The organism is Burkholderia sp. PU8-34 (assembly GCF_053427725.1).
Genome location: NZ_JBSAXC010000002.1, coordinates 341218 through 398888, shown reverse-complemented (window position 1 = coordinate 398888; position 57671 = coordinate 341218). Strand labels below are relative to the sequence as shown.

The window sequence follows — 57671 nt, the reverse complement described above, 5'->3', positions numbered from 1 at the left end:
CGCGATGACCCGCGTCGCCGAGATCGTGGTCGGCATCCTGTCGGCCGGCGTCGTCAGCGCGCTCGTGTTTCCGCAGTACACCGGCGAGCTGATGCGCACGACGGTCCGCCGGCGCTTCGGCGCGTTCGTCGACTATGTCGCGTCCGCGCTGTCCGGCCAGCTCGACCGCGCGCACATCGAAAGCGTGCATGCCCGCTTCGTCGCCGACGTGGTCGGCTTCGAGGCCGCACGCAGCATGGCCGTGTTCGAGAACCCCGACACGCGGATGAGAAGCGGCCGCCTCGCGCGCCTGAACAGCGAGTTCATGAGCGCGTCGAGCCGCTTCCATGCGCTGCACCAGCTGATGAACCGGCTGCACGCGGCCGGCGCGACCGCCGCGATCAATGCGATCGAGCCGTATTTCCGCGAGATCGCGCCGCTGCTCACGCGCGGCGGCGAGCCGGTGCGCACGTCGGCCGACGCGGCCCATGCGGCCGAACAGCTGCTCGCGTGGCGCGACGCGCTGCCGCGCCGCATCCGCGCGACGCGGGCCGCGCTCGAGACGCAGCCGGACTTCCCGCTGCTCGACTTCGACACCGCCGCCGAACTGCTGTACCGCTTCATCACTGACCTGCACGCGTATGCGGCCACCTACGCGTCGCTCGCGACGGCGACGCACGAGCGCGAACGCTGGATCGAACGCTACGAGCCGCGCACGAACCCGACCGCCGCGCTGATCGCCGGCATCCGCACGGCCATCGTGATGCTCGTGCTCGGCTGGTTCTGGATCGAGAGCGCCTGGCCGAACGGCGTGACGATGGTGCTGAACGCGGCGGCCGTCTGCGCGCTCGCGTCGTCGACGCCGCGGCCGACCACGATGGCGTACCAGATGGCAATGGGCACCGTGCTCGCGTCGTTCATGGGGCTGATCACGATGTTCGGCGTCTATCCGCGCATCGACGGCTTCGTGATGCTGTGCGTCGGCCTCGCGCCGTTCCTCGCGCTCGGGCTGTACCTGACGATGAAGCCGAAGACGGCCGGCTACGGCGTCGGCTACTGCATCTTCTTCTGCACGCTCGCGGGCCCGGAAAACCTGATCCATTACGATCCGAGCAGCTTCATGAACGATGCGCTCGCGCTCGTGCTGTCGATGCTGGTGTCGGCGATCGCGTTCGCGGTGCTGTTCCCGCCGAGCGCGCCGTGGCTCAAGAAGCGCCTGTTCGCCGATCTGCGCCACCAGGCCGTCGCGGCCTGCCACGCACGGCTCGCCGGCCTGCGCACGCGCTTCGAGAGCGGCGCGCGCGACCTGATGTACCAGGCGCATACGCTTTCCGCCGACCAGCCGGACGTGCAGCGCGACGCGCTGCGCTGGATGTTTGCCGTGCTCGAAACGGGCAACGCGGCGATCGACCTGCGCGACGAGCTGGCTGCGCTGCCGTCCGACCCGCGCCATGCACCGTCGATGCCGTGGCGCCGCGCGATCGACACGATGCGCAGCGCGCTGTCCGCGCTGTTCGCGAAACCGTCCGCGGCCCGTTTCGACGCAACGCTCGCCGCGACCGCCGCTGCGATCGACGCGACCCAGCAGGCGCTCGTCGCGTTCGCACCGCCCCGCGACGAACGCCACCGGCTGCAGCGGATCCTGAGCCATCTGCACTTCGTGCGCACCGCGCTGCTCGACCAGGAATCGCCGCTCGCGGCACTGAACCGCAACCGCCCCGCGCGCCCCCAACAAGGAACCCCGTCATGATGCCGCGTGAAATCGCCATTCTCGATGCCTACATGCCCACGGTCGTGCTGATGTTCGTCGTCGGCGCGCTGGGGACCTGGGCCGTCGACCGCCTGCTCGCCTACACCGGGCTCTACCGTCTCGTCTGGCACCCGTCGCTGTTCCGGGCCTGCCTCCTCGTCTGCATCTGCGGCGGACTCAGCCTCGCCGTTTATCGTTGATAGTGAAAAAATCATGATCCTGCGAAAACTCTTCGGCTTCGTCGCGACAGCCGTCATCCTCATCGTCGCGATTCTGATCGGGCGCTCGTTATGGGTGCACTACATGGACGATCCGTGGACCCGCGACGGGCGGGTGCGCGCCGAGATCGTCAACGTCGCGCCGGACGTATCGGGCGCGATCGTCGAACTACCCGTGCACGACAACCAGCTCGTGAAGAAAGGCGACCTGATCATGCAGATCGACCCGTCGCATTACCAGATCGCGGTTGAACAGGCGCAAGCCGCCGTCGCCGCCCGCCGCGCGGAACTGCAGATGCGGCGCGACGACGCGGCCCGCCGCGCGGATCTCGATGCGCTCGTCGTGTCGAAGGAAAACCGCGAGAACGCCGAGCACACCGCGTCGAGCGCCGATGCGCAGTACCAGCAGGCGATCGCCGCGCTTGACGCCGCGAAGCTCAATCTCGAGCGCACGCGCGTCGTTGCGCCGGTCGACGGCTACATCACGAACCTGCAGACGTTCAAGGGCAACTACGCGACCGCCGGCCAGGCCAAGCTCGCGATCGTCGACAGCCATTCGTTCTGGGTGTACGGCTATTTCGAGGAAACCAAGCTGCCGCGCGTGAAGCTCGGTGCGCCGGCCGAAATGCGGCTGATGAGCGGCGGCGTGCTGAAGGGCCACGTCGAGAGCATCTCGCGCGGCATCTTTGACCGCGACAACCCGCAAAGCCGCGATCTCGTCGCCGACGTGAACCCGACCTTCAACTGGGTGCGCCTCGCTCAGCGCGTGCCGGTGCGGATCAAGATCGACGAGGTGCCGGACGGCGTGCTGCTGTCGGCCGGCACGACGTGCACGGTCATCATCGATACGGACAACAAGCAGAAGAAATCGTAAGCCGAAAGGCCATGCGCGGCCGCGTCAGCTCCAGAAGAACCGGTAAGGCAGGAACGGCGACGGGCCGATCCCGTACTCCCCCAGCATGTTGCGCAGCCGCAGCGCGAAGCCGATCGCGCCGAGCACGACGAGCGCAATGGTCACCCAGCGCCGGTTCACGTTCGGCACGCGCAGCAGCGGCACGAACTGGCAGCCCATCGCGAACAGCACGAGCCACTGGAAACGCAGGCCCGCGTAACTGATCCGCGACAGCAGGAAGCTGGCGATTTCGCACACGAACAGGAAAACCAGCGTGCGCGGCACGCGCCCGAGCAGGCCGCCGCCCATTGCCAGCGCCAACAGCGCAAGCGCGAGCGGCGCGGCGCCCGACATCTGCGCGGGCGGCGTGAACGCAGCATAGACGCCGAACTTCGCGAGCAGCGCCTGCAGATGCGTCGCCGCCACCACCACGGCGATCGCCACGGCGAGCCCCACGTAGCGCAGCGCGCGCATCCGCCGGATCTGCAGCAGCACGACCAGCAACACCGCCGACACGTGCATGCCGACGCCCGCAACAGCGAGTGCGATCGACGCGCCGCGCCGGCGCCGGTCCCATGCATCCGATGCGATCTTGGCGAGACAGAACGCGAGGCCGTAGCGCAGGCCGTTCATCGCCATGTCGTAGAAAAACAACGGGAAGATCAGCGTCGCGAACACGAGCGCGTCCTCGTCGGTCCGCCCGAACGCGACGACACATGCGACCACGATCAGCAGCGTGATGATCGCGACGGTGATGCGCGGGTCGTGCCCACCCCATTCGAGCGCGCGCACGAGCCAGACGAACCCCGGCTCGAGCGTGCGCGGCACCTTGACGACGTTGCCGCTCCAGATCCCTTCGATGATGTCGAGATACGCCACCGTGTCGGTGCCCGTGCTCCCGCGCAGCAAGGCAATCGCCGCGGCCGGCGCGATGCCGACCGCAAGCCAGCGCCAGCTTGCGACGCGCGCGCGCAGCCCGGCCAGCGCCGCCGCGAGCATGCAAAGATATCCCGCCAGATAAACGATCATTCTTGTGTCGATCGGCTCGCCTGCCGTCACCCGCAAGCATCGCGATGTGCGGCCCCCACGCAATCACTGCCCCCGTCAAATCGGACGCGCATTGTATGGGATCGCAGGCGCCGTGGCTGCTGGTTTTGTCCCTGATCGACAAGATCATGCATGCGGCGGGTCGCACCGCTGTCGCGGGCGTTGGTGCCGGGGCGCCGGGCACCGCAGCGCCGGCGCTACCGCAACACGCCGTCGCGCGGTCAAGCGCCTGCGCGTGTGCGCCCCCGCTCCCCCGTCATGCCGCGGCGTACCGGAAGCGCCCGACCAGTGCCTTGAGGGACTGCGCCTGTTCGTCGAGCGCGCGCGCCGCGGCCGCCGCCTGCTCGACGAGCGCCGCATTCTGCTGGGTGCCGTCGTCCATCTGCGTGACTGCGCGGCCGATCTCGTCGATGCCCGCGCTCTGCTCGCTCGACGCGGCCGAGATTTCGCCCATGATGTCGGTCACGCGATTCACCGCGCGCACCACGTCGCCCATCGTGCGGCCGGCGTCGTGCGCGAGCGCCGCACCGTTCGCGACCCGTTCGACCGATGCGCCGATCAGCGACCGGATCTCCTTTGCGGCGGTCGCCGCGCGCTGCGCGAGCGAGCGCACCTCGCCAGCTACGACCGAGAAGCCGCGTCCCTGCTCGCCGGCACGCGCCGCCTCGACGGCCGCATTCAGCGCGAGGATGTTGGTCTGGAATGCGATGCCCTCGATCACGCCGATGATGTCGCGGATGCTCTTCGCGCTGTCGTCGATCTCGCTCATTGTCGCGACGACCCGGCCGACGACCTCGCCGCCCGCCTCCGCCACCGCCGACGCATTCGCCGCGAGCGCGCTCGCCTGCCGTGCGTTCTCGGCGTTCTGGCGCACGGTCGATGTCAGCTGCTCCATGCTGGCCGCGGTCCGCTCGAGCGCGACCGCCTGCTGCTCGGTGCGTTGCGACAGGTCGAGGTTGCCCATCGAGATCTCGCCGGACGCGGCCGCGATCGCCTCGGCGCTCACCGCGATCTCGCCGACGGTCGCCGCGAGCCCCGCCTGCATGTCGGACAGCGCGCGGACCATGCTGTCGCGATCGTGCCGGCCGAGCGCGATCGGCCGGGTCAGGTCGCCGCTCGCGATGTCCGCCGCGATCGCCTTCGCGTACGCGGGCTCCCCGCCGAGCTGCGCGACGAGCCGGCGCACGACGCGCTCGGCGATCACGAACGCGAGCACGAACAGCGCGACGGTCATCGCGGCGATCATCGCGACCGACGACGAGAAGATCGTTGCGGACGCATCGAGCGTCGCCTTCGATTTCGCGCCGCGCGTCTTTACGAGATCCGCGACGAGCTTTTCGAGCTTGCCGGTCTCGACGAGCAGCGACACGTCCTGCGTGCCGACCTGCCAGTTCATCTGCGACAGGTCGAGCGGCTGGGCGCGCACCAGCGTGACGAAATCGCGCAGATGTCCGCTCCACGTGCCGACGGCGGACGCGAACGTGCGCAGCCGAGCCGAGTCGTCCGCATCGGCCGGATCCGCATAGCGCTGCAGCGTGCCGAGCGCGCCGCCGATCGACGCGAGTCCCGCATCGATCTCCGTGCCGAGTTCGTCGCGCTCCTTCGCTGTCGTGGCGGTCAACAGCGACTTCTGCGCGCGGCTCGCGCGCAGCATCTCGGCCCGGACCTCCTCCGCCGCGCGGCTCGCAACGTGCCCCTGCTCGTAGACCGATGCGATCGAACCGTTCAGCCGGTTGATCTGCGCGAGCGAAAACACGCCGATCGCAAGCGTGCCGGCCAGCAGCAGCGCGAACGCGGCTCGCAGCGTCGCCTTGACGCTCCAGGGTTGACGTGCGCGCGCGGCGCCGCCGTTCGTCATGGCGGCCGGAGCGCCCGGCTGCGGGCGCAGTGAAGCTGCTTTCATCGATAGTCCCCGTATTGACCTTGCCGCCGGAAAGGTCGGTTCCGGCGTTATCACACTGGCTGCCGCCGCCCACGCGTGCGGCGCGGCGCGTGGCCAGCGCAAGAATCGGCGCGTTCGTCTTGTGATCGCGTCGCTTATCGCAGTGGTTATTGCATTGGTTATTGCTTCGGTAATTGCGTCGGTTCAACGGCGGCCGGCGGCATTCCTTGAGTCAGGTAAAACGCGCATCCGGCACGACGGCGCGCCGCCAGCGTTATAGCCGGCCAAAAAGTCGTTCGGAATTCGATTTGCGGGACGGATGACTGATTCGCGATAAAACTTGGCCTGACATTCGCGATACGCCACATTAAACTTCTTTGACGCCGCAACGATTCCCAACGCGCCGTTTCTCCCAGAGCGCGCCCAACCTCAACTCGCTCAGCTCACATGGAAACCAGCCTCGACACGCGTGCCGCCGGCCAAGCCACGCCGGCCACGGCCCAGCCGCCCGCTCCTCCCGCCTCGCCAGCATCCGGCACCGCCTACCCGGTGCTCGGCGCAATCAGCTTCTCGCACATGCTCAACGACATGATCCAGTCGTTGATCCTCGCAATCTACCCGATGCTCAAGAGCCAGTTCGCGCTGTCGTTCGCGCAGATCGGACTGATCACGCTCACCTACCAGATCACCGCATCGCTGCTGCAGCCGATCGTCGGCCTCTATACCGACAAGCGCCCGCAGCCTTATTCGCTGCCGGTCGGGATGGGCTTCACGCTGTCGGGGCTGCTGCTGATGTCGGTCGCGCCGAGCTTTCCGGTGCTGCTGGTGGCCGCGGCGCTGGTGGGCTGCGGGTCGTCGGTGTTCCATCCGGAGTCGTCGCGCGTCGCGCGGATGGCGTCGGGCGGCCAGCACGGGCTCGCGCAGTCGGTGTTCCAGGTCGGCGGCAATGCGGGTTCCGCGCTCGGGCCGCTGCTCGCCGCGCTCGTGATCATTCCGCATGGCCAGCACAGCATCGCGTGGTTCTCGGCGGCCGCGCTGGTCGCGATCATCGTGCTCGTGCAGATCGGCCACTGGTACAAACAGCATCCGTCGATGAAGAAGAAGGCCGCGCATGCGGCACACGCGACGCTGCCGCGCGCACGCGTGATGGCCGCGATGGGCGTGCTGGTGCTGCTCGTGTTCTCGAAATATTTCTATCTGGCGAGCATCAACAGCTATTTCACGTTCTACCTGATCGACAAGTTCCACCTGTCGGTGCAGGCCGCGCAGTTCCACCTGTTCGTGTTCCTCGCGGCCGTGGCCGCCGGCACGCTGATCGGCGGGCCGGTCGGCGACCGCATCGGCCGCAAGTACGTGATCTGGGTGTCGATCCTCGGCGTCGCGCCGTTCACGCTGCTGCTGCCGTACGCGAACCTGTTCTGGACCACCGTGCTGACCGTGATCATCGGCGTCGTGCTCGCGTCGGCGTTCGCGGCAATCCTCGTCTATGCGACGGAGCTGATGCCCGGCAAGGTCGGCATGGTCGCGGGGCTGTTCTTCGGCTTCGCGTTCGGTCTCGGCGGCGTCGGCGCCGCGGTGCTCGGCCAGCTCGCCGATGCGACGAGCATCGCGTTCGTCTACAAGGTGTGCTCGTTCCTGCCGCTCATCGGCGTGCTGACGGTGTTCCTGCCGGATCTCGAAGGAAGCCTGCGCAAGAAGAAGGCGTGACGGGCGTGCGGAGCCGCCGGCGCGCGTCGATGCGCGCCGGGGTATCGCGGAAAGCGTGAACGACGGCGGCCCTCAGGCCGCCGTCTCCGCATGCAGCGCCAGGAAGCGCTTGAGGATGCCGGTCGAATAGGTGCCGGCGATCGCCGACAGGAAGTGCGAGAACGACTGGGTCGCGTGATCGTCGGCGGTATCGGAGATCGTGCGCACGAGCGCGAACGGCACGTTGTGCTCGACGCACACCTGCGCGATCGCGGCGCCTTCCATCTCGACCGCGAGCGCGTCGGGCAGCGCGTCGCGCAATGCGACGACTTCCCGTTCGCTCGACACGAAGCGGTCGCCGCTGATCACGAGCCCGCTGCGCAACTGCGCGCCGGCGAGCCGGAAGCGTTCTGCGAGCACGCCGCCCTCCTCTGCGATGAACTGCGCGCACGCGGCCTTCAGCCGGTCGCTCAGCTCGGCATCGGCTTCGAAATGCGTGATGCCGAGCAGCGGCACCTCGTAGCGCGGAAAGAGCGGCGACGCATCGAGATCGTGCTGCATCAGCGTGTCGGCGACGACGACGTCGCCAACCCGCACCGCATGCGCGACACCGCCGGCGACGCCGGTAAAGACGATCCCCGCGACCCCGAACACGTGGATCAGCGCGCTGACCGTCGCGGCGGCCGCCACCTTGCCGATCCGCGCGAGCGTGACGACGCATGCCGCGCCGCGCACGCAACCGACGTGATAGTCGCGGCGGCCGAACGTGACTGTCTCGACCGTGCCCTCTGCGCGCATCTCGGCGATCAGGTCGCCGAGTTCCTCGGGCAGCGCGGCGAGAATGCCGAGCGGCGGGGTGGACAATGCAGAAGTCGTGTATGCGCTCATTCAACCGCCTGTAGTTTTGCGACCGCGAGTGCGAGCCATTTCTCGCCGTGCCGCTTGAATTTCACCTGGGCTTTCGCATCCGCGCCGTTGCCTTCGAGCGCGGTGACGGTGCCTTCGCCGAACTTGTTGTGGAACACCTGCTGCCCCACCCGGAAACCGCTGTCGGCCGCGCGCTGCTGGTTCGCGAACGCGGGCAGCGGCGCCGATACGGCCGCGTCGACGATCTGCTCGCGTGAACCGCCCGGCCGCGCGAACCAGTCACGCCCCCAGCCCGCGTTGTCGGCGCGGCCGCCCCAGCGCGAGCCGGCCTCGACCTTCGGCGTCAGCCACTTCAGCACGTGCTGCGGCAGTTCGTCGAAGAAGCGCGAGCGCACGTTGTAGCGGGTCTGCCCGTGCAGCAGCCGGCTCTGCGCGAACGACAGGTAGAGCCGCTCCTTGGCACGCGTGATCGCGACGTACATCAGGCGCCGCTCTTCCTCGAGCCCGTCGGCCTCCATCGCGCTGTTCTCGTGCGGGAACAGCCCTTCCTCGAGCCCGGTGATGAACACCGCCGAGAATTCGAGGCCCTTCGCCGCGTGCACCGTCATCAGCTGCACCGCGTCCTGCCCGGCCTGCGCCTGGTTGTCGCCGGCCTCGAGCGATGCGTGCGACAGGAAGCCCGCGAGCGGCGTCATCGTATCGGGGTTCTGTGCCGGGTCGCCGAGCGCGGCCGGGTCGATCACGTCGGCCGCCGCGCCGTCCGGCGCCGCCGCAATTTCCGGCGCGGCGATCGCGCCTGCGCGCAACGGGATCGAGCGCGCCGGCGTGTCGAGGCCGTAGCCTTCCTCGCTGACGAAGGCCGTTGCCGCGTTGACGAGTTCCTGCAAGTTCTCGAGGCGATCCTGGCCTTCGCGCTCGCCCTGGTAGAAATCGGCGAGGCCGCTCGCGCGCACGACGTACTCGACCGTCTCGGGCAGGCTCATCTGCTGCGTGTCGGCACGCATCTTCGCGATCAGGTTCGCGAACGCGCCGAGGCTCGTGCCGGCCTTGCCCGTCACGTACGGAATCGCCGCGGCCATCGCGCAGCCGTACAGGCGCGCCGCGTCGGCGAGCTGCTCGATCGAGCGCGCGCCGATGCCGCGCGTCGGGAAGTTCACGACGCGCGCGAACGCGGTGTCGTCGCTCGGGTTGTCGATCAGGCGCAGGTACGCAAGCGCGTGCTTGACCTCCTGCCGCTCGAAGAAGCGCAGCCCGCCATACACGCGATACGGAATGCCCGCCGTCATCAGCGTGTGCTCGATCGCGCGCGACTGCGCGTTGCTGCGGTACAGGATCGCGATCTCGCTGCGCGCCATCCCGGTGTTGATCAGCGAGCGGATCTCCTCGATGATCCAGCCGGCCTCCTGCGAATCCGTCGTCGCCTCGTACACGCGCACCGGCTCGCCGTGGCCCGCGTCGGTACGCAGGTTCTTGCCGAGCCGGTGCGCGTTGTTCGAGATCAGCTGGTTCGCCGCGTCGAGGATGTTGCCGTGCGACCGGTAGTTCTGCTCGAGCTTGATCAGGTTGCGCACGCGAAACTCGTCCTCGAAGTCGCGCATGTTGCCGACGTTCGCGCCGCGGAACGCATAGATCGACTGATCGTCGTCGCCGACCGCGAAGATCGCGTTCTGGCCCCCGGCGAGCAGCTTCAGCCATGCGTACTGCAACTTGTTGGTATCCTGAAACTCGTCGACGAGGATGTGCCTGAAGCGTGCCTGGTAATGCGCGCGCAGCGGCGGGTTGTACGCGAGCAGTTCGTAGCAGCGCAGCAGCAGCTCCGGAAAATCGACCACGCCTTCGCGCTGGCACTGCTGGTCGTACGCCTGGTAGATTTCAACGAACTTGCGGTTGAAGCTGTCGGTCGCGTCGACCTTGTCGGGCCGCAGCCCCTGCTCCTTCGCATTGTTGATGAAATACTGGACGTTTTTCGGCGGATACTTCTCGTCGTCGATGTTCGAGGCCTTCATCAGCCGCTTGATCGCGGACAGCTGGTCGGCCGTGTCGAGGATCTGGAACGTCTGCGGCAGGCCCGCGTCGCGGTAGTGCGCGCGCAGCATCCGGTTGCACAGGCCGTGGAACGTGCCGATCCACATGCCGCGCGTGTCGATCGGCATCATCGCCGACAGGCGCGCCATCATCTCGCGCGCGGCCTTGTTCGTGAACGTGACGGCGAGCACGGTGACGGGCGACGCATAGCCCTGCTGGATCAGCCACGCGATCCGCGTGATCAGCACGCGGGTCTTGCCGCTGCCCGCCCCTGCTAGGATCAGCGCCGGTTCGTTCGGCAACGTGACGGCGGCGTATTGTTCGGGGTTCAGATTGGCGAGCAGATCGGGCATGGAGCGGCAGCGGACGTGCGTGAGAAAAGCGGACCCGCCATTATAAGTCCGCCGCACGCGATGATCGGACTGCCGCGCGCAATCCCGCTTGCGATCCGCGCGATGCGCCGCCGCGACGGCCGCACGGCACGTCGGCACCGGCCGCGCTGTGACTGGCCGATATAAGAACACTTATAATTGTCAGATTCGGCATAACCGTACTTATATTTTTCAGCAGATTTCCACCATGAGCGACAGCACGCTGGCGAAGAGTTTCGAGCCCCACACCATCGAATCCCAATGGGGGCCGGAGTGGGAAAAACGCGGCTATGCGGCCCCGGCCTTCGATCCGGGCCGCCCCGATTTCGCGATCCAGCTGCCGCCGCCGAACGTCACCGGCACGCTGCACATGGGGCACGCGTTCAACCAGACGATCATGGACGGCCTCACCCGCTATCACCGGATGCTTGGCGAGAACACGCTGTGGGTGCCGGGCACCGACCATGCGGGGATCGCAACCCAGATCGTCGTCGAGCGCCAGCTCGACGCACAGGGCGTGTCGCGCCACGACCTCGGCCGCGAGCAGTTCGTCGAGCGCGTGTGGGAATGGAAGGAACAATCGGGTTCGACGATCACGGGCCAGGTGCGCCGCCTCGGCGCGTCGCCCGACTGGTCGCGCGAATACTTCACGATGGACGACAAGATGTCGGCTGCCGTGCGCGACGTGTTCGTCACGCTCTATGAACAGGGCCTGATCTACCGCGGCAAGCGTCTCGTCAACTGGGATCCGGTGCTGCTGACGGCCGTGTCGGATCTCGAGGTCGCGAGCGAAGAGGAAAACGGCCACCTGTGGCACATCCGCTACCCGCTCGTCGACGGCTCGGGCTCGCTGACCGTCGCGACCACGCGTCCGGAAACGATGCTCGGCGACGTCGCGCTGATGGTCCATCCGGAAGACGAGCGCTACAAGCGCCTGATCGGCCAGTTCGTGAAGCTGCCGCTGACCGACCGCGAGATCCCGGTGATCGCCGACGATTACGTCGACCTCGAGTTCGGCACGGGCGTCGTGAAGGTCACGCCCGCACACGACTTCAACGACTACCAGGTCGGCCTGCGCCACAACCTCGCGCCGATCGAGATCCTGACGCTCGACGCGAAGATCAACGACAACGGCCCCGCGCAATACCGCGGCCTCGACCGCTTCGACGCACGCAAGGCGATCGTCGCCGATCTCGACGCGCAGGGCTTCCTCGAATCCGTGAAGCCGCACAAGCTGATGGTGCCGCGCGGCGACCGCACGGGCGTCGTGATCGAGCCGATGCTGACCGACCAGTGGTTCGTCGCGATGACGAAGCCCGCGCCGGAAGGCACGTTCAACCCCGGCAAGTCGATCACCGACGTGTCGCTCGACGTCGTGCGCAACGGCCAGATCAAGTTCGTGCCGGAAAACTGGACGACCACCTACTACCAGTGGCTCGAGAACATTCAGGACTGGTGCATCTCGCGCCAGCTGTGGTGGGGCCACCAGATCCCCGCGTGGTACGGCGAGAACGGCGAGGTGTTCGTCGCGCGCGACGAGGAAGGCGCGCGCGCGCAGGCCGCCGCGAAGGGCTACACGGGCGCGCTCAAGCGTGACGAGGACGTGCTCGACACGTGGTTCTCGTCGGCGCTCGTGCCGTTTTCGTCGCTCGGCTGGCCGAACGAAACGCCGGAGCTTGAGCACTTCCTGCCGTCGTCGGTGCTCGTCACGGGCTTCGACATCATCTTCTTCTGGGTCGCCCGGATGGTGATGATGACGACCCACTTCACGGGCAAGGTGCCGTTCCACACCGTGTACGTGCACGGCCTCGTGCGCGACGCGGAAGGCCAGAAGATGTCGAAGAGCAAGGGCAACACGCTCGACCCGATCGACATCGTCGACGGCATCGACCTCGAAGCGCTGGTGGCCAAGCGCACGACGGGCCTGATGAACCCGAAGCAGGCCGCGACGATCGAGAAGAAGACCCGCAAGGAATTCCCGGACGGCATCGCCGCATTCGGCACCGACGCGCTGCGCTTCACGATGGCGTCGATGGCGACGCTCGGCCGCAACGTGAACTTCGACCTCGCGCGCTGCGAAGGCTACCGCAACTTCTGCAACAAGCTGTGGAACGCGACGCGCTTCGTGCTGATGAACTGCGAAGGCCACGACTGCGGGCTCGACAAGCCGGAAGCATGCGGCGCGGGCGACTGCGGCCCCGGCGGCTACCTCGACTTCTCGGCGGCCGACCGCTGGATCGTGTCGCTGTTGCAGCGCACCGAGGCCGACATCGCGAAGGGTTTCGCCGATTACCGCTTCGACAACATCGCAAGCAGCATCTACAAGTTCGTCTGGGACGAATACTGCGACTGGTACCTCGAGCTCGCGAAGGTGCAGATCCAGAACGGCACGCCCGAGCAGCAGCGCGCCACGCGCCGCACGCTGTTGCGCGTGCTGGAAACGGTGCTGCGCCTCGCGCACCCGGTCATCCCGTTCATTACCGAAGCGCTGTGGCAGAAGGTCGCGCCGCTCGCAGGCCGTTATCCGCGGGGCTTGGCCGAGGGCGAAGCGTCGCTGATGACGCAGGCGTACCCGGTCGCCGACCTGACGAAGATCGACGAGGCGTCCGAACAATGGGCGGCCGACCTGAAGGCGATCATCGACGCGTGCCGCAACCTGCGCGGCGAGATGAACCTGTCGCCGGCGACGAAGGTGCCGCTGCTCGCTGCGGGCGAAGCCCAGCGCCTGCGCGCGTTCGCACCGTACGTGCAGGCCCTCGCCCGCCTGTCCGACGTGCAGATCCTTGCCGACGAAGCCGCGCTCGACCGGCAAGCGCACGGCGCGCCGATTGCGATCGTCGGCCAGAACAAGCTGGTGCTGAAGGTGGAAATCGACGTCGCGGCCGAACGCGAGCGCCTGTCTAAGGAAGTCGCGCGACTGTCGGGCGAGATCGTGAAGTGCAACGCGAAGCTCGGCAACGAGGCGTTCGTCGCGAAAGCGCCGCCCGCGGTGGTCGAGCAGGAGCAGAAACGGCTGGCCGAGTTCCAGAGCACGCTGGCGAAGCTCAGCGCGCAGCTCGAACGGTTGCCCGCGTAACAAACCGTAAGGTCATTTGCGTTCACTATAATTCGCAAATGACCATAGTCCCGATAGACGAGTCGATTAGAGGAGCAAAGGTTCGATCATGTTGAAAGTCACCAAGGCAGTCTTCCCGGTTGCAGGCCTCGGCACGCGCTTCCTGCCCGCGACGAAGGCCAGCCCGAAGGAAATGCTGCCCGTCGTCGACAAGCCTCTGATCCAGTATGCAGTCGAGGAAGCGATCGCCGCGGGCATCACGGAAATGATCTTCGTCACCGGTCGCAGCAAGCGCGCGATCGAGGACCATTTCGACAAGTCGTACGAGGTCGAGGCCGAGCTCGAGGCACGCGGCAAGGAAAAGCTGCTCGAGCTGGTGCGCAGCATCAAGCCGAGCCACGTCGACTGCTTCTACGTGCGCCAGCCGGAAGCGCTCGGCCTCGGCCACGCGGTGCTGTGCGCGGAGAAGCTCGTCGCGGACAACCCGTTCGCGGTGATCCTCGCCGACGACCTGCTGGACGGCAACCCGCCCGTGATGAAGCAGATGGTCGACGTGTTCGACCACTATCACAGCTCGGTGATCGGCGTCGAAGAGATCCCGCCGTCGGAGACGAAGTCGTACGGCATCGTCGACGGCAAGGAGTGGGAAGAATCGATCATCAAGATGTCGGCGATCATCGAGAAGCCGGCGCCCGAAGTCGCGCCGTCGAACCTCGGCGTGGTCGGCCGCTACATCCTGAAGCCGCGGATCTTCGAACACCTGCGCGCGCTGAAGCCCGGCGCGGGCGGTGAGCTGCAGCTGACGGACGCGATCCAGGCGTTGCTTGCCGACGAGCAGGTGCTGGCCTACAAGTACAACGGTACGCGCTACGACTGCGGCAGCAAGCTCGGCTACCTGAAGGCCACCGTCGAATTCGCGCTGCGCCACCCCGAAGTCGCGGCGGATTTCGAGGAATACCTGCGTACGCGCGGCGGCGAAGCGCCCGCTGCCTGATTGCAATCGTGACGGCCGGAGCCCGCGGCATCGCGGGCCCCGGCCGCGCCGCTGCGCTCAGTGCGCGGCGGCCGGCTTCACCGAGACGACGCCCGGCATCCCGCCCGCGTCGTCTTTTTTCGTCTTCACGAGCCAGCCCTCGCCCGCCTCGAACGGCAGCTTCGCGAGCGCGCTCTTCACGAGCGCCGGCGCCGCCTGCTGCGTACCCGGCTCGCGGTCGCGCAGTGCCGCCGACACGCGGTAGACATCGGCGCCCGACTTCGCGTCGACGAAACGCAGCGTCAGCACGTGGCGATAGACCTTGCCGGCGAACGGCAGCCCGAACGGCGCCGGCCCGTCGACCGCGACGCACGCGCTGCTCGCGCCGCCGCACTGCTCGGCCGAGGCCGCGACCGCGGCAGCCTGCGTCGCATAGGCGATCGACAGCCGGTAGCGCGCATCCTTGAGCGGCTGCGCGTCGAACCCGCGGCGCGCGAGCTCGTCGTGCACGAGCGTCTCGATCCGCTGGTATTCCGCATCGCCCGCCTGCGCGTCGGTGCGCGCAAACCCGTAGCCGTGCGCGCCCGACGCGAACGCGTCCGGCTGCCCGACTGCGCTCACGCCGGCCGTCATGCCGGCACAGCCCGTCAACAGCGCCGCCGCGAGCGCGGCCGCCGTCCATTCGATTTTCATGACATTCCCCAAATGCTTGCCGCCGCGCCCGGCCCTGTCAGGCCGGCGGCTCGTCGATCGCGGGCAGCGCCACCGTCACCGCGGTGCCGACGCCCACTTCGCTGTCGACCGCCACGCTGCCGCCATGGCGCGTGACGACCGTCTTCACGAATGCCATGCCGAGCCCCGACCCGGAAATCTCGGGCCGCTCGCCGGCGTGGAACCGCTTGAAACGTTCGAACAGATGCCGCTGGTCCTCCGGCGAAATACCGTACCCGTGATCGCGAATCGTACAGAACATCCGCTTCGACGCGTGCTCGACTGCGAGCGTACACGTGATCACCGTATCGGTCGGACTGTACTTGACCGCGTTGTTCAGCAGGTTCACGAACGCGCGCGTGATCAGCGAACGGTCCGCGCGCACCCAGCTCATTTCGGCGCCGACATCGGTATCGATGCGGATGCGCTTCGCCTGCGCCTGCGGCCACACCTCGTCGCACGCATCGATCAGCACGTCGACGAAACTCGTCGCCTCGAGCTGGTATGTCTGCGATTCCGCCCGCGCGAGCTGCACGAACTCGTCGGCAAGCGACAGCGCGCGGTGCGCATAGCGCTCGATGCGCGCGAGCAGCCCGCGCATCGCATCGGATTCGGCGCGCTGCCGCTCGATCTCGACGAGCGCGAGGATCGACGATTGCGGCGAGCGCATGTCGTGCGACAGCAGGTGCAGCGCCTCCTCGCGCTGGCGCTCGGCCGCATGCAGTTCCGTCACGTCGACGAGACCGGCGATCCAGCCCGTCGCGCGGCCCTGCGCGTTCGTGCACGGCGCATAGCGTAGCAGATGATCGAGGCCGTCGCGATCGCGCACCTCGATGCCGCGCGCCATCGCGTCGTGTTCCGCCTCGAGCGTCGGGTCGAGCGCGGCCGGCCAGTGCTGGCGGATCTCGGCGTCGTGCTCGGCATTGCCTTCGACGGTCTTGACGAACGTCAGCTCGCCGAGCGCGCTGCGCAGCGGGCGCCCTTCCGGCAACGGCAACGCGAGCCGCGACCCGTACCGTTTCGCCGCATGGTTCGCGATCAGCACGGTGCCGGCGAGGTCGGTGACGAAGATCGGCTCGGGCATGCTGTCGAGGCTGTCCCACACGAAGCGCTTCATGTCCTGCACGCGCTGCGCCGCCTGCGCCATCAGCGCCATCTGCCGTTCGAGCGCGTCGCCGCCGACGCTGCGCGTGCGCGGCGCCTCCGGCAGCAGGTGCGGCTCGTCCGCGAGCCGCTGCAGTTCGCGGCGCAGGTACGACATCGTCATCTCGAGCCGGCGCCAGTTCCAGATCGGATACACGGCAATCAGCCCGAAGATCGCGGGCGCGGGCGACAGCCACAACCGCGCTTCGTACAGCAGCGCCGCGCTCGCGATCACGGACAGCCCCGCGAGACTCAGCGTCAGCAGCAGCGCGCGCCACGGCGACAGCATCAGGAAGCCCGCGAGCAGCACCGCGAGCGGCAGCAGCGACACGGCGAACAGCCCCGCGCGCGACACCGGCGAGATCGCGCGGCCGGTCGTCAGCATGTCGAGCACGCTCGCGTGGATGTAGACTCCCGCGAGCGGGCCGAAATCGCCGGAAACGGGTGTCGCGAACCGGTCGTACAGGCCCGACGCGGTCACGCCGACGACGACGATCTTGCCGCGCAGCGCGTCCGGCTTCACGCGCCCTTCGAGCACGTCGTCGAACGACAGCGTCGGATAGGCCGGCGTGTTGCGGTTGAACGGGATCAGGTAGCGGCCATCGCCGCTCGCGTCGCGCGCGACGTCGCGCGCGCGCGCGTCCGGTGCGCCGCCCGCCGGATGCAGCTTGCCGGCCGCGATCGACTCGAACACGGGCACCGTCAGCTGCGGCCAGCGCACGCGGCCGTCGCTTTCGAACAGCGCGACGCTGCGCACGATGCCGTCGGGGTCGACTTCGAGATTGATGTGGCCGAGGCCCGCCGCACGCGCCGCGAGCGCGGGCACCGGCGGATCGACGATGCGTGTGCCGTCCGGGCGCTCCGGGCTCAGCAGGATCGGCAGGAAGGTCGGCACGCGGCCGAGCCCGTCCGCGAACGTGCGGTCGTCCGGCGACGGCTCCGTGAACAGCACGTCGTAGACGACGGCGGCCGGCTGCGCGCGCGCTAGCGTGTCGAGCAGCCGCGCATGGACGCTGCGCGGCCATGGCCAGCGGCCGAGCGTCTGGACGCTCGGGTTGTCGATGTCGACGACGACGATGTCGGGCGACAGCGGGAGGCTGCGCAGCATCAGGAGCCGATCGTAGATCAGCCCGTCGACGCTGGCCGCCACGCGGCCGAGCGCGCTCGCGAAGATCACCGCGATCCCGAGACAGCCGATCGCGATCCATTCGATCAGGAAGCGGCGGCCGAGCCGCCGCCGCGGGGACACGGATTCGGGTTTCATGCGCCGCGGGTCAGCGCGACAGCGTGAACGCGCTGACCGGACTCGTCTTCTGGTAGAACTTGCCGCCGTCGAATTCCTCGACGGTCACCGCCCAAAAGTACTCGCCGGGCGGCAGATGCGCGACGTTGATCGTGCGTGCCTGCAGGCCGACCTGGTCGACGATCGGTGCGCTCAGGTCCTTCGACTTCGACAGCACGAACCGGTAGCGCGCGCTCGCGCCCGCGCCGTTCGGCGACCAGCGGAACACGTAGCCGCCCTCGCCGGGCCCGGCGCTCGCGTCGAGGCCCATCTGGCGCCGTTCGAATGCATAGGTGCGCGGCAGGCCTTCGAGACCGTTGTCGTCGATCGCGGCGATCCGGACGAAGTGGTTGCCGTTCGGCACGCCGTGGAACACCGCGCGCGGCGTGTCGGTGCGCGTCTCGCTGAACAGGTCGAGCAGCCCGGCGTCGTGCGCGAGCTGCACGCGGTACGCATGCGCGCGCGGAAGCGGCGCGAGATCGAACGCGACGTCCGGCTCGTCCTGCACCTTGTCGGGATGCTCGAGCGCCGGCGGCGGCAGCAGCGGCACGGGCGCGCCGACCGAGCCGGACGTCGTCGCCACGCTGCCGTAGTTCGCGTGCACGAGCGTCGTATCCGCCGGACGCCGGTTGCCCGCGACGCCCACCGCGCCGTCGAGCACCTCGACGCGCGTCGTTGCGTTGCCGGCGGCGTCGTAGTTGACGCGGAAGCGCGTGCCGCGCACGCCGGCCACGACCGACGGCGAGCGGATCTGGAAGCGGTCGTCGCGTTTCTTCAGATGCGTGACTTCGCTGTCGACCGAGCCGCGCGTCAGCTCGAACTGGCGGTCGAGCGTGCCCGTCAGCACGGTGCGGCGCAGCGTCTTCAGGTCGAGCTGGCTGTCGGGCGGCAGGCTCATGTGCGTGCCGTCGGCCAGCTCGAGCGTGACGAAGCCGTTCGCGCCGGTGCGCACACGGTCGCCTTCGGCCAGCGTCGCGTCGGCCGCAAGCGGCGCGAAAGCGTCGCCCGACGCACGCTCGGCGGGCCCCTGCACGGCCACCACGCGCGCGGTCAGCCGCTCCTTGCGCAGCCGCGCGACCGGAAGCTTCAGCGCGATGCCCGGCTGCAGGTGCTTCGGCGCCGGCACGCCGTTCAGCTGCTGCAGAATCTGCCAGTCTTCCGGGCCCTGAAGATAGCGCTCGGCGACGTCGTACAGCGTGTCGCCCCCGCGCGTCGTGTAGATGACCGTCTTGCCCGCCGCGTTGCCGGCCGGCGGCGCGGCGACCGCCTGCTGGACCGCGAAGGCGGCGGCGATCACGCACGCCGCCCGCAGCCCCGCCGCACGCCATCCGCGTTGCGTGATCGACATGGTCACTCCGGTTCTCCCTGGCCGACCCGTTCGAGCCGGTAGCCGTAGCCGTAGATCGGTGCGAGGCGATAGCCGTTCTCCGGCCGCAGGCCGAGCTTCGTGCGCAGCATCGAGATGTGCGTATCCATCGTGCGCGACGGAATGTCGGTGGCCTGCTTCCAGACGAGATCGAGAATGTGCGCGCGCGACAGCGGCCGGTCGAGATGCTGGAACAGCAGCAGCGCGAGCTCGAATTCCTTCTGCGTGAGGCTCACCGGCTTGTCGCCGACGTACGCCTGCTTCAGGTTGACGTCGAAGCGGAACTGGTCGAATTCACGCACCGCCGCCTCGGCGTTGACCGGGTATGCACGGCGCAGCAGCGAGCCGATGCGCGCGCGCAGGATCGGACCGGACACGGGCTTGACGACGTAGTCGTCGGCGCCGGCATTGAGGATCTGCGTGATCCCCGCTTCGTCGTCGCGGCTCGTCATGAAGATGATCGGCAGGCTGTGCTCGGTCTGATTCGCGCGCACCCACTTCAGCACTTCCTCGCCGGACATGTCGGGCACGTTCCAGTCGAGCACGAGCAGATCGAACGTTTCGCGCTGCAAACGCTTCTTCAGCGCCTTGCCTTCCTTGAAGGCGTAGCACGTATGGCCCGCGGCCGTCAGCGTTTGACTGACGAAGTCCGTCTGGGCCGGATCGTCATCCAGTACAGCAATTCTCATAGCACCCCGCAAAACGAAATCCAGTCGTCCAGTTCGGCCCCTCGCACCCGCACGCGCGACGCTCATGCGGAGGTTCCGGCAAATATCTCAAAAACGGGGCGCGGACGAATCGGCGATTTCATCATAGTAGTATGAAATTCGCCAAGGATTTGCGCGGACTACGGTCCTTTCTTCGAATAATCCTTCTTGCAGCGCTGCCGGCACGCCTATTCGGCGGGCCCGGCCCACGCGTTCAGATCGCCGGCCGGCGCAGCCTGCCGCAGCACCCACTGCAGCCGGCCGCGCACCCGTTCCCACGCAGCGGCGGCATAGTCTGGCTGATTCGCCGCCCACGCATGAGCCAGGTCGAACACGCGTTCGACGGTGGCCCCGCAATGCGTGAGGCCCGGCCCCCCGTCCGGTGCGGCTTCGCGCAGCCATTCGGCGAGCCACGGCATGTCCGCCGCGGCAGAATCGGCATAGGCTTCCAGCGCGGCGCGCGCGTGACGATCCCGTTGCGGGTCGAGCTCGATACGGCTCAACCCCGGGCTCACCCCCCGTGTACGCGCAAGCGCCGTGCGTTCCGCTGCGGACGGACTTCGAATGGTCCCTGGTCTGAAGGACATGTCCTTTCCCCGTTGTACGACGGCAGCGTCAGGCAGGGCCCCCGTGCCCGCCTCGAATCGACGTACCGTGGCCGGTGCGTGCGTCGAGCGCGGACGACCGGCCGGGTCAGTATACGCAGCCGGCGGCGAAGCGAGGTTCAAGAATTGTCAGAGGCGCGGCGGCGCGGAACCGGGCGGCGGCCGCGCCGGGATGCGCCGCGGGACGGCGCAAGGCACTCGCCGTCAGCGGCGGCGCATCAGGAACACGAAGGTCTTGTCCTGCGTCGACGATTCGACGATCTCGTTGCCCGTCTGTTTCGCGAATGCGGCGAAATCGCGCTGCGAGCCGGGATCGGTCGCGAGCACCTTGAGAATCTGCCCGCTTTCCATGTCCGCAAGCGCTTTCTTCGCGCGCAGGATCGGCAGCGGGCAATTGAGCCCGCGCGCGTCCACTTCCTTGTGAATCTGCATCGACTGTCGACCTTCGAAAGACGCGCCGCACGCGGCGCTGGAGGAAGCGGCAATTTTACCGCAGCCCCGCCGCGTCTGCGTTGCCTCAGCGCTGACGCCCGGCGCGGACCGTCAGGTCGTCGCCTTGGTATCGCGCGAACCGTCGGGCGTCGTCGGCAGATAGGACAGCTCGAGCCGATAGGCCAGTGCGACGAACAGGCTCTGCGCGAGGCCCATCGTCGCCGTCAGCGCGCGGAACCCGAACGTCGCACTGTCCTGCACGACGAGCGTCGCTTCGGCGTCGCGCGCGAGCGGGCTCATGCGGCTGTCGGTGATCGCGATCACGCGCGCGCCGCGCTGCGCGGCCTGCTGCGCGACCTGCACCGTCTCTTCCGCGTACGGCATGAACGAAATCGCGATCAGCACGTCGCCGGCCCGCACCGAGCGGATCTGCCCGAGCTGCATGCTGCCCAGCACGCTGAACAGGCCGACGCGCTTGTCGGTGTGCTGCAGCGCGTAATCCAGGGACACGGCAATCGGAAACGCGCGCCGGGAGCCCGCAATCCAGATTGCCTGGGTATCGGCGAGCATGTCGACGGTCTGCGCGAACGCTTTCGGATCCAGCGTCTGGTGAAGCTGCTGCATGCCGGCGATGCTGCCCTTGATGAACTCGCCGACGATCTGCTCGGGCTGCAGGCTCGACGAGCCCGATTCGATCACGTCGCGCAGACGCAGGTTGTATGCGCGACCGGGCGCGATCTGCTGCGCGAGCCCGTCGCGGAACAGCCGCTGCATCTCGGAAAAACCCGAGAAGCCGAAGTGCTTCGCGAAGCGCACCACCGCGGACGGCTGCACGCCGCACTGCTCGGCGAGCGACTGGATGCCTTCGAGGCCAAGCTGGTCCCGCTGCGTCTCGACGTGACGGGCGATCACCTTGAGGCGATTGCTCAGCCCGTCGTATTCCTGCGTCAGACGCTGCAGGAATTGCTCGACGGTGGCGGGAGGATTCTGGGATGGACTCATCGGATGGCGCGAAGTTGACGGTCCCGGCACTCGCCTGCTGCGGCGGAGGACCCGGCCCGGTCGTAGAGAGCATCCACTGGAATGTCGGCGCAACCGGCCTGCTGCGGATCGCGTAGGCGCCGACGGGGCCGTCGCCCGTCGGCACAATCGCCCGGCGCTGCTGCGCGGGCATTCGGAGGCAGGCTGACCCGCCTCCCCGCTCAACGCATGCCGCCGCTGGCCCGGACGAGTTCGCCGGTCATCCAGCGCGCGTCGTCCGATGCGAGAAAGACGGCAATGGACGCGATGTCGTCCGGCTGCCCCACGCGGCCCAGCGGCGTCTGGCTGACCGAAGACGACTCGAGCTCGGAGCCGATGACCCCCGCGCTGTGCGTGCCCTCGGTGACCACCACGCCCGGGTTGATCGCGTTCACGCGGATCTGCCTCGGCCCGAGTTCGCGCGCGAGCACGCCGGTGATCGCGTCCACGGCGCCCTTCGTGCCGCTGTAGACCGCGCTGGCCGGCGGCGTGATGGTGGTCACCACCGAGCTGATGTTGATGATGCTCGCGCCTTCGCCGAGGTGCTTCACGGCGGCCTGCGTCGTCAGCAGCACGCCCAGCACGTTCGTGTCGAACTGCCTGCGGAAATGCTCCTCCGTGATCGCTTCGATCGGCGCGAATTCGTACACGCCTGAATTGTTGACGAGGATGTCGAGGCGGCCATACGTTTCGACGGCCGTCTCGACGATGCGCTGCGCATCGGCTGCCTTCGACACGTCGCCGCCGACGGCGATCGCGTTGCCGCCGGCTTCGGCAATCGCGCTCACGACGGCTTCCGCGCCGGCCTTGCTGCTCGCATAGTTGACGACGACCGACGCCCCTTCAGCGGCGAGCGCCTTTGCAATCGCCGCACCGATACCCTTCGAACCGCCCGTCACGACCGCTACCTTGCCTGCAAGCTTGCTCATGATTTCCATCCTCAATTCGATATCGCATGATGAATCGGACCGGCTGTCCTGCCGCAGCAAGCAGCCGACGATCATGGAAATCTAGGCGCTTCATCGGCGTTGATAAAGCGGCTCGGGACGAATTGAGTTGCGGGACCAGCCGAATAATCGTCAAGCGCGCGCCTGAGCCCGCACTTAGCCCGCACTTAGCCCGCACTCAACCACACGTCGGCCACCTCCCCGCCCACGCCTTCGAGCGCGCCGTCGTATACGATCTGTCCCCGCCCCATCACCGCGGCCCGCCGCGTCAGCCGCGGCGCGAGTAACAGCCGCTGTTCGATCAGCACGATCGCGACGCCGTCCGCCTGCAGTCCTGCAAGACAAGCGCCGACCTCGTCGACCGCGAGCGGCGCGAGCCCTTCCGCAGGCTCGTCGACGATCAGCACGCGCGGCTTGCCGGCGAGCGCCCGCACCAGTGCGAGCACCTGCTGCTCGCCGCCGGACAGATGGCCGGCCTTCACGTCCGCGCGTGCGGCGAGCAGCGGAAAACGCGCGAACAGCCGGTCGAGCGCGGCGCGCGCCGCCGCACCGCTCGACCCGCGCAAACCGAGCAGCAGGTTGTCGCGCACGTTCAGCAACGGAAACACGTCGCGGCTCTCGGCGACATACGCTATACCGTGCCGTGCGATCTCGAAGGTCCGCGCGCCCGCGCATTCGACGCCGGCGATCCGCACCGAACCGGCGGTGCGCACGAGCCCCATCACCGCCTTCGCGAGCGTCGAGCGTCCCGAGCCGTTGCGTCCGAGCAGCGCGAGCGTTTCGCCCGGCGCCAGCGCGAGGTCGACGCCGTCGAGCACGGGCTGCATCCCGTACCACGCGCGCAGGCCACGGAGCTCGAGCAGCGTGCTCATGCGGCTCCCTCGCCGAGATAGGCCGCGCGCACGGCCGGATCGGCGCGAATCGCATCCGGCGCGCCGGTCGCGACCACCGCGCCCCGTACGAGCACCGTGATCCGCTCGGCAAAGCCGAACACCGTATCCATGTCGTGCTCGATCATCAGCACCGTGCGGCCCCGCGTCGTCGTACGGATCAGCTCGATCATCCGCGCGGCCTGCGCGCGGTTCATGCCGGCCGTCGGCTCGTCGAGCAGCAGCGTGCGCGCGCCACTCGCGAGTGCGATGCCGAGATCGAGCGCGCGCTGCTCCGCATAGCCGAGCGCGGCGGCCGGCGTGTCGCGGCACGCGTCGAGGCCGACATCGCGCAGCACCTGCGCAGCGACGCGGTCGACCGACGCGGATTCGCGCAGTCGGTTCCACCAGCGCCGCCGCTCGGCCGGCGCATGCAGCGCCGCGCAGCGCAGGTTGTCGAATACGCTGAGGCGCGCGAACGCGCTCGTCTGCTGGAAGCTGCGGCCGATGCCGAGCCGGCTCGCGGCAACGGGCCCGCGCCCGCGCAGTTCGACGCCGTGCAGCACGACGCGTCCGCGCGTCGGCCGCACGGCGCCCGCGATCACGTTGAAAAGCGTCGACTTGCCCGCGCCGTTCGGTCCGATCAGCGCATGGCGCTCGCCAGCCGCGACGCACAGCTCGACGCCGTCGAGCACCGTCTGCGCGCCGAAGCGCTGTGTGACGCCGTGCAAGAAAACCGCGTTGCCGTTCATCGCGCGCCTCCGTGCGATTCGCCTGCGATCCGGCGTCGCCAGCGCCACAACAGCAGGCCGGCGACGGCTGCCGCGCCGGCCAGCGCCCAGCCGAGCGGCGCGCCGGCATCGACGCGCCACGAGCGGAACGCGGCCGATGTGCCGTCGTCCTGTGCGAAGCGCCACGCGTAGCCGAGTTCCGCCGCACCGACGATTGCGACGCCCCAGCACAGCCACGCGGCGACACCGGCCAGCATCCGCCGCCGCTCCGGCGCCGGCGCGCCGGGCCGCAGCGCCGCGCCGAGTGCCGCCGCGATGCCCGCGAGCCCGCGCGGCGCGGCAACCACGACGACGACGAACAGCAGCCCCAGATACAGCGCCCACGCCCGCGATACGCCCGCGACCGCGACGCTCAGCGCCGTCAGCGCGGCCGCGCCCGCCGCCGGCCCGAAGAACGAGCCCGTGCCGCCGATCACCGCGGCGATCAGCACGGTTGCCGAACGGGACATCGCGACGCTGTCGGGCGTCGCGAGCTCGATGTCGATCAGCGTCAGCGTGCCGGCGACGCCCGCGAAGAACGACGCGCACGTGACCATCGCGAGCCGCACGCGGCGCGGATCGGTGCCGAGCGCGGCAACCCGCGCCGGGTTGTCGCGCACCGCGTTCGCGAGTCGTGCGAACGGCGTGCGCGTCAGCGCGCGCATCGCGAACGCGCAGACGAAACACCAGACGGCAATCACCGCATACGCATGCGCCGGCGTGCCGAACTGCCAGCCGCCGAACGGCGTGCCGCTCGCCCGGTCGATCGGCACGCCGCCGATGCCGCCGAACCACGCGGGCACACTCCACGCGGCGGCCGCGACGCACTCGCCAAGGCCGAGCGTGATCATCGCAAACGCGGTGCCCGCACGGCGCGTCGCGAGCACGCCGAACAGCAGGCCGAATGCGGCGCCCGCCGCGCCGCCGACGAGCGGCAACAGCGGCAGCGGGCCACCGAAGCGGTTGAACCAGTGCGCGGCCGCGAACGCGCCGAGGCCCGCGAACGCTGCATGACCGAACGACAGCAGGCCGGTCGTGCCGAGCTGCAGGTTGTACGACAGGGCAAGCACGACGAGCGCGGCCGTCTGCGCGAGATAGCCGAGCATCGCGCCGTGCGGCCACAGCCACGCGGGCAGCACGAGACAGCCGGCGAACAGCGCCCAGCGCAGGACCTCCGGATGCGCGCGGCTACGCATCGGCACGCTCGCCGAACAGTCCGCGCGGACGCACGACCAGCACCGCGACGAGCAGCAGGTAAGGAACGAGCGGCGCGAGTTGCGCGACCGTCACCGCGGCGACGCTGTCGGGCAGCGCGACACCGGCCCACTGCGCGACGTCGCGCAGCGACGTGTCGCTCGCGGCCGCGAAGGTTTGCGCGAAGCCGACCGCGAGCGATGCGGCGAACGCACCGCCGAGCGAGCCGAGCCCGCCGATCACGACAATCGCGAACACGATCGAACCGACCGTCTCGGCGAGCGCGGGCTCGATCACCGCGAGCGGCGCGCCGATCACGCCGGCCAGCGCCGCGAGCGCGGTGCCGGCGCCGAACAGCCCCGTCATCAGGCGCGGCACGTCGTAGCCGAGCGTCTCGACGGCCGCACGATGCGTGAGCGCCGCGCGCACGACGAGGCCGATGCGCGACGCGCGCAGCAGCCCGGCCAGCGCGATCAGCATCGCGGCGGACATCGTCATCATGAACAGCCGGTAGCGCGGCAGCGCGAGGCCGACGACCGTCACCGGCGCGCCGTCGAACAGCGGCGGCACCGGCGCTGCCAGCGGCGCGAGGCCCCAGACGAGCTTTGCGCCCTCGCCGATCAGGTACGCGAGACCGAATGTCAGCAGCAGCTCGCTCACGTGGCCGCGCGCCTGCACGCGGCGCAGCAGCGTGCGCTCGCAGGCCGCGCCCGCGAGGCCGACCAGCAGCGGCGCGAGCACGAGCGCCGGCCAGAAGCCGAGCCGCGCGGCGATGCTGTAGCCGACATACGCGCCGAGCATGTAGAAGCTCGCGTGCGCGAAGTTGAGCACGCCCTGCACGCTGAAGATCAGCGTGAGGCCCGCCGACAGCATGAACAGCAGCAAGCCGTAGCTGAGGCCGTTGAACGCCTGGATCGCGAACGCCTGCACCGCGCGTGCCGTCAGGCGGCGAGCGGATCGAGCGCCGCGCGCAACGCGTCGGGCAGCGGCACGGGCCGGCGCGTGTCGCGGTCGACGTACACGTGCACGAAATGGCCCTGCGCGGCCGGTGCCGCGTCGCCTTGCGCGAACAGCCCGATCTCGTAGCGCACGCTCGACGTGCCGAGCTTCGCGACGCGCAGCCCCGCGTCGACCGCCTGCGGGAACACGAGCGGCGCGAAGTAGTTGCACTGCGTCTCGACGACGAGCCCGATCGTCCGCGCGTGCTCGATGTCGAGCACGCCGGCGCGGATCAGGTATTCGTTCACGACCGTGTCGAAGTAGCTGTAGTAGACGACGTTGTTCACGTGCCCGTAGACGTCGTTGTCCATCCAGCGGGTCGTGATCGGCAGGAAGTGGCGATAGGCGTCGCGGGAACGCGCCTGCGGCTTGTCGGACATGGCGGTGGAGATGGCGGTCAGGTCGATGGAAGGAAAGCGCGGCAGCCGTGCGGCGCGGCGAAACGGCGGGCGGCGTGTTGCCTGCGCGCGGGCGGCTTCCGCATCGCGATCGCTCGCGGCACGGCGCATGCGGCTGCGCGGGCGACCGGCCCCGTCACTGCCCCGGCCGGTCGACGAACTGGAAATCGAGGCCGCGCGCGCGCATCCAGTCGGCGAGCGCATAGCCGGTGCCGGCGCGCCACGGGCGCAGCATCGGCGGATCGACGAGCCGGTATTCGAGCAGCTCCGGCGACAGCGCGACCGTGCCCGACGCGCGCACGTGGTACGCGATGATCAGTTCGTTCTTGCGGATGAATTCGTAGACGCCGACGAGCGAGATCTGCTCGGCCGTCAGCGCGGTTTCCTCCCGCAGTTCGCGCGCGATGCCGTCCTCGGGCGTCTCGCCGCGCTCGAGGAACCCGGTGATCAGCGCGAACATCCCTTCCGGCCACGCGGCGTTGCGGGCCAGCAGGATCTTGCCGTCGATCTCGACGATCGCGGCGACGACGGGCAGCGGGTTGTTCCAGTGGACGTAGCCGCAGGTGTCGTCAGGACAGGCCTGGCGGATGCGGCCGCCCTCCTCGGCAGGATCGGCACGCTCGATCAGCGGGCGCGCGCAGCGCGGGCAGAAGCGGTAGTCGGCGAGAGTCATCGATGGGGGCATGGCGGACGCCGGGATGCGCCCCACTGGCGGCCCGCACGCCCGCTCGGCGCGGGAAAGGTTTCATTCTAGCGAGTTTGCACGCGGCTGGCCGCCCTGCTGCAGGCTGGCGCAGACCTGGCCGACGATGGTATTCGACACGGATACGCGAGAAGCGGCAGATGCACTCGGTACCCGGCGCGATGGCGACTGACTGCGGCAAAGGCCGGCTGCCTCCAACGATTTGCCGGTCAATCCCTGCATCACCAAAAGAAGCGGCTCTTCACGAATCAACGTGAAGAGCCGATGAAAGATCCAGCTTCGATCCGGCACGCGCCGGCGATGGCATGCGTGCGCCATCGCCGGCCCGGTGCCGATCCGAAGCCTTCATGCCGTGAAGTGCTCCGGGCGACAGGCGGGTCCTCGGCGAACGAGCACCCGCCTCCCGAAACGAGTCCGGTCAGTCGCGGATTTGGCCGAAATTGCGGCCCGCGAGCGAGACTGCCGCAGCGCTTCCGGTCACGCTGTTGCCGCGCATCCAGCCGAAGTTGATGCCGGCGAGGCCGCCATACAAGTGGCCGTAGCCGGCCGTGTAGGCGATGCGGCCGCTTGCCGACGAGCGCTCGACGGTGCCGAAGTTGCCGCCCGCCACACCGCCCAGCCAGGCGTTGCGCCCGCCGGACACCGTGCCCGACGCTGACGACGACGCGATGATGCCGTCGTTTTCGCCGACCAGACCGCCGACCGCACCATGATCGCCACCCGTGGCCGAACCGCTGGCACTGGACGCCTGGATCGACGCGCCCATCGCGTTTTCGCCGACCAGGCCGCCGACGCGGCCTTCGAAGCCCGCGACGGCGTCACCCGACGCACGCGACGACGACACGCTGCCGCGATTCAGCCCGACCAGGCCGCCGGCCTTGCCCGCCCCCGCAACGGTAACGGCCCCGTTCGCGCCGGAGTCCGCCACGTTGCCCGCATTGTGGCCGACGAGCCCGCCCGCGACGCCGTTCGAGCCGGCCGAAACGTTGCCGGTCGCCGTGGATGCAACCACGGTGTCATGGTTTTCACCGACGAGACCGCCCGCGATGCTCGCTGCGCCGGTCGTCACCCGGCCCGATGCATCGGACGACTCCACGCGGCCGACGTTGACGCCGACCAGGCCGCCGGCCTTCGTACCGTCGCGCCCGCCCACTTTGCCATGCGCGTGCGACGCGACCACCTCGCCCGTGCTCGCGTTGTTGCCGACCAGCCCGCCCAGCACGCTGCCGGTGTCTGCGTCGACGCTGCCGTTTGCCGTCGATGCATCCACGATGCCCGCGTTGTGCCCGGCGAGCCCGCCTGCCGCCGCAGCGCTGCCAGCCTTGACGCCGCCGTTCGCCGTCGAGGCCAGGATCGTCCCGCGGTTGGTGCCGGCAAGCCCGCCGACCGCGCCCGACACGCCTGCAACGACATTGCCGCTCGCCGTCGACGCGTCGACCTTGCCGAGGTTGTCCCCAACCAGGCCGCCGGCAAAGCCGTTATTGCCCACGGTCACGCTGCCGCTTGCATCGGATGCTTCGATCGACGCGCCGTTATGGCCGACGAGACCGCCTGCCGTGGCCGAATGATTGGCCCGCACGTTCGCGCTCGCCGACGACGCCTTGACGACGCCCGATTCGTTGACGCCGACGAGCCCGCCGACGCGTGCGCCGCTGGCCTGGGCGCTGATGCTGCCCGCAGCCGTCGACGTCGAGATGACGCCCCGGTTGAGACCGACCACGCCGCCGGTGCCGCCGGTCGACTGGCTGACGACGTGGACATCGGCGCGGCTGTTGCTGATGGTCGCCTGGCCGCGATCCGGCCAGATGAAGGTGACGTTTTCGCCCACCAGACCGCCGACCTGCATCGCATCCTTGCCGCCTTCGACACGACCCGAAACCGACGCGCGATCGATCGTGCCGCTCAGGTTGCTGCCCACCAGGCCGCCGACGATCGCGCGGCCGCTGCCGCTCACCACGACGTCCTTCGCGTTCACGTTCGAAATATCGCCCGTGTTGTAGCCGGCCAAGGCACCGACGCTGACGGGCGAGTAGCCGGCCGGCACGGATACCTTCGTCGTGATTCTCTGCAGCCCGAGGTTCGCGATTCGGCCGTGGTTGACCGCGAACAATCCGACCACCGACGAGCCGGGGTTCGAAACCGACAGGTTGCCGACGGTATTGCCCAGACCGTCGAACACGCCTTCGAAAGACTGCCTGCTGCCTCCGATGCTGCGGAATTGCGCGCCCTTGCCGTCGATCGCGTTACCCAGCACGTAGCGACCGTTCAGGTTCCCGTCCACGTTGCGCAGACCCGCCAGATCGTGGATCACCTGGTATGCGTCGCCGTTCGCCGAGAACGACGCGTTCCGGCCCGACAGCGTGACCGCGGCACTGTCATTCGTCAGCGTATGGCCGCTGCCCGAGTTCAGTGCGAGGCGCGCGTTTTCACCCGTCAATGCCAGCTTGCTGGCGAGGCGAATGCCATCCGCCGCGTTCACCGTCACGCCTGCGTTCGCGCCGCTCGCCGCCACCGACTGCTTCATGTCGACGCTGCCCTTCTGCGACGTCAGCGTCAGCGCGTGATCGCTCGTCCAGTTCACCGCGTCGCCCACCGTCAGGTCGCCCGACGTGTTGGTCAGTGCAACATTCGTCGTGCCCAGCGTGCGCGACAGCGTCGCCGCACCCATCGCGCCGTCAGCATCGTTGACGTTCGCGTTGGCTGCCTCGATCGTCCACGTGCCCGAGCGACCCGATGCGCTGCGCGTATCCACCTGCGCATCGGTCGACACCGCCACCTGCTCGCCGCGCGTCGTCACCGACCCGCCCGCCGCGTTCAACTTCCCGCCAACCTGCACCTGAGCGCCGTCCAGCACGATCTTCCCGTCCTGTGCGTTCAGCCCCTGCGCTTCGATCGTCCCGCTGTTGTTCACCACCGCGTTCAGCAGGTTCCCCGCCGCGCGCGCCGTAATCAGCACCTCGCCGTCGTCCGCCGTCAGCAACCCGCCGTTATGCGCCTGCGCGTCCATCGCGCCGCCTTCAACCTGCAGGGTCAGCAGACCGTCGCCGTCGAAGTTCACGTTGAACGCATTCCCCGCGCCCAGCGCCACTCGGCCCGCTTGCGCCCGAATCACGCCCGTGTTCGACACCCGCGCGCCCAGCAGCGCCACGCTGCCGCGTTCCGCCGCCGTGATCGTCCCCGCGTTCTCCACCGACTGAGCCGATGCGCCCGAGAAACGATACGTGCCCGCCAGGAAGTCCGCGTCCGACACGTTCTTCGTCGATGCCACCAGCCCGCCCACGTTCACCTGTGCGCCCGCGCCGAACACCACGCCGTTCGGGTTCACCACGAACACCCTCCCGTTCGCGTCAATCTGACCGTGGATCTGGCTGCCGTTCGTTCCGATCACCCGGTTCAGCGCGATCGACTGGTGCGTCGGCTGCTGGAACGACACCCGCTCGCCGCCGCTCACGCTGAAATCCTGCCAGTTCGTGATCAGCTTGTCCGTGTGCTGGTTGATCGACATCGACTTGCCGTCCGCCGACGTCGCGATGTCCGCCTTCCCCGAGGCAATCTCGCCGCCCGTCGGCAGCGCATAAGCGTTCGACACCGCCAACCCGAGCAGCGACACCCCGGCCGCCGCGATCAAACGCTTGCCGCCGCCCGATTTACCTCGGCGACGCGCCGTTTCCCCGACCGCGCACCAGCCGCCCTGCGCTTCGTTCCATACCAGTGAATAGGCCTTGTTCATAGTTTTCACTTCCTCACGATCGATTCGCATTATCGAATCATTTTGTACAACTATATGAACCACTCAACGGGATCGGAATGAAATCCTCCGTCGCCCGCTTCGTGGATGACGACACGATCCGTGCCGTGCTCGTCGACTCCGATCCAATCCGGAGCCGACATGCCCGATATCAGCCGCTTGCCGCCGCCCGATTTACCGCGGCGACTCGCAGTTTCTCCGACCGTGCACCAGCCGCCCTGTACTTCGTTCCATTCCGGCAAGCAGGCTTCATTAATCTTGAATCCTATTCATCTTGTATTTGAACGCCCGCACATGACGGGCGACGATCACGCGCACTCAGAAATACTGAGCGGCCTGAACCCATACGCTCGGCGCGCGAGTCGGCGAACCGCCTCCCCCGCCGAGCGGCAATGCGGCCGTCAGTGTCGCCTGGCGCTTCGTGCCGTACCAGCTCACACCGACTCCTGCCGACTGCATGTGTTGCTTGTTCCGTTCGCGTGTCCACGGATGGCGGTTGAGCTGCACGCCGCCCGCATCGACGAACATGCTGACCTGCCAACCCGGCGCGGCGAGATAACGCAGTTCCGCGCTGGCCTGCCAGCCCTGATCGCCGCTGCCTGCGCCAAGCGCATATGCGCGTACACCGTACGCCCCCCCCAGGCTGAATTTCTCGGACGAGTCGAGATTGCGCGATGCAAGCTGTGCGCTGATCTGCGCATATAGCTGGAACCGGCTGCCCAACGCTTGAAGGCGCTGCACGTTCAGGTTCAGCTTCGTGAAGCTGCCGATCACATTCGTCAGCGGGTTCGCTTCGAACGCATCGTTGCTGCGCAAGCGCCCCACGCCGAACATCACCGCGAAACCGTTGCGTCCGCCGCCCATCCAGCCGTCCCGGCTGTTCCCGCTGAGCCCGAAGGTCCACAGGCCGACGTTCTTGTCGTTGCGGAGCGAAAAGGCGCCGTATTCGTCATGCAGGTTCTTGTTCTCGTATTGAACCTGCGCGGTGAGGCCGAGATTGCGCGCACGCACGATCGGCTGCGCGACGTAGACGGTCTGCACGCTGGCGCGGCCACTCGCCTCGAGATCGGAAAAGCTCCCGGCGAGCCGGTAACGCAACGACGAATACGCGACGCCGACCCGCGTCGACGCAGGCCCGACCGGCACCTGATAGCCGGCGCGGTAATAACGTTGCCGTTCGTTGCTGACGAGCCCGCGCAAGCTCAGACGATCGCCGAGCCGCAGCGGCGCATTGACATCGACGCTGCCGCCGACGCGGTACCGCCCTGTCGACACGTCGCCGAAGTTGTCGAATTCGAGTGATCCGGATGCGGGCGGCCCGCGATCGGCATCGACGACGAGATCGGTCGTTCCGGGCGCCTCGCCGGGACGCAATGTGCCGCGCGCGCCGACGCCGGCCAGATCGTCGAGCAGCAACAGGCTGCGCTCGAGACTGGAGCCGTGGACAACGTCGCCCGCGCGCAGTGCGGCGAGCGGCTGACGCAGCACGGCGTCGAACACGCGGGAATGGTTCTGGATTTCGATACGGCCATAACGACCTTCGGCGACTTCGATGCGCACGACGCCGTCATCGATTTCTTGCTTCGGCAGATATGCTCGCGCGAGCACATAGCCACGCTCGCGATAGTAGGCGGTGATCCGCTCGGCCGCGCGCTGCAGGTCGGCGAAACCCAGCGTCTCGCCGGCCAGATCGGCAATGAGCGCCTGCAGCGTCGCGCTGTCGAAAACGGTATTGCCGCCGATCTCGAACGTGCGAACGAAAACGCGAGGCCCGGTTTCGGGGGGCGGCTGCGCGGCGCTGCCGGACCGGACGATCTCAAGATCGGGCGCGGCCTCCGGCGGCAGGTTCGGCCGGGACGTTTCGATGTCGCGCATCGCGGCTCCGGCGTTCGGCGTCTGCGCGTATGCATGCCCGGGCAGGCTCGCGGCGCCCGCTCCCCACAACAGCGACACGCACATCGCGCGGCCGACTCCCGCAGCCGCACGTCGAATGCCGCGGGCTTCGACAGCCTCGGCACAACTACCGGCCGCGCGAGGACCGGCAACAGGGAAACAGCCAATGTCGTCACGGCAACGGACGACGATTCTGATTGGATCTACCCACATGCGTCACAGCATCCGAAGTCGAACTGCCGGACACTCGCCGGCAGTCAATTGATCCGGCGCATACTACAGAGGGATAACCCTTATGTATGTAGATCACGTACGAAATTTGCGCAGCATTTTTCGTTCAACTAGAGACGCGTACCAACCCACGCAAACAGAAACATCGCAATCCTACGCAATTATCCTGTTCGATTCCGGCGCGCGACTGCGATTGCCGCGAAGCCCGCCGCGCCGGCCAGCAGCGCCGCGGCCGCGAGCCACAATACCGGCGTGAACGATCCATACCGCGCAACCAGCGGCGCCGCGATGAGCGGCCCAAGGATCTGCCCGACGCCGTACGACGCGGTCGCATAGCCCATCAAACCCGCCGCGCGCTCGCCGTGCAGGCGTCGCGCCTCGCGCATCGCGAATAGCGTGATTGCGGTGAACGGCAGGCCGAGCAATGCGCTGCCGAGCGAGAATCCCGCCGCATTGGGCCAGGCGATCCCGGCCGCGATGCCGAGCGCCTGCGTCGCGCAGCCGAGCGCGAGCAGCAGGCGGTTGTCCCAGTGCGAAGGCAGCCGCGCGGCGGCCAGCGCGCCGACGATCACCGCCGCGCCGAACATCGGCCAGAACAGGTCCGGCCACGGCGAACCGGACGGCAGCACGGCGCGCGCGATCACCGGCAGGAAGGTCGCAGTGATGATGTAGCCGAAGCCGGGCAGCCCGTACAGCACGACGAGCCAGATCGCGTCGGCCGTGTGCGCGCGCGGCCCGGAAGCTGCTTCGCCGTGCGTATTGGCGCTGGCGTTGGCGCTGGCGCTGGCGGCATGCGGCGCAGCCGGCGTATCCGCGACGAACACGCGCCAGATCGCGGCCGACGACACTGCCGCCAGCGCCGCGAAGCCGAACCAGCCCGGCGCCGCCCGATGGCCGGCCAGCGCACTGCCGATCAGCCCCGTCAACACGATGCCGACGCCGGGCCCCGCATAGATCACGCCGCCCCATTCCGGCGCGTGCAGTTCCGCGAGCCGCCGCAATCCCCATTGCGACGCGAACACGAACGTCCACGCGCTGACGGCGCCTGCCACGAACCGCACAGCGAGCCACACCGGCAGCAGGTGGCTGACACCCATCGCGGCGGTCAGCAGCACGGTCGTCGCGAGCCCGAAGCGGACCATGGCGGCCGGCGTGAACCGCAGCGCGGCGCAGCTGAGCGCGCCGACGAAATAACCCGCGTAGTTCGCGGACGCGAGCCAGCCGCCCGCCTCTAGGCCGATCGAGCCGTCTCCGAGCATCAGCGGCAGCAGCGGCGTGAACGCGAATCGGCCGACGCCGAGCGCGACCGCGAGGCCGATCATGCAGGCGAGCGCGGCGGTGCGGGCACGCCGGTCGGTATCGAGGGACGGAAGAGCAGAAGCGGCGGCAAGCGGGGAATCGGGGCGTGACATGGGCGCGGTGCAGGCCGGCGCGGGCTGGCCCGGCCAAAATGGAAATCGGAATGCCTTGATCGTAGCTTGACCAAGCGTTCTCGAAAAATGAATAATTCAGAATCCATCCATCGCACGGAGAGAATCATGGATCTGGCGGCGCTGGCGATTTTCCGGGCCGTCGTGCGCGAGAACGGCGTGACGCGCGCGGCGGCGAAGCTCAATCGAGTGCAGTCGAACGTCACGACGCGCATCAAGCAGCTCGAGGAGGAACTCGGCACCGCGCTGTTCGTGCGCGACGGCCGCCGGCTCGTGCTGACCCCGGCCGGGCACACGTTGCTGCCGTATGCGGAGCGCCTGCTCGCGCTCGCCGACGAGGCGCGCGACGCGGTGCGCGAGGACACGCCGCGCGGGCGCCTGCGGCTCGGCACGATGGAGAGCACGGCAGCGAGCCGTCTGCCGACCGTGCTCGCGCGTTATCACCATGCGTGGCCCGACGTGTCGCTCGAACTCGTGACGGGCACGACGGGCTGGCTGATCGAGAAAGTGCGCGAATTCGAGATCGACGCCGCGTTGTTCGCGCGCCCGCCCGCGCCGGACGTGGTGCCCGATACGTTCGAGTCGGTGCCCGTGTTTCGGGAGGACCTGCTGCTGCTGACGCCGCGCGGTCATCCGCCGGTACGCACGCCGCGCGACGTGATCCTGCCGACGCTGATCGCGTTCGAGCGCGGCTGCACGTACCGCAAGTACGTCGAGCAATGGTATGCAGTGCACGGGATGAAGCCGGCGCGCGTGCTCGAACTCGGCTCGTACCATGCGATCGTCGCGTGCGTCGCGGCCGGCGCGGGCGTCGCGGTCGCGCCGCGGTCGGTGCTCGATCTGCAGCCCGAGACCGACCACGTCACCGCGCATGCGATTCCCGAATTCGAAGGGATCGACACGCTGCTCGCGTGGCGGCAAGGTTATGCGTCGGCTGCGCTCGGCGCGCTGCAAGACGCGCTCGTCGCGGCCGCGCGCTCGGAAGACACCCGGACGGCCGTCGCGCCGCAACGGCCGGCGCCGGCCCCCGCGTGACGGAAGAAGGACCTTGATGCAAAACGGCCCGACCGGCAATTGCCGGTCGGGCCGTCTTCATCCAACCCTTGCAGCGCCCTGACGGGCGCCGCAAGCGACATCAGAGCCGCTCTTCGACCCAGCCCTTGACGCCCGCGAGCGCCGCCGGCAGGTTCGCCGGCTCGGTGCCGCCCGCCTGCGCCATGTCCGGACGGCCGCCGCCCTTGCCGCCGACCTGCTGCGCGACGAAGTTCACGAGCTCGCCGGCCTTGACCTTCTTGCTCGCATCGGCCGTAACGCCCGCGATCAGGCTGACCTTGCCGCCTTCGACGGCCGCCAGCACGATCGCCGCGCTCTTCAGCTTGTCCTTCAGCTTGTCGACCGTCTCGCGCAGCGTCTTCGCGTCCGCGCCTTCGAGCGTCGCGGCCAGCACGTGCACGCCGCCGATTTCAACGGCCTGCTGCGCAAGCTCGTCGCCCTGGCTCGACGCGAGCTTCGACTTCAGCGCGCCCAGTTCCTTCTCGAGCGACTTCACCTGGTCCTGCACCTGCGCGATGCGCTGCGTCAGTTCCGACGGCTGCGCCTTCAGTGCCGCGGCCGCTTCGTTCACGCGCGCGTCGAGGTCCTGCACGTAGCGCACCGCGTTGTCGCCGGTGATCGCCTCGACGCGGCGGATACCTGCCGCGACGCCGCCTTCCACCACGATCTTGAACAAGCCGATGTCGCCCGTGCGGCTCACGTGCGTGCCGCCGCACAGTTCGCGCGAGAAGCCGAGATCGAGCACGCGCACTTCATCGCCGTACTTCTCACCGAACAGCGCCATCGCGCCGCCCTTCACCGCTTCGTCGTACGGCATCACGCGCACGATGCCCGGCGCGTTCGCGAGGATTTCGTCGTTGACGATCTTCTCGACGCGGCGGATCTCGTCGTCGGTCAGCGGCGCGTTGTGCGCGAAGTCGAAGCGGGTCTTGTCCGCGTCGACCAACGAACCCTTCTGCTGCACGTGCGCGCCGAGCACTTCGCGCAGCGCCTTGTGCATCAGGTGGGTGGCCGAGTGGTTGCGCTGCGTGCGCGCGCGACGGTGCGCGTCGATCTCCGCGCGCAGCACGTCGCCGACCTTCAGCGTGCCCTGTTCGAGCGAACCGTGGTGGCCGATCACGTCGGCCTGCACCTTCAGCGTATCGGCCACCGCGAAGCGCGTCGACGCATTCGCGAGCACGCCCTGGTCGCCGACCTGGCCGCCCGATTCCGCGTAGAACGGCGTGTGGTCGAGCACGACCACCGCATCCTGGCCGGCCTTCACTTCGTTGACCGACGAACCGTCGACGTACAGCGCGACGACCTTCGCGTCGTCGAACGCGATTTCTTCGTAGCCGTGGAAGGTGGTCTTCGCGCCCGTGTATTCGAGGCCCTGCGTGGCCTTGAACTTGCCGGCCGCACGCGCCTGTTCGCGCTGGCGCGCCATCGCATCGTCGAACGCCGGCTCGTCGACCGTCATGCCGCGCTCGCGGCACACGTCGGCCGTGAGGTCGAGCGGGAAGCCGTAGGTATCGTGCAGCTTGAACGCGAGTTCGCCGTCGAGCACCTTGCCGCCCTTCGCCTCGACGTCGGCCAGCGCAGCCTCGAGGATCGACATCCCGTGCTCGATCGTCTCGAAGAAGCGCTCTTCTTCCTGGCGCAGCACGTCGGTCACGCGCTGTTCGGCTTCCTTCAGCTCCGGATACGCGACGCCCATCTCGGCGACGAGGTCGGCCACCAGCTTGTGGAAGAACGAGCCCTTGCGGCCGAGCTTGTAGCCGTGCCGGATCGCGCGGCGCACGATCCGGCGCAGCACGTAGCCGCGGCCTTCGTTGCCCGGGATCACGCCGTCGACGATCAGGAACGAGCACGCGCGGATGTGATCGGCGATCACCTTCAGCGAGTTGTTGGTGAGGTCGCTGATCTCGGTCACGCGCGCGGCGGCCTTGATCAGGTTCTGGAACAGGTCGATCTCGTAGTTGCTGTGCACGTGCTGCAGCACCGCGGCAAGACGCTCGAGGCCCATGCCGGTGTCGACCGACTGCTTCGGCAGGCGCGTCATGTTGCCCTGCGCGTCGCGGTTGAACTGCATGAACACGAGGTTCCAGATCTCGATGTAGCGGTCGCCGTCTTCTTCAGGCGATCCCGGCGGGCCGCCCCACACGTCCGGGCCGTGGTCGTAGAAGATTTCCGTGCACGGACCGCACGGGCCCGTATCGCCCATCGTCCAGAAGTTGTCCGACGCATAGCGCGCGCCCTTGTTGTCGCCGATCCGGATGATCCGCTCGGTCGGCACGCCGACTTCCTTCGCCCAGATGTCGTACGCTTCGTCGTCTTCCTGGTAGACGGTGACCCACAGCTTTTCCTTCGGCAGCTGGTAGACCGTGGTCAGCAGCTCCCACGCGAACGTGATCGCGTCGTGCTTGAAGTAGTCGCCGAACGAGAAGTTGCCGAGCATCTCGAAGAACGTGTGGTGGCGCGCCGTGTAGCCGACGTTCTCGAGGTCGTTGTGCTTGCCGCCCGCGCGCACGCTGCGCTGCGCGGTCGTCGCGCGCGAATACGGGCGCTGATCCGTGCCGAGAAAGACGTCCTTGAACTGGACCATGCCCGAGTTCGTGAACATCAGCGTGGGGTCGTTACCGGGCACGAGGCTCGACGAGCGGACGATCGTATGGCCCTTCGATTCGAAGAATTTGAGGAATTTCTCGCGGATTTCGGCAGCTTTCATGGCGTGCGGGGATGTCTGGCTAAGACGGCTTCAAACGCCGGCGGCCCTGGCGGGCATACGGCGGCAATTGTCGGAAACGATCGATTATACGGGATAGATCTGCACCCGCGGCCGGCGCGGCCGGCCGGGCCCGGCACGCGCACGGCGCACGCGTTCCGCTAGCTGCCGGTCGGTGGGGGCCAGGACCTGTTCGCGCTGATAACGGGCCTGCGCTGGCCGCCAGAAGGAATTTCTGGATGCGGGAACAGGCCCTTGGCTCGGCCGTTCGGCCGGCCCGGCTGGGCCACTCGCGCGAACGATTCGCCTTAAGATGCACGCAATGCCATTTCGCCTTGCGCGGCAAGGCTAGCCATAAAAGGAGACGAATCGACGATGGGTGCCCTGAGCCATATCCGCGTGCTGGACCTGACCCGCGTGCTCGCGGGCCCGTGGTGCGCGCAGACGCTTGCCGACTTCGGCGCCGACGTGATCAAGGTCGAGCGCCCGGGCGCCGGCGACGACACGCGCCACTGGGGGCCGCCGTACCTGAAGGACGCGAGCGGCGCGGACACCGCCGAAGCCGCCTACTATCTCGCCGCGAACCGCAACAAGCGCTCGGTCACCGTCGACATCGCCACACCTGAAGGCCAGCGGATCATCCGCGAGCTCGCCGCGCAGAGCGACGTCGTGCTCGAGAACTACAAGGTCGGCCAGCTGAAGAAATACGGGCTCGACTATGAATCGCTGCGCGCAGTGAAACCCGACCTCGTCTACTGCTCGGTCACGGGCTTCGGCCAGACCGGCCCGTACGCGCACCGCGCGGGCTACGACTTCATCATCCAGGGCATCGGCGGCTTCATGAGCATCACGGGCGAGCGCGACGGCCAGCCGGGCGGTGGCCCGCAGAAGGCCGGCGTCGCGATCGCCGATCTTGCGACGGGCCTCTACTCGACGATCGCCGTGCTCGCCGCGCTCGCACATCGCGACCGCACCGGCGTCGGCCAGCACATCGACATGGCGCTGCTCGACGTGCAGGTCGCGCTGCTCGCGAACATGAACACCAACTTCCTCGCGAGCGGCCAGTCGCCCGTGCGCTGGGGCAACGCGCATCCGAACATCGTCCCGTACCAGACGTTCCAGACGACCGACGGCTGGATCATCGTCGCGGTCGGCAACGACGGGCAGTTCCGCAAGTTCGTCGAGGCCGGCGGGCGCCCCGAGCTCGCCGACGACGAACGCTTCGCGACGAACCCCGCGCGCGTGCGCCACCGCGACACGCTGGTGCCGATCCTCGCGGAGATGGTGAAAACGCGCGGCAAGGATGCGTGGATCGACGCGCTGGAAGCGGCCGGCGTGCCGTGCGGGCCGATCAACGAGCTCGATGAGGTGTTCGACAACGAGCAGGTGGTCGCGCGCGGCATGAAGGTGGAACTGCCGCATCCGTGCGGCGCGGACGTGAAGCTCGTGCGCAATCCGATCCGGATGAGCGAGACGCCGCCCGAAGCGCGCTCGGCCCCGCCGCTGCTCGGCGCGCAGACCGGCGACGTGCTGCGCGAGCTGCTCGGCTACGACGATGCGCAGATTTCGGCGCTGAAGGCGAAGCAGGCGATCTGAGGAGCGGGCCGACGGCGGGCGGACAGCGGCGTGCATGCCGCTGCGGGCCGGAATTGCCGTAGCCCGGCAGCACTTATACGACGGGCGCGACGGGTGCGAGGGGTCGAGTCATGCGGAGGTCCGTCGACGGTCGAAATGTTGTTGTGATGGGTCGACGGAGTGTCGCACATCCGTTCCTCCCTGATATTGCCTGTCGACACTCAAACCATCGGAAGGATGTGCGAAGGCGGCGGAATCCGCCGCCTTCGTTCAGCGCACGTTCGCGCCGACGATGCCGCCCGCCGCGGCGCCGGCAACCGTGCCGATCGGGCCGCCCGTGACCAGGTAGCCGAGCGCGCCGCCCGCGGCCGCGCCGATACCGGCATTGCGCTGCGTATGCGTCATCGCGCATGCGCCGAGCTGCGACAGGGCCGCGACGATTACCGCGGTGCGAACGAGAAAGGTGGTCGTCTTCGTCATGATTGTTCAGGTCCTCCCGCCGCACGAATCGCGCACGGCGGCATTGAAAAAAGGGTGTCTCATCATAAAAAGCATCGAACGACCCGGGCAATCCGATTTACGTCGTGTTACAGCAGACACAATGTCGAGATATTGCGTTCGACACCCGGCGAGCGCGGCCTCTCTTCTCAAGCCGCGCGGGCCGGACCCCGCTCAGGTAGAATTGCAGGATTAAACCGGCGCGACACGCGCCGACCCAACCTGACTCCATCCGCATGAGCACCGAACGCAACGACGCCCCCGCGGCTTCCAATTTCATCCGCAACATCATCGACGACGACAACCGCACCGGCAAATGGAGCGGCCGCGTCGAAACGCGCTTCCCGCCCGAGCCGAACGGCTATCTGCACATCGGTCACGCGAAGAGCATCTGCCTGAACTTCAGCGTCGCGCGCGACTACGGCGGCGTGTGCCACCTGCGCTTCGACGACACGAACCCGGAAAAGGAAAGCATCGAGTACGTCGACTCGATCGTCGACGCGGTGCGCTGGCTCGGCTTCGACTGGCGCAAGGACGCGGTCGACCACCAATACTTCGCGAGCGACTACTACGACAAGCTCTACGAATTCGCCGAGCTGCTGATCAAGCGCGGCAAGGCGTACGTCGACAGCCAGAGCGCCGAGGAAATGCGCGCGAACCGCGGCTCGCTGACCGAAGGCGGCAAGCCGTCGCCGTATCGCGAGCGCACGCCGGACGAGAACCTCGACCTGTTCCGCCGGATGAAGGCCGGCGAGTTCCAGGAAGGCGAGCACGTGCTGCGCGCGAAGATCGACATGGCTTCGCCGAACATGAACATGCGCGACCCGGTCATCTACCGGATCCGCTTCGCGCACCACTACCGCACCGGCGACGCGTGGTGCGTGTACCCGATGTACGACTACACGCACTGCATCTCGGATGCGCTCGAAGGCATCACGCATTCGCTGTGCACGCTCGAGTTCGAGGATCACCGTCCGCTGTACGACTGGGTGCTCAACGAACTGGCCGACGCGGGCGAGTTCACGCGCCCGCTGCCGCAACAGATCGAATTCTCGCGGCTGAACCTCACGTACGCGATCACCAGCAAGCGCAAGCTGCTGCAGCTCGTCACCGAAGGCCACGTCGACGGCTGGGACGACCCGCGGATGCCGACGATCGTCGGCGTGCGCCGTCGCGGCTTCACGCCGGAAAGCATCCAGCTGTTCTGCGAGCGGATCGGCGTGACGAAGGTCGATTCGTGGATCGACATGAGCGTGTTCGAAGGCGCGCTGCGCGACGACCTCGACGACAAGGCGGCGCGCACGGTCGGTGTGCTCGACCCGCTGAAGCTCGTGATCGACAACTACCCGGAAGACCTGGAAGAAGCGTGCACGGCGCCCGTGCACCCGCACCATCCGGAGCGCGGCGTGCGCACGTTCCCGATCTCGCGCGAGCTGTGGATCGAGCGCGACGACTTCGTCGAGAACCCGCCGAAGGGCTTTTTCCGCCTGTTCCCGGGCAACAAGGTGCGCCTGCGCTACGGCTACGTGATCGAGTGCACGGGCTTCGACAAGGATGCGGACGGCAACGTGACGGCCGTCCACTGCAACTACTTCCCGGACAGCAAGTCGGGCACCGAAGGCGCGAACAACTACAAGGTGAAGGGCAACATCCACTGGGTCAGCGCGAAGCACGCGCAAGCGGCCGAAGTGCGGATCTACGATCGCCTGTTCAAGGAGCCGCATCCGGACGCGGGCGGCGCGAACTTCCTCGATGCGCTGAACCCCGATTCGAAGAAGATCGTGCACGCGTATGTCGAGCCGGGCGCCGGCGACGTCGCGCCGGAAACCCGCCTGCAGTTCGAACGGCACGGCTATTTCGTCGCGGACCGCGTCGATTCGAAGCCGGGCAAGCCCGTGTTCAACCGGATCGTCGGGCTGCGCGACAGCTGGGGCAAACCGGCCTGACCGCGCGTCCGGCCCGTGCTGCGCGGCATCGAGCCGCGCTCGCGCGACGCGCAATGAAAAAAACCGGCTCTCGAGCCGGTTTTTTGTTGCCTGCTTATTGCCTGTCTGCTTATTGCCTGCCTGCTTATTGCCTGCCTGCTTATTGCCTGCCTGCCGCGAGTCTGCCTGCCGCGTCGATCATGCGGGCGGCAGGCGCCGATGCAGGTCCGCGAGCAGCTGCGTCGTGCGGAACAGCCGCGCGAGACTGCGGCTCGCGTACGCATCGACGTCTGCGGGCACGGTCCAGCGGTACGCATCCATCTCGGGGATCAGCGAACCGTCCCTGCGGCTCGGAAACAGCGACGTGCACACGCAGCGCGCGGGGTCCACTTCGTCGTCGGCGACCCGCACCGCGAACAGGTGCAGATCCTTGTCGTGCCGGTACGCGAAGCGGCCGAGATCGACGAGCCGCGCGGGCGCGAGCGTGACGCCGGTTTCCTCGAGCAGTTCGCGCAGCGCCGCCTGCTGAGGCGATTCGCCCGGCTCGCCCTGCCCCTTCGGGATATCCCAGTGCGTCGTGTCCGTCGCATGCGCGAGGAACACACGCCCTGCCCCGTCGAGGATCACGACGCCGCACGACACCGTGCGCGGCGCGCTGCGCGATCTCATCGGCGCCCGGCCTCCGGCGCTCAGCGCTTCTGCAGTTGCCACTTGCCCGCGGCGGTCTTGCAGTAGACGGGCTTGAGCGTCATCGTCTGGCCCTTCGCCGAGATCTCGGTCGCGATCTCGCGGCAGGTCTTGCCGTCCTGCTCCGACGTCGAGGGCGTGAGCTTCGCGTCGAGCTGCGTGCGGCCTCCGCTGTTCTGCCACGTCGTGGTCTCGCCGTCCTTGCCTTCGTCGCGGGCCTTCTGCACGGCCTTCGACAGCGACGCGGTGTCGGCCTTGCTGAAGTAGCTGATCGGCGTGTCGTTCAGGAAGTTCAGGTTGTTCTGCGCGTGCGCGGGCAGCGCAGCGGCGACACACGCTACACCGGCCAGTGCACGCGCGATGAACGAAAGGGATGCACGCATCGACATGTTGTTCTCCTTGGCTGATCGATCGAATGGCGCGGCGCGAACCGTATTGCACCGAGGTCGCGCCCCGCCCGTCAGCGAGCGAGGATAGCATGCGTGCGCCGCATGCTGCCCCGATCAGCGGGCCGCCTGCGTCGACGCGGGCTGATATCCGTCAGTCAGCGTGTTCAGGAACGCGATCACGTCCTTGATCTCCGCTTCGTTCAGCGCCGGCGCATCCCCCGCCTTGCGGTCGAACGGCGGCTCGTTGTTGACATTGCTCCAGTAGCGCTTCGGCAGGTCGTCGAATTTCTGCACCTTGCCGTGCACGACCGGATAGAACTTCTCCGGATGGATGTCGCGTTCGACATAGAACCGCATCACGTCCTCGAGCGAGTGGTACACGCCGTTGTGGAAGAACGTCTTGCGCAGCGCGACGTTGCGCAGCGACGGCGTGCGGAACAGCCCGCAGAATTCGCCGCGCCCCTTGAGGTCGGTGCGCTCGGGGCCGCATGCGCCGAGATCGTAGAAGCGCGGGTCGCGGTTGACGGGCAACGCGCGGTTGCGCGGCACGCCGATCGCGATCAGCCCGAAGTCGCTGAACTGCGGCGGTCCGCCTTCGAGCGTGCGCTGGCTCAGGTGACAGCTCGCGCAGTTGCCCTTCGTTTCGTCGTTGAACAGCTTCAGCCCGCGCAGTTCGGCCGGCGTGAGCTGCGCCTTGCCGGACAGATACGCGTCGTACTTGCTCGTGTACGGATCGAACAGCGCCGGCTGCTGCTGGAACGCGTCGAGCGCGCGCAGCACTGCGTCGAAGGTCGCCTGGTCGTCCGCGAGCACCTTCTCGCCGAACGCTTTGCGGAACGCGTCCGCATACGACGCCGCGCGGACCGCTTTCGCGACCCGTGCCGGCGAGCTGCTCATCTCGAACGGCGACGTGAGCGGAATGCGCGCCTGCGCGTCGCGCGTGTCGACGCGGCCGTCCCACGTCAACCCGCCCGTCGGACCCGCATCGACGCTTTCGTCGCCCTCGTCGGGCGAATCGTGAAAGTGCTCGCTGAACGGCGGGATGCCGCGCAGGTACTTCAGCGACGGCACCGCGCGGAACCCCGGGCGATGCATGTCGTTGCCGCCGAGCTGCACCGACAGCGCGTTCGGCGGCCCGAACGCATGCTCGGGGCTGTGGCACGACGCGCACGCGAGCTTGCCGGACCCCGACAGCGACGGATCGAAGAACAGCTGCTTGCCGAGCGCCGTCATCTGCTTCACGCCCTCGAACACCTGCGCGCGCGTCTGCGGCTGGCTCGCTGGCGCAACCGCCGGCGCGGCCTGGGCAGCCTGTGCGGCCGGCACGATCTGCGCCGGCGCGCCGGGCCGCGCATCATCGCAGCCGGCAAGCGCCGCGAGGCCGGCGGCCAGCGCCAGCGTTGCCGCGGCATGGATCAACGATCGCGCGAACGCGAGGGATGTCGGTCTGCAGTGCATCGTCGTTCTTCTTGTAGCGGTGGGAAATCGGCCGGAGCTTATGTCAGTTCCGTGACCATTGCGTGACGAACAACCGACAGTCAATTGAAAGCGTGCCTACACTTGCCTGTCAAACGGGGTCCAGATAATGCGCAACCGACCGGCGCACATCGGTCGACATTCGAGTCTGCCGCGCCGGCTCGTCCACAACCTGGTTCCCACACGCGACAACAAAGAGAGAGAACGACGCATGAAGAAGCACGCCTGGATTCGCTACACGCCGATCGCCCTCGCGGCCGCGCTCAGCCTGACTGCCTGCGGCGGCGACGACGTCACGCAGCAGGGCCTGTCGGCCGTCAAGAACGTCGTCGTGATCTACGCGGAAAACCGCAGTTTCGACAACCTGTACGGCAATTTCCCCGGCGCGAACGGCCTGCAGAACATGACGGCGGCGAACTCGGTCCAGAAGGATCGCGACGGCTCGACGATGGCGACGCTGCCGAAGGTCTGGGGCGGCCTCACCGCAACCGGCATCACGCCGGCCGTGACCGAAGCAATGACGGCAAACCTGCCGAACACGCCGTTCGCGATCGACGATCCGAAAGGCTTCAACCAGTCGATGAGCATCGCGACGCGCGACATCGTGCACCGCTTCTACCAGGACCAGATGCAGATCAACGGCGGCAAGAACGACATGTACGCCGCGTGGACCGATGCGGGCGGCCTGACGATGGGCCACTACACGCCGGATCCGTCGAAGCTGCCGCTGTGGAAGATCGCGCAGCAGTACGTGCTCGCCGACAACTTCTTCATGGGTGCGTTCGGCGGCTCGTTCCTGAACCACCAGTACCTGATCTGCGCGTGCGCGCCGTTCTACGCGAACGCGAACACAAGCCCGGCAGCCGGCAAGATCGCCGTCCTGAACGCAGACGGCAAGTCGCTGGCGGTTGCCGCGAACTCGCCGGCATCCGCGCTGAGCGGCCCGCCGAAGTTCGTCAACGACGGCGCGCTCACGCCCGACTTCTACGCGGTCAACACGATGCAGCCGCCGTACCAGCCGAGCGGCAACAAGGCGGCGACGGGCGGCAACCCGCTGCTCGCCGACCCGGCCAACGGCTCGACGATGCCGCCGCAGACGGCAACCAACATCGGCGACCTGCTGACCAATGCGAACGTGTCGTGGGCGTGGTACGGCGGCGCGTGGGGCCAGGCGCTGCAGGCCAGCCAGAGCGGCACGTCGAACGTGATCTACGGCGCCGACCTGTCGACGCCGAACTTCCAGCCGCACCACCAGCCGTTCAACTACTTCGCGAACCAGGCGCCGGGCACCGCGAGCCGCGCGCAGCACCTGCTCGACGGCGGCGCGAACGGTGCCGCGTTCATCCAGGCGATCGATGCGGGCACGCTGCCGGCGGTGACGTTCTACAAGCCGCAGGGCAACCTGAACGAGCACCCGGGCTACACGGACGTCACGTCGGGCGACCAGCACATCGCCGACGTCATCGCGCACCTGCAGGCGAGCCCGCAGTGGAAGAACATGGTCGTGGTCGTCACGTACGACGAGAACGGCGGCTTCTGGGATCACGCCGCGCCGCCGACCGGCGACCGCTGGGGCCCGGGCACGCGCATCCCGGCGCTGATCGTGTCGCCGTTCGCGAAGAAGGGCTTCGTCGACCACACGCAGTACGACACGGGCTCGATCCTGCGCTTCATCACGCGCCGCTTCTCGCTGCCGCGCCTCGCCGGCCTCCAGCAGCGCGACGACGCGCTCAAGCAGAACGGCGCGCAGCCGATGGGCGACCTGACCAACGCGCTCCAGCTGTCGCCGAACCTGTAACGGGACGGCCGGCCGGCGCAACGCCGGCCGGGCCGGTCCTGCCGGTCTCATGCGACCCGGGCGGCCTCGGCCGCCCTTTTTCATTTCGCGCCACGTTCGTGCAATCCGCGGCGCATCGCCTGCATGCGCGGCACGCGCCTGTGGCGCCTGTGGCGTCTGTGGCGTCTGCGTTGTCTGCGTTGCCTGCGTTGCCTGCGTTGCCTGCGTTGCCTGTGTCGCCTGCGTTGTCTGCGTTGCCTGCATCGCCTGCGCAGACGACGCGGATGGCGGCCGGAATACGCGCCGCGCCGGATGCCCCTACCTCCGCAGTCCCATCAGCTTCGCGAGCACCGGCCAGCGCTCGAGCGACTCGACATACGCGCGGCGTGCCTGCTCGTCGACGTAGCGCTCGGGATCGAGCGCCGGCAGATGGCGCGCGAGGCCGATCACGTCGTTTGGCTGCGACAGGCGCGCGTCGTCGCCGCCGGGAAGATTCACTTTTGGTCGATCCATACGCCGTCCGGAGTCTTGACCGCATAGCCCGCGGCCGTCTGCATCGTCACGGTGCCCTCGTTCTCGCCGACCATCCGCGTGCGCGGCAGGTCCGCCGCGTACTGCGCGAGCGTCACGCCCGGCTTGAACGGACTGTTCGACACGAGGTTCGACATCAGCTGCGACAGCGCGAGGAAGCTCGACGGCTGGTCGATCACCGTCGTCGTGCCGTGGTTGCCCTGGAAGCCGACGAGCCGCACGCCGACCGGCACGTGCACGACGCGCGGCGTCGGGATCTCGCGCAGCCCGGCCACCTGGTTCTTGTCGCCGCGCAGCGCCGCGCCGTGCTCCGGCACGAACACGATCACCGCGCGCCGGCCCGACGACGCGATCAGGTCCGCGAGCCGGTCGAAATCGTTCATCAGCTTCGTCGCGCGCTGCGGATACGAGTCGATGCTCGTCAGCGCACTGCCGACCACGCGGTTGCCGTCGTGCATGCTGATCGTGTTGTAGTACAACGCGACCGGCCCCGGAATCGATGCGCGCTGCGTGTACCAGTTCGCGAGCGTCGCGTAGTCCTCCTTGATTTCCGAGCCGTCGAACGCGTGCATCGCGACCGGCGCGGCCGCGTTCGACACCAGCGGAGCATCGGGCACGCCCATGTTCTCATGCACGATCTGCAGGAAGTTGTCGAAGTGGCCGTCGTGGTTCAGCAGCGACTGCGCGGTGTAGCCCGCGCGCGCGAGCTGCGAGAACAGGTAGCACTGCTGCGGCGCCGGCTTGTACAGATCCGCGTGCGCTTCCTGGCCGCAGCTCGCGCGCAGCACGCGCAGCGCCGCCGGGCCGCTGTAGCTCGCCGCCGAGCTGAAGTTCGTGAACAGGTAGTCGAAGTGGCTGAGCATCGGATGGTTGCGCACGTTCGCTGCATCGAGGTCGTCCCACGCGAGCGAACACACGTGCAGCACGATCACGTCGAACTGCGTCGCCGGATCGCTGCCGAGATGGCCGAACGCAACCTGCCGCTGCGATTCCTGCGCGCGGAACGCGGCGAGCGCGGCATTGTGATCCTCCGGCTGGCCGGCGCGCGCCGCGCCCGCAAGCTGCGCCTGCGCCTGCGCATTCGCGCCGGCGCGCGCGACCATCCCGGTGCCCGCCTCCCAGAGCGGCATCACGACAAGCGCGGCCAGCACGAACGTCGCGACGCGCAGCCAGCGGTTCACGACGAAGTACACGATCAGCGCACCGGCGACGATCAGCAGCAGCACCGGCGGCAACAGGCGCGGCAGGATCTCGATCCAGTAATCGAAGCGGAACGTGCTCATCTCGCGCAGCGCCTCGGCAAGCCGCGCGAGCGGTGGTGCGTGCAGCTCGTGCGCAAGGAGCGGCACGGCGATCGCGATCGCGGCGATCTGGCGGACGATCCGCCACGCGCGCCGCCGGATCGGCGCGCTGGCCGCGAGCGCCACCGCGAATGCGAGGTTCGCGAGCCACAGCGGCGCCAGATGGCCGGTCGCGAACAGCGCGAACTTCAGGATGAAATACAGATTCCAGAACGTCATCGAAACTACTCCGTCATGAGCGGCGGCTTCTGCGTCGGCCCCGCCTCGGCTTCCTACGTCAACTTCCTGCCTCGGTTTTCCTGCCTCAGCGTCTTGCCTCAGCCTTGCCTTAGCGTCTTGCCTCAGCGTCTTGCCTCAGCGTCTTGCCTCAGCGTCCTGCCTCAGCGTCTTGCCTCAGCGTCTTGCCTCAGCGTCCTGCCTCAGCGTCCTGCCTCAGCGTCCTGCCTCAGCCTCCCGCCTCAGCGTCCTGCCTCAGCCTCCCGCCTCAGCGTCCTGCCTCAGCCTCCCGCCTCAGCGTCCTGCCTCAGCCTCCTGCCAAAGCATCCTGCCTCAGTCGCGCGCCCGGTCGAGCGCCAGCATCGCCTGCGCGCTGCGCGACACCCCTTTCAACAGGCGCACGTAACCGTCGACGCCCACCTGCAACACTTCCTTCAGCCCCCGCAACGGCGTGTCGGTTCGCGCGCCTTCGTGCCAGTCGAGCCACGCGTCCGCGCGGCCGAACGTGCACTGCACGAGCTGCCGCTCCTGCTCGAGCGTCAGCGCATCGAAGCTCACGCCGATGTGCGTCGGCGTCACGCGGCACACGCGCACCGGGAACGGGAACGGCCGGTCGCCGCGCGTCACGCACACGGTCAGCGTGTCGCCAACCGCGACCTTCAGCCCCGGCACGGCCTCGAGTCCGAGACCGCCTGCCGAATAGTCGCTCGTGAAGCAGGCGGCCGTCGTGCCGTCGGCGAGCAGCAGCGTTGCCGGCACGCGCATCGCAATCCGGTGCGTGACGCGCACCTGCTTCGCCTCGCGCGCGACCGCGAGCGCAGCGCCAAGCATCGCGAGGTTGTAGACCGTCCAGCCTATCGTGATCAGGATCGTCGACGCCTCGTCGCCCTGGTCCACGATCAGCCGCCAGATGCCGGCCACGATCGCAAGCACGTTCACCGCGAACAGCACGAGGTACGGTTTCGACGTCGACCAGTCGACGTAGCCTTCCTCGATCTTGCCGCCCTTGTCGGTCACGTTGAACTTGCCGTGCTTCGGGCTGAAGAACGCGACCGTCGTCGGCAGCGCGATGTACCACGCAAGCACCGATTCGTAGACTTCCGCCCAGAACGAATGGCGGTAGCGCCCCTGCATCCGCGAGTTCGCGATATTCGCGAGCACGAGGTACGGCACGACGTAGCTCGCGAGCGCGACCGACGCCGCGTTGATGAAGTACAGGTGGAAGAACAGGTACGCGAGCGGGATCGTCAGGAAGATCAGCCGCGGAATCCCGTAGAAGAAGTGCAGCATCGCGTTGCCGTAGCAGATCCGCTGCACGAAGCCGAGCCCGCGCCCGAGGAACGGGTTGTCGATCCGGAAGATCTGCGCCATCCCGCGCGCCCAGCGCGTGCGCTGCTTCACGTGGCCCGCGAGGCTCTCGGTCGCGAGGCCCGCCGCCTGCACGGTCGGCAGGTACGCGGACGTGTAGCCGCGACGATGCAGCTTGAGCGCCGTATGCGCATCCTCGGTCACCGTCTCGACCGCGACGCCGCCCACCTCCTCGAGCGCGCTGCGCTTCAGGATCGCGCACGAGCCGCAGAAGAACGTCGCGTTCCACAGGTCGTTGCCCGACTGCACGAGGCCGTAGAACAGGTTGCCCTCGTTCGGGATCTCGCGGAACGTGCCGAGGTTGCGCTCGAACGGATCGGGCGAGAAGAAATGATGCGGCGTCTGCACGAGCGCGCATTTCGGGTCGCGCAGGAACACGCCCATCGTCGTCTGCAGGAACGAGCGGTTCGGCACGTGATCGCAATCGAAGATCGCGATGTATTCGCCGTGCGTCTTCGGCAGCGCGCGGTTGATGTTGCCGGCCTTCGCGTGCCGGTTGTCGTCGCGCGTCAGGTAGTCGATGCCGGCCTCGCGCGCGAACGCCTCGAACTCGGGCCGCTTGCCGTCGTCGAGCAGGTACACGCGCAGCTTCGCGCTCGGCCAGTCGATGCTCTGCGCGGCGAACACGGTCGGCTTCACGACCGACAGCGGCTCGTTGTAGGTCGGGATGTACACGTCGACCGTCGGCCACGCGTCCGGATCGTCGGGCAGCGGCACGACCGGCCGGTCGAGCGGCCAGGCGGTCTGCACGAAGCCGAGCAGCAGGATCAGCCAGGTGTATGCCTCCGCCGCATACAGCAGGTAGCCGGCGAACGCCTCGACCGGGCTGCGGAAGTCGAGCGTCTGCGTCGTGCGCCACCACACGTAGCGCACGGTCGCGAGCAGCGCGAGCGAGCCGAGCGCGAGCGTCGGCAGGTGGCCCGGCAGCCGGCGCAGCGCGAGCGCGAGCACCGCGACGGCCACGAAGAACGCGAACTGCGCGCCGGGCATCAGCGGCGACATGCCGGCGACGGCCCACAGCAGCGCGCCGGCCGCGAACAGCAGCGGCGCGAGCCAGCGATGCCGGCCGACCCGGTTCGCGCGAGCGTCGACCCAGCCGCCCCAGCGGTCCCACGGCAGCCGCGCGAGCGCCGCGTTGCAGTGCCGCCCGATCGCGCGCACGAACACATACGCGGGCACGACCGTCTTGTCGAACCAGGCGAGCGGATCGCGCGCAGGGCGGCCGTCCGCTTGACGCGGCGCGCGCACGAACGCGCGCCACAGCCATTCGCGCGGGCTGAGCGGCTGCAGCACGCCCCACTCCGCCGCAAGCCGCAGGAACAGCGCGCGCGCATGACGACGCACGGAGTCGGGCCGGCCAGGCGGCGGCACGTGGAAGAAGAGACGCACGACCCAGTCGAGCCGCGTGCGTTCCGCAGGCAGCCCGAGCCCGCTTGCGAGCCAGCCGGTCGCGCGGCGGCCTGCTGCGCGCAGCGCGGCGCCGAATCCGGCCGCGAACCAGGCGGCAAACCAGGCGGCGAACCGGGCTGCCGTCCCGCCGGCTCCGAACCCGCCGGGCTTCATCGCCTCCCTCCTGCGCGCCCCGCCATCGCCGCATCGAGCCATGCGTCGACCCAGTTCGCGACGCCGTGCAGGTCGTGCGACACCTGCGAGTACGGCGCATCGTCGAAGATCCAGCTGCCGCGCGCGAGCGACTCGGGCACCGCGGCGTCGATGTGAATCCGCTGGTCGAGGATCACCGCCGGGCCCGCGACCTCGCGCAGCATCGCGAGCGCATCGCGCTGCAGGTCCCGGGCCGGGTTCAGCCGGTTGACGACGATCTGCAGCGCGCCGCCGCCGGCCCGCAGCGCGCCGAGCCGCGCGCTGACGGTCGCGCATGCGGCCGGCTCGGGCGGCGTGACGACGAGCGTCAGGTCCGCGCAGCGGATCGCGTGCGCCGCATGCAGCGACGGGTAGCGGGCGGTGTCGATCAGCGCGACGCCGCCGGCCGGCAGCGCGATCTCGCCGAGCGCGCGCGGCAGCCAGCCGGGATCGGCCGCGAGCCGCGCTTCGCAGGCGGCCGCCTGCGCCGCATCGACATCCCCGTACGGGACGAACAGCACGCCGTCGGCATTGCGCCACGTCTGCGCGTGCCACGGTTCGGGGCCGCCGAGCAGCGTCTGCGCGAGACCGAACGGCGGCAGCGTGTCGAGGCCGAGCGATGCGCCCAGCAGGTTCTGCGGATCGAATTCGACGGCCACGGCCGGCCGGCCGCGGCGCGCGAGCAGCACGGCGAGCGCGGCGGCAAGCGTCGTGCGGCCCGCGCCGCCCGTCGTCGACGTGATGGCGATCGTCTTCATCGCGTGCCCTCGCGGCCGGCGTCCACGGCATCCGCAGCGCCCGGCAACAGCCGCCCGCGCAACGCGACCGGCACGATCTCGCACGGCACCGCGTCGTGGCGGTCGATCCGCCGCGGCGCGTGGAAGCTGCGGCCGAGGCCGAGGTGCTGCGCGACGATCCAGACCGGCACCGCGATCGCGATGCCGACGACGAATCCGATGACGATGTCGGCGATCATGAGGCCTCCGGCTTGCGCAGCGGCATCGCGCTGCGGGTGGCGCCGCGCGCACGCGGCGCGGCGAACAGGTCGGGCACGGCGCGTGGGCCGGCGACATCAGGCGTTGCCGGCAGCACAGGATCGGCCGTCGTGGCTGCTGCAGCCACCGCAGCCACCGTTCCCGGCGGCGTTCCCGCTTCGCTCGCGGGCTGCGCGGGTGCGGCGCCGGCCGGCAGCGTTGCCGCTTTTGCCGCTTTTGCCGCCTGCACCGCCGGCGCATCGGCCGCCGGATGCATCGCGACGAACAGATCGCTGTAGTCGGCGATCGGCGCGCGCCGGTTTTCCGTCTTCAGCACGTTCAGCTCCGCGTCGATGCTGCCATGCGCGAGCAGCACGACCCGGTCGGACACCGTCTCGACCGGCACGTCGAAGATCCGCTTGAGCGCCTCGTCCGCATCGGCCGGCTCGCACGCGAACAGGAACACGTACAGGTGCTCCGCGTCGGCCGTCACGACGTCGCCCGCGCGGCGCGGCTGGCAGTGGCGCAGCGCGTCGACGTGCGCGACGCCCGGCAACAGCGTTATCTTCACGAGCGTGTGCGGCAGCGCGAGCACCGCGCCGCGATCGAGCACCGCGCGGATCCGCAGGCAGAATGCGCCGACCGGCAGGTAGCCGAGCACGGTGTCGCCGAGCGCGGCGGCGAGCGCCGCCCGGTAGTCGGCGGCGACCGGCCGCGCATGGAGCTGCCCGTGCAGCGAACGCACGGCGGCCTGCATCCGCGAGAACGGCAGGTCGCGCCCGACCACGCTGTTCGCGCCGAGGCTCAGCACCAGCATCTCGAACTGATGGCGCAGCACCTCGCCGCGCTCGACGATCGCGATCTTCAGCGCGCCGCCGCATTGCCGCCGCAGCGTGTGCACGTCCGCGCACAGCGCCTCGAGCTGCGTACGCGTGCGGAACGCGAGCACGGCGGTCGCGGCCTGCGCCTTCGCGCACGCGGCGACGACCTCCGCGTTGTCGTCGACGATCTCCCAGTCGGGCGGCACCCACTGCTCGCGCTCGACCACCGCGCGGCTGACGACCACCCGGTCTTCGTCGCTCGCGAGCTTCATCTGGCGCGGCGCGACGACCGCATCGGCATCGAAGATCGCCGACAGGCGGCCGCTCGGCGCGAAGCGCAGCGGCCGCACCTCGCCCGCGGCGAGCGTGTCGCCCGAGCGCCAGAAGTCGACAACCCACAGCAGCTCGCCGTGCGTGCGCTGCAGCTGCGCGACGCCCGCGCACACGCTGTGAAAGCCGCTGCGGCGCGTGCGGCGCGTGTCGCGCACGAGCGGCGGATCGTCGGTCTGCACGTCGTCGGCGCCCGCGTGCGCGTCGTCCGGATCCATCAGCAGCACGACCGCGATCCGGTGCATCCGGCACCAGTCGGCGAACGCGCGCCCTTCTTCCGCGAGCGCGGCTGGATCGTCCCAGCTGAACCAGCGCTCCGCGCCTTCGACGAAATACAGCGCGCGCGCGCGAAAGCCGAAGCGCTTCATCGCGCGGAACCCGCCCATCAGGCGCGCGAACGGGCCCGGCTCCGCGCGGTGCGCCGCGTCCGGATGCGGATCGGCGGCCGCGTCAGCCGGCGGCATCGCGAGCACGTTCAGGTTGCGCGGCCAGCCGGACGCGATCGCGGCGCCGGCGAACCCGCGCTCGCCGAGTTGCGCGGCGACGCTCGCGGGCTCGCGGGCGAGCACGACCGTCACGTCGCGCGTGCGCGCCTGGCGCGCGCTCTCCCACACGAGCGCGTCGCACGCGGTCGTGCGCGCGGCCGCGTAGACCGCATACAGGCCGCCCGGCTCGAGCTGCGTCCATTCGTCAGGCAGGCCGTCGATCGCGAGCCGGCTCAGCGTCGACACGCTGCCGTCGGCCGGGCCCATGCGCAGCAGCGCGCGCAGGCGGCCGAGCATGCCGGCGGCGCCGAGCACGGGACGAGTGGCTTCGAAGTCGGTGTTCACGCTAGTGCATCCCTTGTCACGCCTAGTAATCCGAATACAGCCGCACCGGCGTCGGCGTGACGAGGCCGGTCTGCGGTGCGCGCGCGTCGAACGCGTAGCGCAGGTACACCAGCGCCGAACTCGGCGCGTAGTCGTGCGAACGGTCGATCTTCAGTTGCGCGCCGACGCTCAGGTGCGGATTCACGCGGTATTCGACGGCGCCGTTCACGCCGTACGAGAACGCGACGCCGCGCGTCGAGCTGCCCGCGTAGACGAAACCGGCGAGTTCCTGTGCCGCCCGCTGGTCCGAGAACGTCGGGAAATACAGCGAATCCTTTTCGTAGCTGTTCGAAATGCCGCCCGTGACGGTCAGGTCCCACGACAGTGCGTCGTGCCGCCCCGCCCATTCGATCGGCACGCCGAGCGACAGGTAACGCTGCGGACTGTAGTAGCCGCCCTGCCCGTACGTGTAGTAGCGCAGGTTCTGCGCGTAATGCCATGCATTGCCGACGAGCCCCGTGCTCACGCGCATCGTCGCGCGCTCGTAGACCGGCAACGTGAAGCCCGTGCGCAGCGTCACCTCGGCGTTGCGCTCGACGTTGCGGCCGGTCAGCACGCCCCCGCCGAGTTCCGCGAACAGGTTCGCGCGGCCCACGTCGACCGATGCACGCAGGTCGACGCCGTCGCGACGCACACCGCCCCAGACCGCGCCCGTCCACGGATCGCGCAGCCCCGCGTACGACAGTTCGCTGCTCGTCTCCGGACGGCGCGACGCGTTCAGCGAGAAGCTCGCGGGCCCCGCGTCGAAGCGGTAGCGCACGCCGCCGACGAGGTAATGCACCGGGAAGCCGAGCGGCGACGTGCCAAGGTCGATGCGCCATGCGTCGGAGCGGTAGCCGGCGCCGAGCGCGACACCCGTGGCCGACTGGTGCAGCGAGTTCGGCGGATTCGCAATCAGCGAATCGACCGGCTGATTCAACTTGAACGGAGCGAGCAGCCCACTCAGCGCCTTGAGCGCCGGGTAGGTTCCGAACGTCTTGAGCGCATAAGAATTCGGATCGCTCGTGTCGAGCGTGCCGGCATCGAGATGCACGGTATCGATCTGCAGGAACGCATGCCCGTCGTAGCGGACCGGCATCTGCATGTAGATCGGCACCTGCTGCGCGCGATACGCGGACACGCCTTCGTCGCCCGACTTGTAGGCGGGCAGCCAGCCGATTTCGATCTCGGGGTCGCGCCGCTGCTCGAGATCGGCGAACGCGGCCTGGGCGGGCGTGCGTCCGTCGCGCCGCGGCGTCACGCTGGTCGCGCGCTCCTGCGACAGCGACAGGCGGTACAGCGACGCCGCATCGTCGTAACGGCCCTGCGCCTCGGCGACGCGCCCCGCCGCGACCGTGACGTCCGGCCGCGTCGGCCAGGCCGCCTGCAGCCTGTCGGTGACCTGCGCGGCATCGTCGGCGCGGCGCAGCGCGGTCAGGCGGCGCACCGCCGACAGCTGCGTGTCGACGTCGTCGGCCGGCGTGCGCGCGAGCACGGCCTGCACGCGCGCCAGCGCACCGGCGCGGTCGCCGCTGTCCTCGTCGATCCGCGCGAGCGCGAGCTGCGCGTCCGCGTCGTCCGGCGTGCGCGCGACGACCGGCGCGAGCGCGTCGCGCGCCGCGCCGTAGTGGCCCTGCGCGCGTTCGAGATCGGCCACTTCGAGCGCGTAGCGCTCGTCGGCCCTGGCCGCCGGGCTCGCGCCGTCGAGCAGCCGGCGCGCGCGGGGGTAGTCCTGCTGCGCGATCGCATCGTCGGCGTTGCGCAGGATCCGCCGCAGCGACTGGTCGTCGAGCCGCGCGGCCTGCGTGGCAGTCAGCGGCGGCCCGCGGCGGATCGCGTCGAGCCATGCGACGAGTTCATCGTCGCGCCCCGCGCTGCCGAGCAGGTCGCCATAACGCAGCCGCACGTCGGCATCGGCGTCGCGCGGGTGCGTGGCGATCCAGTCGCGCAACGGCGCGAGGCCGCGCTCGGGCTCGCCCGCGTCGATCCATTGCGCGCCGACCGCGGCGAGCAGGTCGGGATCGTCCGGCGCAAACGCCTGCGCGTGCGTGAGCGCCGCCGCGAACGCCGCGCGGTCGCCGCGCCCGAGCGCGCCGCGCGCGTCGGCGAGCGCGCGCTCCGCATCGAGCTTGCGGGCGAGCCCGCGCATCCCGTCCGAACGGAGTGCATCGTCGACCGGCGCGAGCGCAGCCTGCGCGCCCGCGATATCGTCGATCGAATTGCGGTACAGCGCGGTTGCATAACGCATATCAGGCGTGTCGGCCTGCGCGATCCCTTCGTCCATCACCGTGCGGCCCAGTTGCGGCAGCCCCATGTCGCGGTACAGCCGCGCGAGCGCGAAACGGGTCCACTGCGCATCGGGCGCCGCGCGCACCGCGGCTTCGTAGCGCTGCGCGGCCGGCCCGCGCTCGCCCTTGTCGGCGA

44 protein-coding genes (2 of these 44 only partly in view) are annotated in these 57671 nt (G+C 68.8%); 11 read left to right on the top strand and 33 right to left on the bottom strand.

The window, feature by feature from the left end:
• The 3 genes in view from ACV22Z_RS06465 to ACV22Z_RS06455 are tightly spaced (at most 13 nt apart) and all read left to right on the top strand, a layout consistent with a single transcriptional unit that may run on beyond the window.
• A protein-coding gene (locus tag ACV22Z_RS06465; protein WP_448075490.1) for an FUSC family protein crosses the window boundary here: on the top strand, positions 1 to 1729 show its 3' portion. 470 nt of this gene lie to the left of the window's left edge; only the last 1729 of its 2199 coding nucleotides appear in the window; its start codon lies beyond the left edge, outside the window; the stop codon is at positions 1727 to 1729.
• Positions 1726 to 1929 carry a DUF1656 domain-containing protein gene (locus tag ACV22Z_RS06460; RefSeq protein WP_205799289.1) on the top strand — a complete coding sequence of 68 codons (204 nt, stop codon included), beginning with the start codon at positions 1726 to 1728 and terminating at the stop codon, positions 1927 to 1929. Before ACV22Z_RS06465 ends, ACV22Z_RS06460 begins: the two co-directional genes overlap by 4 nt.
• A 13-nt stretch (positions 1930 to 1942) precedes the next feature.
• Complete coding sequence (locus tag ACV22Z_RS06455; RefSeq protein WP_448075489.1) at positions 1943 to 2821, top strand: efflux RND transporter periplasmic adaptor subunit; 879 nt, start codon at positions 1943 to 1945, stop codon at positions 2819 to 2821.
• A 24-nt stretch (positions 2822 to 2845) separates the two neighbouring features.
• Here ACV22Z_RS06455 and ACV22Z_RS06450 read toward each other — a convergent pair whose 3' ends face one another.
• Positions 2846 to 3868 carry an EpsG family protein gene (locus tag ACV22Z_RS06450; RefSeq protein WP_448075488.1) on the bottom strand — a complete coding sequence of 341 codons (1023 nt, stop codon included), beginning with the start codon at positions 3866 to 3868 and terminating at the stop codon, positions 2846 to 2848.
• A 274-nt stretch (positions 3869 to 4142) separates the two neighbouring features.
• On the bottom strand, positions 4143 to 5789 hold the full coding sequence (locus ACV22Z_RS06445) for a methyl-accepting chemotaxis protein (protein WP_448075487.1): 1647 nt from the start codon (positions 5787 to 5789) through the stop codon (positions 4143 to 4145).
• Between the two features lie 426 nt (positions 5790 to 6215).
• Here ACV22Z_RS06445 and ACV22Z_RS06440 point away from each other — a divergent pair, with 426 nt between their 5' ends.
• A complete protein-coding gene (locus ACV22Z_RS06440; protein WP_448075486.1) occupies positions 6216 to 7475 on the top strand; it encodes an MFS transporter in 1260 nt (419 codons plus the stop codon).
• Positions 7476 to 7547: 72 nt separating this feature from the next.
• On the opposite strand, the gene ACV22Z_RS06435 is transcribed toward ACV22Z_RS06440, so the two are convergent.
• Together ACV22Z_RS06435 and ACV22Z_RS06430 are read right to left on the bottom strand one after the other, a co-directional pair.
• Complete coding sequence (locus ACV22Z_RS06435) at positions 7548 to 8342, bottom strand: 5'-methylthioadenosine/adenosylhomocysteine nucleosidase (protein WP_448075485.1); 795 nt, start codon at positions 8340 to 8342, stop codon at positions 7548 to 7550.
• Positions 8339 to 10699, bottom strand: a complete 2361-nt coding sequence (locus tag ACV22Z_RS06430; RefSeq protein WP_448075484.1) for a UvrD-helicase domain-containing protein — start codon at positions 10697 to 10699, stop codon at positions 8339 to 8341. Before ACV22Z_RS06430 ends, ACV22Z_RS06435 begins: the two co-directional genes overlap by 4 nt.
• Before the next feature lie 226 nt (positions 10700 to 10925).
• Between ACV22Z_RS06430 and ACV22Z_RS06425 the strand changes: the two genes are divergently transcribed.
• Together ACV22Z_RS06425 and galU are read left to right on the top strand one after the other, a co-directional pair.
• On the top strand, positions 10926 to 13793 hold the full coding sequence (locus ACV22Z_RS06425; RefSeq protein WP_448075483.1) for a valine--tRNA ligase: 2868 nt from the start codon (positions 10926 to 10928) through the stop codon (positions 13791 to 13793).
• 88 nt (positions 13794 to 13881) lie between these two features.
• Positions 13882 to 14766, top strand: coding sequence for a UTP--glucose-1-phosphate uridylyltransferase GalU (galU, locus tag ACV22Z_RS06420; RefSeq protein WP_448075482.1), 885 nt, complete (start codon positions 13882 to 13884; stop codon positions 14764 to 14766).
• Between the two features lie 57 nt (positions 14767 to 14823).
• Here the strand turns inward: galU and ACV22Z_RS06415 are convergent, their stop codons facing one another.
• The 15 genes from ACV22Z_RS06415 to ACV22Z_RS06345 all read right to left on the bottom strand — a co-directional run bounded on the left by ACV22Z_RS06415 (position 14824) and on the right by ACV22Z_RS06345 (position 31621).
• The gene (locus ACV22Z_RS06415) at positions 14824 to 15438 is read right to left on the bottom strand and encodes a DUF4136 domain-containing protein (RefSeq protein WP_448075481.1); all 615 of its coding nucleotides are present in this window, start codon (positions 15436 to 15438) and stop codon (positions 14824 to 14826) included.
• Positions 15439 to 15475: 37 nt separating this feature from the next.
• Positions 15476 to 17863, bottom strand: a complete 2388-nt coding sequence (locus tag ACV22Z_RS06410) for a CHASE2 domain-containing protein (RefSeq protein WP_448075480.1) — start codon at positions 17861 to 17863, stop codon at positions 15476 to 15478.
• Between the two features lie 10 nt (positions 17864 to 17873).
• Positions 17874 to 19235: a FecR domain-containing protein gene (locus tag ACV22Z_RS06405; protein WP_448075479.1), complete on the bottom strand. Its 1362-nt coding sequence runs from the start codon at positions 19233 to 19235 to the stop codon at positions 17874 to 17876.
• On the bottom strand, positions 19232 to 19936 hold the full coding sequence (locus tag ACV22Z_RS06400; RefSeq protein ID WP_448075478.1) for a response regulator transcription factor: 705 nt from the start codon (positions 19934 to 19936) through the stop codon (positions 19232 to 19234). Before ACV22Z_RS06400 ends, ACV22Z_RS06405 begins: the two co-directional genes overlap by 4 nt.
• Positions 19937 to 20142: 206 nt before the next feature.
• Positions 20143 to 20541 carry a hypothetical protein gene (locus ACV22Z_RS06395; RefSeq protein ID WP_448075477.1) on the bottom strand — a complete coding sequence of 133 codons (399 nt, stop codon included), beginning with the start codon at positions 20539 to 20541 and terminating at the stop codon, positions 20143 to 20145.
• A gap of 222 nt (positions 20542 to 20763) precedes the next feature.
• Positions 20764 to 20991: a sulfurtransferase TusA family protein gene (locus ACV22Z_RS06390; RefSeq protein WP_038713912.1), complete on the bottom strand. Its 228-nt coding sequence runs from the start codon at positions 20989 to 20991 to the stop codon at positions 20764 to 20766.
• 111 nt (positions 20992 to 21102) lie between these two features.
• The gene (locus tag ACV22Z_RS06385) at positions 21103 to 21993 is read right to left on the bottom strand and encodes a MurR/RpiR family transcriptional regulator (RefSeq protein WP_448075476.1); all 891 of its coding nucleotides are present in this window, start codon (positions 21991 to 21993) and stop codon (positions 21103 to 21105) included.
• A gap of 200 nt (positions 21994 to 22193) precedes the next feature.
• Complete coding sequence (locus ACV22Z_RS06380) at positions 22194 to 22940, bottom strand: glucose 1-dehydrogenase (protein ID WP_448075475.1); 747 nt, start codon at positions 22938 to 22940, stop codon at positions 22194 to 22196.
• 185 nt (positions 22941 to 23125) lie between these two features.
• Entirely contained in the window at positions 23126 to 23830 is a 705-nt protein-coding gene (locus tag ACV22Z_RS06375; RefSeq protein WP_448075474.1) for an ABC transporter ATP-binding protein, read from the bottom strand.
• Complete coding sequence (locus tag ACV22Z_RS06370) at positions 23827 to 24579, bottom strand: ABC transporter ATP-binding protein (RefSeq protein WP_448075473.1); 753 nt, start codon at positions 24577 to 24579, stop codon at positions 23827 to 23829. Before ACV22Z_RS06370 ends, ACV22Z_RS06375 begins: the two co-directional genes overlap by 4 nt.
• Positions 24576 to 25793 (bottom strand): branched-chain amino acid ABC transporter permease, encoded by a 1218-nt coding sequence (locus ACV22Z_RS06365; protein WP_448075472.1) that lies wholly within the window; start codon positions 25791 to 25793, stop codon positions 24576 to 24578. Before ACV22Z_RS06365 ends, ACV22Z_RS06370 begins: the two co-directional genes overlap by 4 nt.
• Positions 25786 to 26721 (bottom strand): branched-chain amino acid ABC transporter permease, encoded by a 936-nt coding sequence (locus ACV22Z_RS06360; protein WP_448075471.1) that lies wholly within the window; start codon positions 26719 to 26721, stop codon positions 25786 to 25788. The genes ACV22Z_RS06365 and ACV22Z_RS06360 overlap by 8 nt, the downstream gene beginning before the upstream one ends.
• An 11-nt stretch (positions 26722 to 26732) precedes the next feature.
• Positions 26733 to 27170, bottom strand: a complete 438-nt coding sequence (locus ACV22Z_RS06355; protein ID WP_448075825.1) for an acyl-CoA thioesterase — start codon at positions 27168 to 27170, stop codon at positions 26733 to 26735.
• Positions 27171 to 27324: 154 nt separating this feature from the next.
• Positions 27325 to 27861, bottom strand: a complete 537-nt coding sequence (locus ACV22Z_RS06350; RefSeq protein ID WP_448075824.1) for an NUDIX domain-containing protein — start codon at positions 27859 to 27861, stop codon at positions 27325 to 27327.
• A gap of 448 nt (positions 27862 to 28309) precedes the next feature.
• Positions 28310 to 31621 carry a two-partner secretion domain-containing protein gene (locus tag ACV22Z_RS06345; protein WP_448075470.1) on the bottom strand — a complete coding sequence of 1104 codons (3312 nt, stop codon included), beginning with the start codon at positions 31619 to 31621 and terminating at the stop codon, positions 28310 to 28312.
• 77 nt (positions 31622 to 31698) lie between these two features.
• Between ACV22Z_RS06345 and ACV22Z_RS06340 the strand changes: the two genes are divergently transcribed.
• A complete protein-coding gene (locus ACV22Z_RS06340; RefSeq protein WP_448075469.1) occupies positions 31699 to 31923 on the top strand; it encodes a hypothetical protein in 225 nt (74 codons plus the stop codon).
• Positions 31924 to 31957: 34 nt separating this feature from the next.
• On the opposite strand, the gene ACV22Z_RS06335 is transcribed toward ACV22Z_RS06340, so the two are convergent.
• Both ACV22Z_RS06335 and ACV22Z_RS06330 read right to left on the bottom strand, forming a co-directional pair.
• The gene (locus tag ACV22Z_RS06335) at positions 31958 to 33514 is read right to left on the bottom strand and encodes a ShlB/FhaC/HecB family hemolysin secretion/activation protein (protein ID WP_448075468.1); all 1557 of its coding nucleotides are present in this window, start codon (positions 33512 to 33514) and stop codon (positions 31958 to 31960) included.
• 410 nt (positions 33515 to 33924) lie between these two features.
• Positions 33925 to 35175 (bottom strand): YbfB/YjiJ family MFS transporter, encoded by a 1251-nt coding sequence (locus ACV22Z_RS06330; protein WP_448075467.1) that lies wholly within the window; start codon positions 35173 to 35175, stop codon positions 33925 to 33927.
• Positions 35176 to 35301: 126 nt separating this feature from the next.
• Here ACV22Z_RS06330 and ACV22Z_RS06325 point away from each other — a divergent pair, with 126 nt between their 5' ends.
• On the top strand, positions 35302 to 36228 hold the full coding sequence (locus tag ACV22Z_RS06325) for a LysR substrate-binding domain-containing protein (RefSeq protein ID WP_448075466.1): 927 nt from the start codon (positions 35302 to 35304) through the stop codon (positions 36226 to 36228).
• A gap of 100 nt (positions 36229 to 36328) precedes the next feature.
• On the opposite strand, the gene alaS is transcribed toward ACV22Z_RS06325, so the two are convergent.
• Positions 36329 to 38953 (bottom strand): alanine--tRNA ligase, encoded by a 2625-nt coding sequence (gene alaS / locus ACV22Z_RS06320; RefSeq protein WP_448075465.1) that lies wholly within the window; start codon positions 38951 to 38953, stop codon positions 36329 to 36331.
• Positions 38954 to 39325: 372 nt separating this feature from the next.
• On the opposite strand from alaS, the gene ACV22Z_RS06315 reads away from it, so the two are divergent.
• On the top strand, positions 39326 to 40546 hold the full coding sequence (locus tag ACV22Z_RS06315) for a CaiB/BaiF CoA transferase family protein (protein WP_448075464.1): 1221 nt from the start codon (positions 39326 to 39328) through the stop codon (positions 40544 to 40546).
• 249 nt (positions 40547 to 40795) lie between these two features.
• On the opposite strand, the gene ACV22Z_RS06310 is transcribed toward ACV22Z_RS06315, so the two are convergent.
• Positions 40796 to 41005: an ornithine acetyltransferase gene (locus tag ACV22Z_RS06310; RefSeq protein WP_448075463.1), complete on the bottom strand. Its 210-nt coding sequence runs from the start codon at positions 41003 to 41005 to the stop codon at positions 40796 to 40798.
• 254 nt (positions 41006 to 41259) lie between these two features.
• Between ACV22Z_RS06310 and ACV22Z_RS06305 the strand changes: the two genes are divergently transcribed.
• Positions 41260 to 42969 carry a glutamine--tRNA ligase/YqeY domain fusion protein gene (locus ACV22Z_RS06305; RefSeq protein WP_448075462.1) on the top strand — a complete coding sequence of 570 codons (1710 nt, stop codon included), beginning with the start codon at positions 41260 to 41262 and terminating at the stop codon, positions 42967 to 42969.
• A 177-nt stretch (positions 42970 to 43146) separates the two neighbouring features.
• Here the strand turns inward: ACV22Z_RS06305 and ACV22Z_RS06300 are convergent, their stop codons facing one another.
• The 3 genes from ACV22Z_RS06300 to ACV22Z_RS06290 all read right to left on the bottom strand — a co-directional run bounded on the left by ACV22Z_RS06300 (position 43147) and on the right by ACV22Z_RS06290 (position 45482).
• Positions 43147 to 43617, bottom strand: coding sequence for an NUDIX hydrolase (locus ACV22Z_RS06300; protein ID WP_448075461.1), 471 nt, complete (start codon positions 43615 to 43617; stop codon positions 43147 to 43149).
• Between the two features lie 20 nt (positions 43618 to 43637).
• Entirely contained in the window at positions 43638 to 44024 is a 387-nt protein-coding gene (locus ACV22Z_RS06295) for a hypothetical protein (protein ID WP_448075460.1), read from the bottom strand.
• A 114-nt stretch (positions 44025 to 44138) separates the two neighbouring features.
• Positions 44139 to 45482, bottom strand: a complete 1344-nt coding sequence (locus tag ACV22Z_RS06290; RefSeq protein ID WP_448075459.1) for a cytochrome-c peroxidase — start codon at positions 45480 to 45482, stop codon at positions 44139 to 44141.
• Between the two features lie 229 nt (positions 45483 to 45711).
• Between ACV22Z_RS06290 and ACV22Z_RS06285 the strand changes: the two genes are divergently transcribed.
• On the top strand, positions 45712 to 47298 hold the full coding sequence (locus tag ACV22Z_RS06285; protein ID WP_448075458.1) for an acid phosphatase: 1587 nt from the start codon (positions 45712 to 45714) through the stop codon (positions 47296 to 47298).
• 297 nt (positions 47299 to 47595) lie between these two features.
• Here the strand turns inward: ACV22Z_RS06285 and ACV22Z_RS06280 are convergent, their stop codons facing one another.
• The 7 genes from ACV22Z_RS06280 to ACV22Z_RS06250 form a co-directional block, all read right to left on the bottom strand.
• A complete protein-coding gene (locus tag ACV22Z_RS06280) occupies positions 47596 to 47790 on the bottom strand; it encodes a hypothetical protein (protein WP_448075457.1) in 195 nt (64 codons plus the stop codon).
• The gene (bcsG, locus tag ACV22Z_RS06275) at positions 47772 to 49328 is read right to left on the bottom strand and encodes a cellulose biosynthesis protein BcsG (RefSeq protein ID WP_448075456.1); all 1557 of its coding nucleotides are present in this window, start codon (positions 49326 to 49328) and stop codon (positions 47772 to 47774) included. Before bcsG ends, ACV22Z_RS06280 begins: the two co-directional genes overlap by 19 nt.
• A 330-nt stretch (positions 49329 to 49658) precedes the next feature.
• Complete coding sequence (gene bcsA / locus ACV22Z_RS06270) at positions 49659 to 52256, bottom strand: UDP-forming cellulose synthase catalytic subunit (RefSeq protein WP_448075455.1); 2598 nt, start codon at positions 52254 to 52256, stop codon at positions 49659 to 49661.
• Positions 52253 to 53032, bottom strand: a complete 780-nt coding sequence (gene bcsQ, locus ACV22Z_RS06265) for a cellulose biosynthesis protein BcsQ (protein ID WP_448075454.1) — start codon at positions 53030 to 53032, stop codon at positions 52253 to 52255. Before bcsQ ends, bcsA begins: the two co-directional genes overlap by 4 nt.
• Positions 53029 to 53250: a hypothetical protein gene (locus ACV22Z_RS06260; RefSeq protein WP_448075453.1), complete on the bottom strand. Its 222-nt coding sequence runs from the start codon at positions 53248 to 53250 to the stop codon at positions 53029 to 53031. Before ACV22Z_RS06260 ends, bcsQ begins: the two co-directional genes overlap by 4 nt.
• Positions 53247 to 55229, bottom strand: a complete 1983-nt coding sequence (bcsE, locus tag ACV22Z_RS06255) for a cellulose biosynthesis protein BcsE (protein WP_448075452.1) — start codon at positions 55227 to 55229, stop codon at positions 53247 to 53249. The genes ACV22Z_RS06260 and bcsE overlap by 4 nt, the downstream gene beginning before the upstream one ends.
• A gap of 22 nt (positions 55230 to 55251) precedes the next feature.
• Positions 55252 to 57671 carry the 3' portion of a cellulose synthase subunit BcsC-related outer membrane protein gene (locus tag ACV22Z_RS06250; RefSeq protein ID WP_448075451.1) on the bottom strand. It continues 1576 nt past the right edge of the window, so the window shows 2420 of its 3996 coding nt (coding positions 1577-3996); its start codon lies off the right edge, out of view; the stop codon is at positions 55252 to 55254.

Bases quoted from the DNA above. Each gene is read 5' to 3' on its own strand.
- ACV22Z_RS06370 (WP_448075473.1), bottom strand. From the start codon at position 24,579: ATGAACGGCAACGCGGTTTTCTTGCACGGCGTCACACAGCGCTTCGGC.
- ACV22Z_RS06310 (WP_448075463.1), bottom strand. From the start codon at position 41,005: ATGACGAAGACGACCACCTTTCTCGTTCGCACCGCGGTAATCGTCGCG.
- ACV22Z_RS06450 (WP_448075488.1), bottom strand. From the start codon at position 3,868: ATGATCGTTTATCTGGCGGGATATCTTTGCATGCTCGCGGCGGCGCTG.
- ACV22Z_RS06440 (WP_448075486.1), top strand. From the start codon at position 6,216: ATGGAAACCAGCCTCGACACGCGTGCCGCCGGCCAAGCCACGCCGGCC.
- ACV22Z_RS06335 (WP_448075468.1), bottom strand. From the start codon at position 33,514: ATGCGCGACATCGAAACGTCCCGGCCGAACCTGCCGCCGGAGGCCGCG.
- ACV22Z_RS06300 (WP_448075461.1), bottom strand. From the start codon at position 43,617: ATGAGATCGCGCAGCGCGCCGCGCACGGTGTCGTGCGGCGTCGTGATC.
- ACV22Z_RS06430 (WP_448075484.1), bottom strand. From the start codon at position 10,699: ATGCCCGATCTGCTCGCCAATCTGAACCCCGAACAATACGCCGCCGTC.
- ACV22Z_RS06325 (WP_448075466.1), top strand. From the start codon at position 35,302: ATGGATCTGGCGGCGCTGGCGATTTTCCGGGCCGTCGTGCGCGAGAAC.
- ACV22Z_RS06340 (WP_448075469.1), top strand. From the start codon at position 31,699: ATGAAATCCTCCGTCGCCCGCTTCGTGGATGACGACACGATCCGTGCC.
- ACV22Z_RS06330 (WP_448075467.1), bottom strand. From the start codon at position 35,175: ATGTCACGCCCCGATTCCCCGCTTGCCGCCGCTTCTGCTCTTCCGTCC.
- ACV22Z_RS06315 (WP_448075464.1), top strand. From the start codon at position 39,326: ATGGGTGCCCTGAGCCATATCCGCGTGCTGGACCTGACCCGCGTGCTC.
- ACV22Z_RS06350 (WP_448075824.1), bottom strand. From the start codon at position 27,861: ATGACTCTCGCCGACTACCGCTTCTGCCCGCGCTGCGCGCGCCCGCTG.
- bcsG (WP_448075456.1), bottom strand. From the start codon at position 49,328: ATGACGTTCTGGAATCTGTATTTCATCCTGAAGTTCGCGCTGTTCGCG.
- ACV22Z_RS06390 (WP_038713912.1), bottom strand. From the start codon at position 20,991: ATGCAGATTCACAAGGAAGTGGACGCGCGCGGGCTCAATTGCCCGCTG.
- ACV22Z_RS06395 (WP_448075477.1), bottom strand. From the start codon at position 20,541: ATGTCCTTCAGACCAGGGACCATTCGAAGTCCGTCCGCAGCGGAACGC.
- ACV22Z_RS06285 (WP_448075458.1), top strand. From the start codon at position 45,712: ATGAAGAAGCACGCCTGGATTCGCTACACGCCGATCGCCCTCGCGGCC.
- ACV22Z_RS06305 (WP_448075462.1), top strand. From the start codon at position 41,260: ATGAGCACCGAACGCAACGACGCCCCCGCGGCTTCCAATTTCATCCGC.
- bcsA (WP_448075455.1), bottom strand. From the start codon at position 52,256: ATGAAGCCCGGCGGGTTCGGAGCCGGCGGGACGGCAGCCCGGTTCGCC.
- ACV22Z_RS06445 (WP_448075487.1), bottom strand. From the start codon at position 5,789: ATGAAAGCAGCTTCACTGCGCCCGCAGCCGGGCGCTCCGGCCGCCATG.
- ACV22Z_RS06410 (WP_448075480.1), bottom strand. From the start codon at position 17,863: ATGAAACCCGAATCCGTGTCCCCGCGGCGGCGGCTCGGCCGCCGCTTC.
- ACV22Z_RS06375 (WP_448075474.1), bottom strand. From the start codon at position 23,830: ATGAGCACGCTGCTCGAGCTCCGTGGCCTGCGCGCGTGGTACGGGATG.
- ACV22Z_RS06280 (WP_448075457.1), bottom strand. From the start codon at position 47,790: ATGGATCGACCAAAAGTGAATCTTCCCGGCGGCGACGACGCGCGCCTG.
- ACV22Z_RS06385 (WP_448075476.1), bottom strand. From the start codon at position 21,993: ATGAGTCCATCCCAGAATCCTCCCGCCACCGTCGAGCAATTCCTGCAG.
- ACV22Z_RS06365 (WP_448075472.1), bottom strand. From the start codon at position 25,793: ATGCGTAGCCGCGCGCATCCGGAGGTCCTGCGCTGGGCGCTGTTCGCC.
- ACV22Z_RS06355 (WP_448075825.1), bottom strand. From the start codon at position 27,170: ATGTCCGACAAGCCGCAGGCGCGTTCCCGCGACGCCTATCGCCACTTC.
- bcsQ (WP_448075454.1), bottom strand. From the start codon at position 53,032: ATGAAGACGATCGCCATCACGTCGACGACGGGCGGCGCGGGCCGCACG.
- ACV22Z_RS06425 (WP_448075483.1), top strand. From the start codon at position 10,926: ATGAGCGACAGCACGCTGGCGAAGAGTTTCGAGCCCCACACCATCGAA.
- ACV22Z_RS06455 (WP_448075489.1), top strand. From the start codon at position 1,943: ATGATCCTGCGAAAACTCTTCGGCTTCGTCGCGACAGCCGTCATCCTC.
- ACV22Z_RS06460 (WP_205799289.1), top strand. From the start codon at position 1,726: ATGATGCCGCGTGAAATCGCCATTCTCGATGCCTACATGCCCACGGTC.
- ACV22Z_RS06400 (WP_448075478.1), bottom strand. From the start codon at position 19,936: ATGAGAATTGCTGTACTGGATGACGATCCGGCCCAGACGGACTTCGTC.
- ACV22Z_RS06380 (WP_448075475.1), bottom strand. From the start codon at position 22,940: ATGAGCAAGCTTGCAGGCAAGGTAGCGGTCGTGACGGGCGGTTCGAAG.
- ACV22Z_RS06260 (WP_448075453.1), bottom strand. From the start codon at position 53,250: ATGATCGCCGACATCGTCATCGGATTCGTCGTCGGCATCGCGATCGCG.
- ACV22Z_RS06435 (WP_448075485.1), bottom strand. From the start codon at position 8,342: ATGAGCGCATACACGACTTCTGCATTGTCCACCCCGCCGCTCGGCATT.
- ACV22Z_RS06345 (WP_448075470.1), bottom strand. From the start codon at position 31,621: ATGAACAAGGCCTATTCACTGGTATGGAACGAAGCGCAGGGCGGCTGG.
- alaS (WP_448075465.1), bottom strand. From the start codon at position 38,953: ATGAAAGCTGCCGAAATCCGCGAGAAATTCCTCAAATTCTTCGAATCG.
- ACV22Z_RS06290 (WP_448075459.1), bottom strand. From the start codon at position 45,482: ATGCACTGCAGACCGACATCCCTCGCGTTCGCGCGATCGTTGATCCAT.
- galU (WP_448075482.1), top strand. From the start codon at position 13,882: ATGTTGAAAGTCACCAAGGCAGTCTTCCCGGTTGCAGGCCTCGGCACG.
- ACV22Z_RS06415 (WP_448075481.1), bottom strand. From the start codon at position 15,438: ATGAAAATCGAATGGACGGCGGCCGCGCTCGCGGCGGCGCTGTTGACG.
- ACV22Z_RS06295 (WP_448075460.1), bottom strand. From the start codon at position 44,024: ATGTCGATGCGTGCATCCCTTTCGTTCATCGCGCGTGCACTGGCCGGT.